The sequence below is a fragment of the Streptomyces blattellae genome, assembly GCF_009709555.1.
Classification (GTDB): Bacteria; Actinomycetota; Actinomycetes; order Streptomycetales; family Streptomycetaceae; genus Streptomyces; species Streptomyces blattellae.
In genome coordinates this window covers 112,901-154,675 of record NZ_WJBG01000130.1, presented here as the reverse complement: position 1 = coordinate 154,675, position 41,775 = coordinate 112,901, and the positions used below count along the sequence as shown (strand labels likewise).

The window sequence follows — 41,775 nt, the reverse complement described above, 5'->3', positions numbered from 1 at the left end:
GGCGCTGCTGGAGAGTGCGGAGGACGCCGAGATGCTGGTGCTGGGCTCGCGTGGGCACGGCGCTGTCTCCGGTTTCCTCCTCGGGTCGGTCGGACAGCATGTGCTGGCCCGGGCGTCCATCCCCGTGGTGCTCGTACGCGCGGAAGAGCACCGGGCCGCTGAGGGCGCCGAGGCGGCCGGCGAAGACGGCGGCGAGGTGGTCGTCGGAATCCAGGACCGGGACCAACCCGCCGAGGAACTGCTGGAGTTCGCCTTCACCGCCGCAGCCGCCCGTGGGGCCACACTGCGCGTCGTGCACGCCTGGAGCCGTCCACCGGTGTTCGCTTACAGGGCTGTGGTCACGGGCGACGAGGACGGCAGTGTGGAGGCCCGGGTCGAGAAGGAGCTGCTGGAAGCCCTTGCGCCGTGGCAGGAGCGCTATCCGCAGGTCGAGGTGGTCCACAGGACCGACCTCGCGACCGCCGGGCAAGTGGTCCTCCAGGCCGCCCGGAACGCCGCACTCGTGGTCGTCGGCCGCAGGACGCACCGGCCCTCCCTCGGCATGCGCATCGGCCCCGTCACCCACGGCGTGATCCACCACGCCCCCGCGCCCGTCGCCGTCGTACCCCACGACTGAGGGACGACCGGACCGCGGGCCCGGGACGTCCGGGACCGTCCCCGAGCAGCAGCACCCGACCGAGTCTGTTTCCGGGCGCGTCGGACGCCCGCCCTCCGGCGCACGGAATACCAGGACGTGACTGACCCGGGCAAGGAACGCACTACGCATCACGCGCACGAGGCACGACGCACGACAAGGTCAGAGAAGACGAGAGAACAGGAATTCAGGCCATGCCCCAATACGTGTACGACTTCGCCGAAGGCAGCCGGGACATGGCCGGCCTCCTCGGCGGCAAGGGCGCCAACCTCGCCGAGATGACCCGGATGGGCCTGCCTGTCCCGCCCGGTTTCACCGTCACCACCGAGGCATGCCGGGCCTTCCTGGCCTCCGGCACCGAGCCCGGCGGCCTCGCGCGGGAGATCGCCGAGCACCTGGCCGCCCTGGAACGGGCCGCCGGTCGTCGGCTCGGGCAGCCCGACGATCCGCTGCTGCTGTCCGTGCGCTCCGGGGCGCGGTTCTCCATGCCCGGCATGATGGACACGATCCTGGACATCGGCCTGAACGACGAGTCCGTGCAGGGCCTGGCCAAGGTCTCCGGGCAGGAGCGCTTCGCCTGGGACTCGTACCGCCGACTCGTCCAGATGTTCGGCAGTACGGTGATGGGGGTCGACGGAGCGCTCTTCGAGAACGCCCTCGACACCCTCAAGAAGACGCGCAACGCGTCGGACGACCTGCACCTGGGAGCGGCCGATCTCGCTGAACTGGTCGACGTCTACCGGGGGCTGATCCGCCAGGAGACCGGCGAGGACTTCCCGCAGGACCCGGCCGAGCAGCTGCGCCGGGCGGTTCACTCCGTCTTCGAGTCGTGGAACGGCGAGCGCGCCCGCGTCTACCGCAGGCGCGAGCACATCCCGGACGACCTCGGCACCGCCGTCAACGTCCAGACCATGGTCTTCGGCAACCTGGGCGCCGACTCCGGCAGCGGCGTCGCCTTCACCCGCGACCCGGCCACCGGACAGCCCGGCAGCTACGGGGACTATCTGTCGAACGCGCAGGGCGAGGACGTCGTCGCCGGTATCCGCAACACCGTTTCCCTCGACGAGCTTCAGCGGCTCGACCCGGAGTCGTACCGGCAGCTGTGCGGGCACATGCGGACCTTGGAGAACCACTACCGCGACCTGTGCGACATCGAGTTCACCATCGAGCGCGGCAGGTTGTGGATGCTCCAGACCCGGATCGGCAAGCGGACAGCGGAGGCCGCGTTCGCCATCGCCGCCGAACTGGTCGACGAGGGCCTGATCAGCCCCGCCCAGGCGCTGGCCCGGGTGAACGGCGAAGGGCTCGCCCGGCTGATGTTCCCCCGCTTCGACACCTCGGATGCCGGTGCCCCCCTGGCGCACGGCCTTCCGGCCTCGCCGGGGGCAGCCGTGGGGGCCGCGGTCTTCGACTCCGCGGAGGCGGTGCGGCGGGCCGCGGCGGGGGAGAAGGTCGTCCTCGTACGTCAGGAGACCAACCCCGACGACCTGCCCGGCATGGTCGCCGCCCAGGCGGTACTGACCAGCCGTGGCGGCAAGACCAGTCACGCGGCCGTCGTCGCCCGCGGCATGGGCAAGGTGTGCGTCTGCGGTGCCGAGGAACTCGCCGTCGACCCCGCCGCGCGACGGTTCACCGCCAACGGCGTCACCGTCGAGGAGGGCACCGTCATCTCCGTCGACGGCTCGCAGGGCGCCGTCCATATCGGCTCGCTGCCGCTGGTCGACTCGGCGGTGATGCGGTACTTCGAGAAGGGTGAGGAGTCGGCCGGGCTGGTCGAGTCCGTGGCCCGCGCCATGCGGCAGGCCGACTCCGTACGGCGACTGGGCGTGCGGGCCAACGCGGACACCCCCGAGGACGCCGCTCGCGCCCGCCGGTTCGGCGCCGAGGGCATCGGGCTGTGCCGCACCGAGCACATGTTCCTGGGCGAGCGCCGGAAGCTGGTCGAGGCGATGATCCTGGCCCGCACGGACGCCGAGCGAGACCGGGCCCTGGACGGCCTGCTGCCGCTCCAGCGGCAGGACTTCATCGAGATCCTCGCCGCGATGGACGGCCTGCCGGTGACGATCCGGCTCCTCGACCCGCCCCTGCACGAGTTCCTGCCGGACCGCACCGAACTCGCGGTGCGCGTTGCCAGCACCCAGGCGCACGGCGACGCGCCGGACCCGCACGACGCGGAGCTGCTGGAGGCCGTGAACCGGATGCACGAGGAGAACCCGATGCTCGGCCTGCGTGGCGTACGCCTGGGCCTGGTGGTCCCGGGACTGGTCGCCATGCAGGTACGGGCCATCGCCGAAGCGGTCGCGGAGCGCAAGCGGGCGGGTGGGGACCCCAAGGCCGAGATCATGGTGCCGCTCATCGACGCGGTCGAGGAACTCCACATCGTCCGCGCGGAAGTGGAGCGGGTTCTGGCCGAGGTCTCCCGGGAGACCGGCGTCAGCGTCGACTGCCCGGTAGGCACGATGATCGAGCTGCCCAGGGCCGCGCTGACGGCCGGCCGGATCGCGCGGGAGGCCGCGTTCTTCTCCTTCGGAACCAACGACCTCACGCAGACCACCTGGGGCTTCTCACGTGACGATGTCGAGGCGGCGTTCTTCTCCGCCTACCTCGACAAGGGCATCTTCAAGGTCTCCCCGTTCGAGACGATCGACCGCGAAGGTGTCGGCCGGCTGGTGGAGATCGCCGTGACCGAGGGCCGCGCCGCACGGCCCGACCTGAAGATCGGAGTCTGCGGCGAGCACGGCGGAGACCCGGAGTCGGTGCACTTCTTCCACGGGGCGGGCTTGGACTACGTCTCCTGCTCCCCGTTCCGCGTGCCCATCGCGCGGTTGGAGGCGGGCCGGGCGGCTCTGCCGGACATCGAGGACAGCGACAGCAGGTGAGATGCGGTCGGCCGGACGTGGAATGAGGGCCGAACGGCCCTGGTGTGAGGGAGCGGGCGCCGTTGGAATGGCCTGATCGACCCCGACCCCCGGCGTGTCGGCCTTCGCCGAGTGCCCAGGGTCGGGAGCCGCTCGCGTCCGGAAGGGACGACGCGCACTGTGCGAGACCGGAGGCGCACAGCAGTGGCAGTGAGTGACCGAGCCGCACGGAAGTCCGCCATGACCATCGACAACGCTCATACTGTGCCGACCGGGCCCCGCCGGAGCGTCAAGCTCGACCGTGATGAGGCCCTGCGCCTGCTGGGCAGCGTGTCCCTGGGCCGGATCGTCTTCACCCGGCACGCCTTGCCGACCGTCCGCCCGGTCAACCACGTTCTGGACGGCGGTGACATCGTCATCCGCACCCACGAGGGAGCCGCCCTGACCCGGCACACCCGGCAGGCCGGCGGCCCGGGCGTGGTCGTGGCCTACGAGGCGGACGCCATCGACCCGGAGACACACCTCGGTTGGAGCGTGGTGGTCACCGGCTATGCCGACCTGGTGACCGACCCGCACGAGCTGGCCCGCTACCAGGCGATGCTGCACCCCTGGGTGCAGCAGACCATGGACTACGCGGTCCGTATCCGCCCGGACCTGATCACCGGCATCCGGCTCACCACGGCCGGCCCTTGACCGGGGCCCACTCGGCCTGCGGAACTCATCCAACGGGTAGGTCAGGGCGGACGAGCGTGCCCGACCTGCCGTGGACGATCTCGTACGCCGCGTCGAGGGCGCCGATCGCGGCGAGGCCCCCGGTGCGTTCGACGAACCGGGCGGCGGCTTCAGTCTTGGGCCCCATCGAGCCGTCGGGGAAGCCGCCGCGGCGCAGGCCGGCGGGGGTGGCGTCGAGGACGGGTCGCTGGTCGGGGGTGCCGTAGCCGGCGTAGATGTTCGGGACGTCGGTGAGGATGAGCAGGAAGTCGGCCCTGAGGTCCTCGGCGAGCAGGGCCGCGGTGAGGTCCTTGTCGATCACGGCCTCCACCCCGTTGAGAGCGCCGGTGTCGGCGTCGGCGGTCACGGGGACGCCTCCGCCGCCGGCGCAGATCACGAGTGTGCCGGTTTCGAGCAGATCGTGGATCGTGTCGGTCTCCACGATGCGCTCCGGCGACGGGGAAGGGACGACGCGGCGCCAGCCGGTGGCGTCGTGGGTGATGCGCCAGCCGCGCCTGCGGGCGAGCTTGCGTGCCGCGTCTCGTGGATACACCTGGCCGACGAACTTGGTGGGCCTGCTGAAGGCCGGGTCGTCGGCGCGTACGAGGGTGTGGGTGACCAGGGCGGCGATCCGGTGTCCCGGCAGGGCGTTGCGCAGGGTCTGCACCAGCAGGGAGCCGATCATGCCCTGGGTCTGGGCGCCGAGCAGGTCCAGCGGGTAGGGGGCGCTCAGGGTGGGGTCGGCAGCGCTCTCGACGGCGAGCAGCCCGATCTGCGGCCCGTTGCCATGGGTGACGACGATGTCGTGTTCGTGGGCGAGGGCGGCGATCGCGGTGGCGACCCGTTCGATGTTCGACCGCTGGACGGCGGCGTCGGGGCGCTCACCCCGGCGGAGGAGAGCGTTGCCGCCGAGGGCGATGACGATGCGCATGGTTCAGTCCTCCAGAGTGGCGACGAGCACGGCCTTGACGGTGTGCAGCCGGTTCTCCGCCGGGTCGAAGACGATCGAGGCGGACGAGGAAGAACACCTCGTCGGTGACCTCGGACTCGTTCAGGCGAAGGAGTCGAGCAGCTCCCAGCCGAGGCGCGTGCGGTGGGCCGTGCGGGGCGGTCAGTCGTGGCGGCGGGGGAGGTTCTTGCGCGAACGCCGGGTTCGATCCGCGCGCAGCTCACGGGAGTTCCGCCGTGCGGGTGCCGAAGTCTCCGGCGCCCGCTCCTCGCGGTCGGCCTTGGGCTCCGCGGCGCCCGTCGCGCCGTACCCCTCCGTCTCGCCGTACTCACCGCGGTCACGCTTCAGCCACATGTAGACCGGCAGCCCGAGCAGCAGCACGAACAGGCCGTAGTAGACGGTCTGGTAGCCGCTGCCCTGGATCGACCAGTACGAGAAGGCCATCGCGAGCGCGGCGACGGTGACGTCCCGGGTCAGCTGCCGGGGGCTGAGGCTGTCCCGGCCGCGGACGAGCAGCCAGTACAGCTGGGCGGCGGCGGAGAACAGGTACGGGATCACGGCGGTGAGGACGCTCAGCAGCACGATCTTGGTGAAGACGTCCTCGAAGCGCGTGTAGCTGAACACCGTGATCAGCGAGGCGAGCACGGTCGAGGCGACGATGCCGAAGACCGGAACGCCGTTGTCCCCGCGCAGCTTCGCGAAGGCCGCGGGGAACAGCCCGTCGCGGGCGGCGGCGTACGGCATCTCCGCGCAGAGCATCGTCCAGCCGTTGAGGGCGCCGATGCCGGAGACGATGGCGGCCACGGCGATGGCGTCGCCGGCCCAGGTGCCGCCGACGATGTTGTTGGCGGCGTCGGTGAACGGCGCGGTGGAGGAGCCGAGTTCGCCGTGCGAGACGGTGCCGAAGACCGCGAGGGTGCCCAGGATGTAGATCACGGCGCAGGCGAGGGTGCCGTACACCGTGGCGCGCGGCACGTTGCGCCGCGGCTCGCGAACCCGTCCGGCGACCACCGACGCGGCCTCAAGCCCGAGGTAGCTGAACAGAGCGATCGCCGCCGCGGCTGAGATCGCGCCCAGTGCCGACTGGCCGCTGGCGTTGAAGGCGCCGAAGTTGTCCGGGTCGATGAACAGCAGCCCGATCGTGGCCATGAAGATCAGCGGGATGAACTTCAGCACGGTGGTGATCACCTGGAAGGCGCCGGTGTTGCGTACGCCGGTGAGGTTGATCGCGGCGGGGATCCAGAGGCCGACCAGCGCGATGAGCGCCGGCCGAGTGCCGCTGGGGGAGCGGGTTCTGCTTCGCTCTGTGGGGTCCTGGACATGCCTGTGCTCCCTGGTGCGGGGCGGTGCGGAAGGTGGTTCCATGAACGATCCTTCTGCCCGGACCCGATCAAGGTGAGCGGCCACAGGTCCCCTGCCGGACCCATTGGTCCCAACGCCAGGGACCCGCCCGGCCCTTGGGGCTGCTGCGCACACTGGGTTTCGCGCCGTCCGCGGTCACCGTGCGGGCCAGCGGGAGCCGTTTCCTCAGGCGTGCGGTACGACGGCGACGGGGCAGCCGACGTGGTGCAGCACCGCGTGGGTGACAGGCCCGATGTGGGTACCGAGGGGGCTGTTCCGTGTGCGCCGCCCTACGACGACCAGAGCGGCCCCGGTCGACGCGCGCACCAGTTCGGTCGCTGCCCGCCCTTCGGCGACGGTCTCGGTCACGGAGACCTCGGGGAACTTCTCGCACCATTGACGGAGGGACGCGACGACGGTGCGTTCATGCGCCGCGAGCAGTTCAGGGCCGGACGCCGGATCCAGACGGCCCTCGGGGCCGTCGGCCGCGGCGGTGCGGAACGCGTGGACCACGTGCAGTGGGGCGCCGCAGCGTCGGGCGGACGCGAAGGCGAACTCGATCAGTTCGTCGCAGGGGCGTCGCGGGTCCAGCCCGAGGACGACGTCACGGTACGGAGACGCGGGTATCTCCTCCGGCGACATGCCGTCCGCTGCCGGCAGGTGCTCGCCGGCGGCGGTCTCGCCGGCACGTACGAGCACCACGGGAAGTGAGGACCTGGCGACGACCCGCTGGGACACCGAGCCGAGCACGAACCCCGCGACACCGCTGAGGCCGCGGGAGCCGAGTACCAGCAACTCCGCGTCCCCGGCCGCCGCGAGAACGGCGGCGGTCGGGGAGTCGGACACCAGTTGGTCGACGACTCGCAGCCCCGGGTGCGCGGCACGGACGCCGGCCGCCGTCCGGTCCAGGGTCTCCTCGGCCCACTCGCGCTGGGTCCTGTCCATGGGAACGGAGGCGGCCGGGTGCGGGTGCCACTGCCATGCGTGCGCGATCCTCAGCGAGACTCCCCGGCGCAGGGCCTCCCGGGCCGCCCAGTGGGCCGCTGCCAGACTCTCCGCCGATCCGTCGACTCCTGCGGTGACGTGCCGAAGCATGGTGCGCACCTCCTGTGCGGGATCCGGCCGGCTGCTCACTTGCAGCTTCGTGCGGCAACGGCCTGGTGAGCAGGGGCCGCTGTGCCCTTTCCAGGGCCCGTTCGGCCCGACTTCCCAGCGAGCGCGGCCCGTGGTCGTGCCGCTCCCGGTCGGTCAGACCGGGCGGCCCGTCCGGCTCATCCTCCTTCCGCTGACCGCCGAGACAGGCCAGCTACTGATGTCCGGCTCGTCGTCCAGCAGATCGTGCAGGAAGACCCGGATCGGGGTATCGGGACCGGGCTGCTCGCTGACCGCGGAGATCTTTCCCTGGCCGGGTGCGCGTTGCCGCTTCACAGAGCCCGCAGCCCGTGCTCCCGGAACCGCTCGCGTACCCGGTCGACCATCTCCAGGTCGGGTACGGGTGTGTCGCGCAGCGGGAAGTCGATGCCGAGGGCGTCGTACTTGTGGGTGCCGAGCTTGTGGAAGGGCAGGACGTCCACGCGGTCGACGCTGCTCAGCCCGGCCAGGAAGGCGGCGAGTCCGTCCACGGCCGCCGGGTCGTCGGTCCAGCCGGGGACCAGGACGTAGCGGATCCACATCGGGATGCCGAGCCGGTCCAGGCGGGTGGCGAAGTTCAAGGTGGGGGTGAGTTCGCCGCCGGTCAGCTTGCGGTAGGTGTCGACGTCGAAGGACTTGATGTCCAGGAGCACCAGGTCGGTGTCGGCGAGGAGGCCGTCCGTGGCGCGGGCGCCGAGGAAGCCGGAGGTGTCGAGGGCGGTGTGCAGCCCGGCTTCCTTGCAGCGGCGCAGGACCGCCGCGGTGAAGGCGGGCTGAAGGAGCGCTTCCCCGCCCGTGAGGGTCACCCCTCCTCGGGCCGTGGTGACGAAGCCCCGGTACTTCTCGATCTCCGCCATCACCTCATCCACCGTGACCTCCCGGCCGTCGCGCATGTGCCAGGTGTCCGGGTTGGCGCAGTACAGGCAGCGCAGTGGGCAGCCGCTGAGGAAGAGGACGAACCGGGTCCCGGGACCGTCCACGCCGGTGGACAGGTCCCAGGAGTGGATCCGGCCGGTCGTCACGACCTTCACGGCCTGCTCCTTCACAGCGATCCGTGGAAGGTACGGCTGATCACGTCGAGCTGCTGCTCGCGGGTCAGGCGGACGAAGTTGACCGCGTACCCGGAGACCCGGATCGTCAACTCCGGGTACTTCTCCGGGTGTTCCATGGCGTCTTCCAGCACGGCCCGATGCAGCACGTTGACGTTCATGTGGAAGCCGCCGGAGGCCATGTAGGCGTCGAGGATGCCGGCCAGGTTGCCCGCACGCTCCTCGGGGACGTGCCCCAGGCCCTCCGGGGTGACGGTGTTCGTCAACGAGATGCCGTCGCGGGCCTGCTCGTACGGCAGCTTGGCCACCGACATGGCCGAGGCGGCCACTCCGTGCCGGTCGCGGCCGTTCATCGGGTTGGCGCCGGGTGCGAAGGGCTGGCCGGCACGGCGGCCGTCGGGGGTGTTGCCGGTGTGCTTGCCGTAGACGACGTTCGAGGTGATGGTCAGCACCGACTGGGTGTGTTCGGCGTCCCGGTAGGTGGGTTGCTCGCGCACCTTCGCCATGAAGGACTCCACCAGGTCGACGGCGAGCGAGTCGGCGCGGTCGTCGTTGTTGCCGTACGCCGGGAACTCGCCTTCCGTCCGGAAGTCGACGGCCAGCCCGGTCGCGTCCCGGATCACCTTCACCCGGGCGTACTTCACGGCGGACAGGCTGTCGGCGGCGACCGACAGACCGGCGATGCCGCACGCCATGAACCGGTGCACGGGGTGGTCGTGGAGGGCCATCTCGATGCGCTCGTAGGCGTACTTGTCGTGCATGTAGTGGATGACGTTGAGGGCGTTGACGTATGTCTCGGCCAGCCAGTCCAGGACGCGGTCGTACGCCGCCGACAACTCGTCGTAGTCCAGGTACTCGCCGCTCAGACGGGGCATTTCGGGGGTGATCTGGTCGCCGGTCATCTCGTCCCGGCCGCCGTTGACCGCGTACAGCAGGGCCTTGGCGAGGTTGACCCGCGCCCCGAAGAACTGCATCTGCTTGCCCACGGCCATCGCGGACACGCAGCAGGCGATCGCGGTGTCGTCGCCGGTGCACGGGCGCATCAGGTCGTCGGACTCGTACTGGACGGCGCTGGTGTCGATGGATACCTGGGCGCAGAACTCCTTGAAGCCGGAGGGCAGTTGCGGCGACCACAGCACGGTCAGGTTCGGCTCGGGCGCCGGGCCGAGGTTGTAGAGGGTCTGCAGGAAGCGGAAGGAGGTCCGGGTGACCAGCGGGCGTCCGTCGGTGCCGATACCGCCGATGGACTCCGTGACCCAGGTCGGGTCGCCGGAGAAGAGGGCGTCGTACTCGGGCGTGCGCAGGAACCGTACGATCCGCAGCTTGATGACGAAGTCGTCGATCAGTTCCTGGGCGCGGGTCTCGTCGATGACCCCCTCGTCCAGGTCGCGCTGGAGGTAGACATCCAGGAAGGTGGACGTGCGGCCCAGCGACATCGCGGCGCCGTTCTGCTCCTTCACCGCTGCCAGGAAACCGAGGTAGAGCCACTGCACGGCCTCGTGCGCGGTGGCGGCGGGGCGGGAGACGTCGCAGCCGTACGAGGCCGCCATCCGCGTGAGCTCACCCAGCGCCTTGATCTGCTCGGCGAGTTCCTCGCGGTCGCGGATGACGTCAGGGCTGGAGGGCCGTGCGTCCAGCAGGGCCCGCTCGGCGCGCTTGGCCTCGATCAGCCGGTCGGCGCCGTACAGCGCGACGCGTCGGTAGTCGCCGATGATCCGGCCGCGGCCGTAGGCGTCCGGCAGGCCGGTGATGATCCCGGCGCGGCGGGCGGCGCGCATCTCGGGGGTGTAGGCGTCGAAGACGCCGTCGTTGTGGGTCTTGCGGTACGTCCCGAAGACCTTGGTCACGAACGGGTCGGGCTGGTAGCCGTAGGCCGCGAGGCCGCTCTCCACCATCCGCAGGCCGCCGTTGGGCATGATCGCGCGCTTCAGCGGGGCGTCGGTCTGCAGGCCGACGATCAGCTCGCGCCCGCGGTCGATGTAGCCAGGGGCGTGAGAGGTGATCGTCGACGGGGTGGCGGTGTCGGCGTCGTGGATGCCCTTCGCGCGCTCCTCCGGGAACAGTGCGCTGACCTTCTCCCAGACGGCGCGGGTACGGCCCGTGGGCCCCACGAGGAACGCGGAATCGCCTTCGTACGGCGTGTAGTTGGCCTGGATGAAGTCGCGCACGTCGATGCGGTCGCGCCAGCGCCCCCCGGCGAAGCCACGCCACGCCTCCGGCATGTCCTCGGTGGTTGCCACGCCTGTCGGGGCCACGGTCGCCATTACTGCCTCCGGATCGCTCGCGACGCCGTCCGCAGCTGGTCGCGGACGGTCTCTGCAGTCGATGTTCGTCCCGCGAGCAGATGCCGGACAGGGTCTGCGGGAGCCCTCCGCGGTGCCGTCCGGCCCCCGTCCCCGTCGGCTGCGGGGACCGATGCGCCCGACGTGGTGGGGCCGTTCGGCCCCTCTTCGTGCGGGGCGCCGGAACGGCGGCGACATGCGGGATTCTGCCTGCTGGACAGGGATCACCGCCGTGCGGCGGCGTCTCAGGACCGGCGACGGGGGGAACCCGTGACGACCATCGACGAGAGCGGTCCCCAGGTCACCCCGGCGGTGCGACTCCGCGCCGAGGGCGAGGTGGACGAGGAGACCCTGGCGTACGCGCGCCAGAAGACCGATGCCGTCCTGAACAGGGCAGGGCTGCCCGCCGTCACCGGGACGGTGCGGATCGCGAAGGATATCCAAGTCGGCGGCCGCACGGCCGTGACCGGCTCCGGGACCGACTCCGCAGGCGGACGGAGAGGGCCGCGCACGCCTGGTCCGCAGGCCGCAAGGCGGAGGCTCCGCCATGGCGCGGCGGCGGAGCACAGGACACGTCCGTGGCGTGAGCGTCGCCTTCAGCCTCATGGGCGCACGGCCCGGCCGGCGGATGTCCTGTCGGCCGGGCCGTCGCCGTGCTCAGCGGGCATCCGCCTACCCACCTCGACCGTCGGCGGCCCTCCCCGGGAGAGGGCGGGGACGGCTCTCAGGCCGCCGCTCGGACCGGTTCGACCGTCCGCTCCCTCTCCGCGGTCGACCGCAACGGGCCCGGCACGGCGATGAGTTCCGCCCAGGTGCCGCGCTGCACCACACGGCCGTGGTCGAGGGCGAGGATCTCGTCGACGTCCTCCAGGCCGGCCAGCCGGTGGGTGATCAGTACGGTCGCGCGTCCCCGCGTGGCCGCGAGCAGATCCGCTGTGAGAGCGTCTGCGGTGGGCAGGTCGAGGTGCTCGGCGGGTTCGTCGAGGACGAGGACGGGGAAGTCGGCGAGCAACGCGCGGGCCAAGGCGAGGCGTTGACGCTGGCCACCGGAGAGCCGTGCGCCGTGCTCACCGACCGGGGTGTCGAGGCCGCCGGGCAGCGACCGTACCCATGCGTCGAGCCGGGCGCCCGCCAGTGCCGTCCACAAGTTCTGGTCGGTGCTGTCGGGGCGGGCGAGGCGGAGGTTCTCGCGCAGGGAGCTGTCGAAGACGTAGGCGTCCTGGGCGCACAGGCCCACCACGCGCCGTACGTCCTCCCCGGACAGGGCCGTCGCGTCGGCGCCCGCGAGCGTGTAGGCACCGGTCTCCGGGTCGAGGAACCGCAGCAGTACGTGGGCCAGGGTGGTCTTGCCGGAGCCGCTCGGGCCGACGATCGCGATCCGGCGCCCGGGGGCGAGGTCCAGGTCGATTCCGGTGAGCGCCGGTTCGCCGCGGCCGGGCCACCTGGCGGTCAGTCCGCGCAGCCGGAGGGGGAGGGACGGCTGGGGGAGCGGGGCCGGCCGCTCGGGCTCCAGGACCGGTGCGGGGGCGTCGACGACATCGAGGACCCGCTCCGCGGCGCGACGGCTGCGCTGCCGGACCTGCGCGGCGACGGGTAGCCCGGCCACCGCCTCGAAGGCGGCGAGCGGTGTGAGGAGCAGTACGGCGAGCATCACGCCATCCAGCCGTCCGGCGGCCACGGCCTGCACGCCCACGGCCGCGCAGGCGGTGGTCGTCAGCCCCGCGACCAGGGTGACCAGTCCCGAGCCGAGTCCCGCGGTGACGGCCGAACGGGCGGCGATCCGGGTCAGCCGCCGGTCCGCGGCTCGCACGGCGGCCAGGTGCCGGGGCAGCGCTCCGGTCACCGTGAGTTCGGCGGTGCCGGACAGGGCGTCGAGGACGGCGGTGGCCAGCTCGCCGCGGGCCGGGGCCTGGCGTCGTTCGGTCCGGCGTGAGGCCGCCGCGGTCAGCAGCGGTACGCCCGCGCCGGCCAGCAGCAGACCGCCGGCGAGCATCATGCCGGCGGCGGGCAGCACCAGGCCCACCAGCACGGAGGCCGCCGTGCCGACCAGGGCCGCGGCGGTGGCGGGGAGCCGGAAGCGCAGCAGGTAGTCCTGCACGGAGTCGACGTCGGTGACGAACCGGGAGAGGAGATCCCCCTTCCGGTACAGCCGCAGCCCGCCCGGGGCCAGCCTCTCCAACCGGGTGCAGACGACCGCCCTGAGGCTGCCGAGGCCCCGCAGCACGGCGTCATGGGCCACGAGCCGCTCGGCGTACCGCAGCACACTGCGCCCGATGCCGAAGGCGCGTACGCAGGTCACGGCCACCATCAGCCGCAGCACCGGCGGCTGCTGCGAGGCACGCGAGATCAGCCAGCCCGACGTCCCCATGAGCGCGACGGCACACCCGAGCGCGAGCGCACCCAGCAGCACGGCCAAGGCGAGCCGACTCCGTATCCGGCCCGTGACCGCCATCCGCACCAGCCGGCGCAGTGGGGGACTCGTGGCCGTGCCGAGGGCGAGCCCGGTCTCCGGTGTGTGCTGCGTCGCGGACCGGGCCGCGCGGTCATGGCGCTCCCCGGTGGTGGCCGACTCGTCCGCACGGGCGGTCGCACCGCGGGGCCGGCCGGCGGCTTCGGTGGCCGGAGTGCGCAGCTCGACGCACCGGTCGGCGAGGGCCGACAGGGCGGGTCGGTGGGAGGTCAGGATCACCGTGCGGGTGGCGGACAGGCGGCGGACGGCGTCGGCGATCGCCGACTCGGTCTCGGCGTCCAGGTGGGCGGTCGGTTCGTCGAGCAGGACGAGGGGGTGGCCGGTGAGGAAGACACGCGCGAGGGCGACGCGTTGGCGTTGTCCGGCGGAGAGGCCGGTGCCGTTCTCGCCGAGGACGAGGTCGTCCGGGATGTCGGGGGCGTGGGCCTCGCGCAGCGCCCGTCGTACGTCGGCGTCGGTGGCCTCGGGCATGGTGAGCCGGACGTTGTCGGCGACGGTTCCGGCGATGAGGTGCGGGTGCTGCGGGACCCAGGCGATCTGGCGGTGCCACTGCTCGGGGTCGATGTCGGCCAGGTCGCGGTCGCCGACGGTCACCGTGCCGGACGCCGGGGCGGTGAAGCCGAGCAGCACCGACAGGACGCTCGTCTTGCCGGCACCGGAGGGGCCGGTGAGGGCCACCGTCTCGCCGGGCCGGATCGTCAGATTCAGATCCTCGACGGCGGGCGTGGGGCGACCGGGGTAGGTGACGGTCAGCCCGCCGAGGGTGATGGGAGTGGTCGCGAGGTCCGGAACACCGGCGTCGCCACGCCGGGGGCGCGGGGTCTCCAGTACGTCGAAGATCTTCCCGGCGGCCGTGAGGCCTTCCACGCTGGCGTGGTAGTGCACACCCACCGCACGGATCGGGGCGTACGCCTCCGGCGCCAGGACCAGCACGAGCAGCCCGGTGTACAGATCGAGCCCGCCCTCGACCATCCGCAGTCCGATGCTCACGGCGACGAGGGCCACGGACAGCGTGGACAGCAGTTCCAGGGCGAAGGAGGAGACGAAGGCGATCCGCAGGGTGCGCAGGGTCGCCCGGCGGTACTCGTCGGTGATCCGCCGGATCGCCGCCGCCTGCGCCCTGGCCCGCCCGAAGACCTTCAGCGTGGGCAGGCCCGCCACCACGTCCAGGAAGTGGTGGGAGAGACGGGACAGGGTCCGCCACTGACGGTCCGTCTGCCGCTGGGTGGCCAGTCCGATGAGCACCATGAACAGCGGGATCAGCGGCAGGGTGGCCGCGATGATCGCCGCCGAGAGCCAGTCGGCGGTCACGATCCTGGCCAGGACGACGACCGGGACGACGACCGAGAGGGCCAACTGCGGCACGTACCGCCCGAAGTAGTCGTCGAGGGCGTCCACCCCTCGCGTCGCCAGTGTGGTGAGTTCGCCGGTGCGCTGCGCGGTCACGAAGTCCGGGCCGAGCGCGGTCGCGTGATCCAGCAGACGTCCGCGCAGTTCCGACTTCACGGCCGCGGAGGCGCGGTGCGCGGCGGTCTCCGTGAGCCAGGCGACCGCCGCCCGCCCGGCCGAGACGGCGATCAGCAGGAGCAGGGCGCCCCGCAGGGAGACCAGGCCCCGGCCGTCCTCGAAGGCTCCGACCACCACCTCGGCGATGATCGCCGCCTGGACGACGAGCAGCGCGGCGCCGATCGTGCCGAGGGCCACCGAAGCGGCGAGGAAGAGGCGGGTGGCGCGGGCGTAGTGGAGCAGCCGCGGGTCAACGGGCTTCATCGCGTGGGCCTTTCAGGCTCGGAGACGGGCGCGACTGCGGGGATGTCAGGCGGCCGGGATGTGTTCGACACCGATGCGCTTGCGGAACACCCAGTACGTCCAGCTCTGGTAGAGCAGGACGACGGGCGTCATGATCGCCGCCACCCAGGTCATGACCTTGAGGGTGTACGCCGACGACGAGGCGTTGCTCACCGTCAGGCTCCACGCCGTGTCGAGGCTGGACGGCATGACGTCCGGGTACAGCGCGAGGAAGAGCATCGCCACGGACCCGGCGACGGTGACCCCGGACAGGGCGAACGCCCAGCCCTCACGCGCCCGTCGGTTGGCGGCGAGCGCACCGAGCAGCGCGCCCACGGTGAGGACCAGCGCGACGAGGCTGCGCACGTTGCCGCCGCTGCCCTGGGTCCACAGCAGGAAGACCAGCGCGAGCCCGGCGGTGGCGAGCCCTGCCCGGCCGGCCAGGGACCGGGCCCGGTCGCGGATGTCGCCCCGGGTCTTGAGGACCACGAACACCGAACCGTGGAAGGTGAACAGAGCGAGCGTGACAAGCCCGCCGAGAACGGCGTACGGGTTCAGCAGATCCAGGACGGTACCGGCGTACTCGCCCTCGGCGTCGATCTCCACGCCCCGGACGATGTTGGCGAAGGCCACGCCCCACAGGAACGCGGGCAGCAGCGAGCTCCAGAACATCACGTGTTCCCAGTTGCGCTTCCACCGCGTGTCCTCGCGCTTGCCCCGGTACTCGAAGGCGACGACCCGGACGATCAGGCAGACCAGGATGGCGAGCAGCGGCAGGTAGAAGCCGCTGAACAGGGTGGCGTACCAGGCCGGGAACGCGGCGAAGGTGGCGCCGCCGGCGGTGAGCAGCCAGACCTCGTTGCCGTCCCAGACCGGGCCGACCGTGTTGATCAGCACCCGGCGTTCGGCTTCGCCGCGGGCCAGCAGCTTGGTGAGGATGCCGACCCCGAAGTCGAAGCCCTCAAGGAAGAAGTAGCCGATCCACAGGACGGCGATCAGCGCGAACCAGACGTCGTGCAGTTCCATGGCCGTGTCTCTCCGAACAGTGTCAGTGGATCAAGGGCTCAGTAGGCGAAGATCATCGGGCGGTCGGTGTCCCCGTCGGAGGAGGGGCCGCGCAGCGAGGTCACCTCCGGGGGAGGCTGTTCGTCGACGGGACCCGCCTTGGCGTACTTCACGAGCAGCCGCACTTCGACGACGGCCAGGACGGCGTACAGGGCGGTGAAGATGCTCAGAGACGTGATCTGCTCGGCGACGGAGACGCCGGGCGAGACCGCGTCGGCGGTGGTCATCAGCCCGTACACGGTCCACGGCTGGCGGCCCATCTCGGTGAAGATCCAGCCGAAGGAGTTGGCGACGAGCGGGAAGCCCATGGTGAGGACGGCCAGCCGCCAGGCCCAGGTGTTCAGCGCCGGACCCAGCTCCCGGTTCGGGGTGAGCATCAACAGCGGCACCTCGTCCTCGCCGCGCCGCTTGCCGTCGGCCAGCCACCGCTTCTTCCGGGTCAGCCACAGCCCGGCGAGCCCGATGGCGAAGGAGGCCATGCCGAAGCCGATCATCCAGCGGAACGACCAGTACGTGACGGGGATGCTGGGCTTGTAGTCCTCGGCCAGATCGCCGTACTCCGCCCTCTGCAGGGCCTCGATGGAGCTGATGCCGGGGACGGCGTCGTCGAAGTTGCCCTTGGCGAGGTACGACAGCAGGCCGGGGATCTCGACCTCGACGGTGTTGCGGCCCTCGGCGACGTCGCCGTACGCGAAGAGGGAGAAGGGAGCCGACTCCTCGGTCTCCCAGAGGGCTTCGGCGGCGGCCATCTTCATGGGCTGCTGCTCGTACATCACCTTGCCGAGCACATCGCCGCTGATGGCCGTGGCGAGACCGGCGATGACGACCGTGACCAGGCCGAGGCGCAGGGAGGTGCGCATGGTGGCGATCCGGCCCGAGGTGTCCGGCTCGGTGGCCTGCTCAGTGGCCTTGGCGGCGCGGCGCAGTTGGAAGGCCGCGATGCCGACGATGAAGGCGCCGCCGGTGAGGAAGGCCGCGGTGAGGGTGTGGAAGACGACGACCAGGGTGGTCTCCTGGAACAGCACGGCCGCGATGTCGTTGAGTTCGGCGCGGCCGGTGGCGTCGTTGATCTCGTACCCGACCGGGTGCTGCATCCAGGAGTTGGCGGCCAGGATGAAGTACGCCGAAAGGAAGGTGCCGATCGCCACCAGCCAGATACAGGCCAGGTGGATCTTCCGGGGGAGCTTGTCCCAGCCGAAGATCCACAGCCCGATGAAGGTGGACTCGAAGAAGAACGCGAGCAGCGCCTCCATGGCGAGCGGGGCGCCGAAGACGTCGCCGACGAAGCGCGAGTAGTCGGACCAGTTCATGCCGAACTGGAACTCCTGCACGATGCCGGTGGCCACACCCATCGCGATGTTGATCAGGAAGAGCTTGCCCCAGAACCGGGTGGCCTTGAAGTACTTGTCCTTGCCCGTCCGTACCCAGGCGGTCTGCAGCCCGGCGATGAGGAAGGCCAGGCTGATGGTGAGCGGGACGAACAGGAAGTGGTAGACGGTCGTGATGCCGAACTGCCATCGGGCCACGGTCTCCTGAGCCAGTGCCAGGTCCACGGCGGGCCTCCTCGGGTACGGGGTCGCGCGCACCCCGGGAGCCGGGGTCGGCAGGGGAGTTGGCCGGACCGGCCATCGAGGGTGCCGGCCCGTGGAAGACACCATCGCGGGCGGACCCACGGGCGAAACAGCGCCGTACGGACCCGCTGATGGGGCCGAACGGCCCACACTCCGGGCCCTTCCCTGGGCCCAACGGCTCCCCGCCGCCGCACACCCATGGCGGACGGCCGCGCGTGACGCCTCGCCCGCGATCGACGCAGGCCCGTCGGCCCGGACCGGGTGCCGAACGGCCCACTGACGCCCGTCACGGCCACAGGGAACCGTGGGGACCGCAGTTCCCGATCAGGGAGCCACCGCAGCGAGGAGACGGGTGATGGCGAAGGCGTATCTGGTGGGGAGCGGCATCGCGGCCATGGCCGCGGCCGCGTTCCTGATCCGTGAGGGCGGGTTCGAGGGGACCGACATCCACCTCTTCGAGGAACACGGGCAGACGGGCGGCAGCCTGGACGCCGGGGGCACGCCGGAGACCGGCTACACCATGCGCGGCGGGCGGATGTTCGAGGCCGAGTTCCGCTGCACCTACGACCTGCTCTCCGGCATCCCCTCTCCCGACGACCCGTCGGTGTCGGTGACCCAGGACATCCTCGACGCGTACGAGGACTCGGGCTGGGACGACGCGGCACGGCTCATCGACGCGGACGGGAACATCGCCGACGTGCGCTCGATGGGATTCAGCGAGCACGACCGGCTGCACTTGGCCAGGTGTCTGGCGACCCCCGAAGCGCTGCTCGACGGGAAGCGCATCAGGGACTGCTTCGGCGAGCACTTCTTCACCACGAACTTCTGGTACATGTGGTGCACCACGTTCGCTTTCCAGCCGTGGCACAGCGCGATCGAGTTCCGCCGGTACCTCAGGCGCTTCCTCCACCTCTTCCCGGCCTTCGCCTCGATGTCCGGGATCCAGCGGACCCGCTACAACCAGTACGACTCGATCGTCCGTCCGCTGGAGAGCTGGCTGCGGGAACGGGGTGTGACCGTCCACACCGGCTGCCGGGTGCGGGACCTGGTTCTCGCGACGGGTCCGGGTACGACGGTCGAGCGCATCCTCCTCGCCCGCGACGACCGCGAGGAGCGGATCCAGGTGGCCCCTGAGGACCTCGTCCTCGTCACCAACGGCTCCATGACCGACGCCTCCACCGTCGGCTCACACACCGCCCCGCCTCCGCCGCGTCCCCGGCGCTCGGACGCGTGGCTGCTCTGGTACCGGCTGGCGCGGGGACGCGACGACTTCGGCGATCCGACCGTCTTCGACAAGAACGTCAAGGACTCCCAGTTCGAGTCGTTCACCGTCACCGCCGAGGACCCGGCCTTCCTCGACGCCCTGGAGCGGTTCAGCGGCCGGGAGACCGGCAAGGGCGGCCTGATGACCTTCACCGCCTCCAACTGGCTCCTCACCATCGTCGCCGACCATCAGCCGGTCTACCGGGACCAGCCCGACGGCGTCTTCGCGTGGTGGGGCTACGGTCTGCTCCCCGGCAGGCCGGGCAACCACGTCGACAAGCCCATGACCGAGTGCTCCGGCGCGGAGATCCTCCAAGAGGTGCTGCACCACCTGCGGTTCGACGAGGAGGTCAGCGAGCGGGTGCTGGCCACCTCCACCGTCGTGCCCTGCGTGATGCCGTACGTCACCAGCCAGTTCCTGGTCCGCCGGCACGGTGACCGGCCGCAGGTCGTGCCCAAGGGGTCGGTGAACCTCGCGTTCATCGGCCAGTTCACCGAGGTGCCCGACGACGTGGCCTTCACCGTCGAGTACTCGGTACGCAGCGCCTGGACCGCTGTCGCCGGACTCCTCGGCCTCGATCGGCAGCCGCCCGAGGTCTACAAGGGGCACCGTGATCCGCATGTGCTGGTGAAGGCCCTGGAGGCGATGCGGCGCTGACATCGGCTCAGCGGTCTTGACTGCCGCACGGTCGTTGCGGTGAACGCCGTGGTGGCGGCCGTGGTGGCCGCCAGCAGCACATGTCCCCATGTGCAATCGTCCGCGGCTCCGTAGACGGCGCCCAGGACATGACGGCCAGGACGACGAAGCCCGCGGTGCGCAGGGCGGCGGCGCTCGTGAGGTGGGTGGGCAGGCAGACGCTGGAGGCGACGAACCCGCCGAAGGCCACGGCGTAGAGCGAAGCCAGTCGCACCGTGGCGGCCGTGTGCAGGGTCCGCCATGGTGCGAGCGAGCAGGGGGCCGGCCGGCAGGGCTCGGCCGGGCCTGTCATGCAGGAGGAGGTCTGCCGCCCCGGCGTACACGGCGAGGAGGCCGGTGACCAGGACGAAGGGGAAAGCGTGCCCGACAGCGTCGGCCGGCTGCACGGTGCGGGGGTGCTGCCACCGGTCCTGGCGGCACCGGAAGGTCGCTGATAGAAGCATGTCCGCCCGTCGGCAGGGCTGCGTGATGTGGCTGCCGAACTCCGGTGCCCGGTGGGCCACCGGCTGCAACTCCGGGGAGGGGAAGGCTCGGCGACCAGCAACGACTTCACCTCGATCAACGTGTTCCGCGCCCTGGACGTGGGCAAGGACCGCGTCGCGTGCGTCGGCTGCGTCGACACGTGCCCCACCGGGGCGATCGCAAGGTCACCGCGTTACGGGTGGCAACGCCATGACCGCCGTCCCGCAGGATGGGGACCGGGCTGCTGTCGGGTGACTGAGGGTGCCCCGGCACGGCATCGGAGCAGCCGCCGTCAGGACTGCGCGAGGCTTCGGCCGTGGTCGGCCGCGTACGCGGCGAAGACGTGCGTCGGTGTTCCGCCGGTGTGGAGAAAGCGCTCGTCGAGGATGGCGGCGAGGTCTTCCAGGGCGCCGGCGAGCAGATCGCCGGCCAATCGCACATCGGGCTGTCGGGCCGCTCGTCCGTGCTGGGCGAGGTCGGCGGCGTAGCCGATCGTGGCCGCCAGGGACGAATGGTCCTCACCGTCATGGAAGTAGTAGGCCTCGGCGTACTGCGTGAAGTCGATCCGCACGCGGGCCACCTCGGCGGCCAGACTCTCCAGCAGCACCGCGCCCATGGTGCAGTCGAGCTGGTCGTCGGTCGGGGCCGAGCGTTGGATGAGCGCCAATCGGATCGCCAGGACCCTTCTGCGAGTCAGCGCCGGGTAGATCTCCAGCACCCAGGAGACGGAGGCCGTCAGGAGGGCGAAACCGACCAGGGCTTCCAGCGGCGAGACCAGGCGGAGCCAGCCTTCGGCGGGCGAGATGTCGCCCAAACCCAGCGTGGCGACCGTCACGAGTGACAGGTAGAGGGAGTCGAGCAGCGCCGGCTGCTCCGCGGCCCTGGAACCGAGCGCGAAGCTGAACGCCGCCGGCATATGGGGCCAGTAGACGATGGCCCAGCCCATGATGATCGTGCCCGCCCACAGGCTGACCACCGTCACCATGGCGAGCGGTCCGACGAGCCCGACCACACGCCCGCGCGCACGCAGATGCCGGGCCAGTCTCCACAGCGCCGACATGACGAGGCGACTCAGACCACCGTGGCGGGTCGGGTGCCAGAGCGTGTGGAACAAGTCCCGCAGGGCGGCCATGACCAGGCCGGCACCGGCCAGCGAGACCAACCACTCCATGCACGTCTCCGGCTCGCCTCGCCCCACGGCCCTGTTCCGCGCGGCGGCCCAGGCGACCGAGGCCCGGCTTCTGCCATCCGACCGGGCCTTGCTCCCGGAGCCTAAACGGACGGCAACGCCGCAGCGCGCCGAATCGCCGTACCCCCGGTCACTCCCTCTCCCTCCCCCGCCCTCCACCTCCCTCCACGAGACCGAACAGGCGCAGGGCCCGGCACCGGACCTCAGGCTCGCTGGGGGACCACGGCGACCGGGCACTCGGAGTGGTGCAGCAGGACGTGCGCGACCCTGCCGAGCTGCAGACCGAAGTGCCCGTGCCGCCGCGGGGCGCCGACGATCACCAGGTCGGCGCGGGCGGACGCGGCCAGGAGGACCTTGTGGGCGGGCCCTTCGACCGGCCGGCGGTGTACATCGACGTCGGGGTGATCCCGTACGACCCCCCGCAGTGCGTCCGTGAGGTTGACCGAAGCCCGTTCCTCGTGGGCACGCGCGGCGTCGTCGGCGAGCAGGGGGTGGTCCACATGCTCATGGGCCGGACCGCGCCAGGCCCGCACGGCCTCGACAGCACAGCCGCGTGCCCCGGCCTCGCCGAAGGCGAAGCGTACGGCGCCCGAGCCCTCTGTCGAGTCGCCGACCCCGACCACCACCCGTCCGAAGGCGCCCCGCAGGTTCTGCTCCGCGCCACGGACCACGATGACCGGGCACACAGCACGAGCCGCCACCGTGAGGCTCACCGACCCCAGCAGCATCCCGGCGAGTTCGCCACGGCCACGGGAGCCCGTGACCAGGGCGAATGCCTCAGGCCCCGCGTGCAGCAGCGCGGACACGGCGTCGTCGGGGAACACCTCGCCCGAGACCTTCACCTCGGGATCGCGAAGCCTGGCGCGTTCCGCGCTGGACGCGACGATGTGCTCCGCCATGACCTCTTCGGCGGGACGATCGGTGCCGAAGGAGGGGCGGGCGCCCTCGTAACGCTCCCACCGGGAGGCATAGACCAGGCGCAGGTGAAGCCCATGGCGGGCCGCCTCGTCCACCGCCCAGTCCACCGCCTGCAGGCTGGAGTCCGATCCATCGACGCCCACGACCAGCGGGAGATCCATGGTCCCCACCGCCTTCCCTCTCGGCCACTGAGAGCCGCGCCTATGAACACCGTCGCACCGCACGGGGCCCACCGCGACATACGGACCAGCCCTCAGGGGCTTCGACTCCCTGGGAGGAACTCCGCCCGCGAGAGGGAGCCAGTGATGAAGCACAGCGAGATACCTGAGACTCCGCGCATCGTGAGCGATGTGATGACCCTGACGGTGGTGGCCGTCGGGCGGGACGCGCCGTTGAAGGAAATCGCCCGGACCATGGACCAGTGGGAGGTCAGCGCCCTGCCGGTCCTGGAAGGCGAGGGACGTGTCATCGGCGTCGTCTCCGAGGCCGACCTGCTGCTCAAGGAGGAGTTCCACGAACGAGACATGAACCTCTCCGAGGAGCGGCAGCACCTGTCCGATGTCGCAAATACGGGCGGGGCGACCGCGAAGGAACTCATGAGCACCCCCGCCATCACGGTGCACCCGGGCACGACCTTGGCGCAGGCCGCGCGGATCACGGCCGTGAAACACGTCAAGCGGCTCCCCGTGGTCATGAGGCCCATTCACCGGCGAGTCAGCCGCACCGACCGGACCGGAAGACGCGCGGTGACGGCGGCTGGCAGGTCCGCAGGCCAGTCATTGTTCGGTCGGACTGATGCGGCGCCCCGTGAGGCGCCGGGGCTGGATCGACACCCACATCTCGCGCTCGCCCCCCGCCCACGGCGTGGTGTGCGCATGATCGACCAGCCGTCGCACCGCCTCGGGCTCGGTGACGACCCGTGCGGGGCCGACCGCGAGAACGCTCCAGCCCTGGCTCATCGCCTCGTCCAAGTGATCGACTTCGAAAGCGACTTCCGCACCTACGGCCGCCGCAGGCACGGAGTCGGGCGCGGTCCGGAAGGCGATCGCGTCGTCGACGACCTCGTAGTTCACCGGGACGACCGCCGGACCCTCGGGTGTCGATACCGCGACGCGGCCCACGCCGTGTGTGGAAAGCCGCGCGCGGCATTCGGCGAGGCCCAGGTCCCGCAGCCGAGGGTGGAGGAGCGCTTGGCCCTGGCCGGGTGGCAGTTCGATGCCGCCCCCGCGCAGGGCCGCGGCGGTGGTGCCCAGCGCGTCGGCCAGTCTGATCAGGCTCGCTGCGCTCGGGTCGGCCGGCTGCTCTTCCAGGTACGCCAGGTAGTCCGGCGCCATGCGGGCGCGTCGGGCGGTCTCAGTCCGGCTCAGCCCGTGCCGCCTGCGCTCGGCGGCCACGCGCCGCCCGATGTCGCCGGGGTTGGCCGGCCCGTGCGGCGAGCTCGCGTCGGAGACGGTACCGGCCTCACCCGAGCCCGGCCGGCCGGGCTCGGGTGCCCCAGGCCCGGGCTCGATGTGACGGATATGCGCGTCGGGCCCGGGGAATACCAGCGTCACCTCGTCCGTGTCCGACCAGCGCACGTCGTAGGGGGGTGTGCCATCCGCATGGTGGAGTCCGACGATCTCTCCGTCGCGCCTGGTGGCGCCGGTGGCCGGGCTTTCGATGACGAGTTGGTCGCCGAGGTGAGCTTGCATGGTCGCCGCCCTTTCCTCAGAGGGTCCCTGCACCCAACCTGCCACGCACGACATGCCGCCGCATGGGATGAGAGGCCCTGATTCGGTACGTCCCGATTTTGGAGAGGCCGTACGCGGCATACCGGAGCAGTCTGGACGAGAGGAGTCGTTCGGGTTCGCTCCAGGTTCGTACGAGACGGAGGCGGTCGCCATGGAGCCAGTGATCACCGTGGGCCTCGACGGTTCACCCGAGAGCCTTGCCGCCGCCCACTGGGCCGCCGAGGAGGCCGAGCGGCGCAAGCTCACGCTGCGGCTGCTGCATGCGTGGCCCCTGCTGGTGCCGGAGCCGACCAACGTCCCTTCGGAGGTGGATCAGAACTATTGGGCGAAGCGGATCGTCCACAATGCGCGGGCGGAGATCCAGACGCGCCACCCGGGCCTGTCCGTCGTCGGCAACCTGGTCGCCGAGGACGCTGAGGAGGCACTGCTGCAAGCGGCTTCGGAGTCCGAGATGCTCGTGCTCGGTTCGCGAGGGCTGACGCCCGTCGAGAGCTACTTCATGGGCGACATCAGCATGCCCGTCGTGGCACGGGCCACGCGCCCGGTGGTCCTCGTACGCGCCGAGACGCAGGAAGCAGGGCCACAGCCCGCCGCGCCGACGGCAGGCGACGTACTCGTGGCGCTCAAACTGCACGACCCGTGCGACGAACTGCTCGAATTCGGGTTCGTCACCGCTGCTGCGCGGAACATGCCCCTCAGGGCCGTCCACGGCCGAAGCGTGCCGATCCACGCACGTGTTCCCTGGGGAGTCGACCACGACGTGACCGAAGAGATCACGAAGGACGCCCAGAGGTATCTGAGCCAGGCCCTCCGCCCGTGGCGTGAGAAGTTCCCCGGAGTGCGGGTGGTCGACGTGGTCAGGCTCGAAAGCCCCGCCAAGGCTGCCGTACAGGAGGCCGAGGGTGTCGGGCTGCTGGTGGTCGGCCGACGCAGGCACCGTCCGCCCGTGGCACCCCACCTGGGCCCAGTGGCCCAAGCCGCCGTCCATCACGCGCGCTGCCCCGTCGCCGTCATCCCTCATGACTGACGCGCTGTGTCGCGGTGGGCGGAGCCGGACCGAGCAGCTTGACGAAGCACGACGGTCCCGGTTGCCCTCAATTCCCTTCAAGGCGACGGTGGAGAGGGGAGCAGCGAGGGAGTGGGCACTATGCAAGCACTCGTCTACCACGGCCCCCAGCAGACCTCCTGGGACACGATCCGGGACCCGTCGATCGAGAAGGCGACCGACGCGATCGTACGAGTCGACGCGACCAGCATCTGCGGCGGCGACCTGCACATTCTGCGCGGCGACCTCCCCGAGGTGAAACCGGGAACGGTCCTCGGCCATGAGGCCGTCGGCGAGGTGACGGACGTCGGCCGCGAGGTGCATGCCGTGCGCCCGGGGGATCAGGTGATCGTGTCGTCCGTCTCGGCCTGTGGCCGCTGCCGGTTCTGCCGGGCCGGTATGGGCGGCCAGTGCGGCGGGGGCGGAGGATGGATCCTCGGGAATCTGATCAACGGCACACAGGCCGAGTTCGTCCGTGTGCCCTTCGCCGACACCTCCACCCACCGACGGCCCCCGAACCTGCCCCTCGACGACGCGGTTCTGCTTGCAGAAGTTCTCCCCACCGCTTACGAGGTCGGGGTGCGCAACGGACGTGTCGGCCCAGGAGACACCGTCGTCGTGGTGGGCGCGGGTCCCGTGGGGCTCGCGGCCGTCATCACCGCGCGGATCTACTCGCCCCGCAGGATCATCGCGGTGGACTTGTCTCCATCCCGGTTGGCAGCCGCCGCCCGCCTCGGCGCCGATGCCGCCGAACTGCCCGGACGGCTGATCGCCGACGTGTCCGAGGGCCCTGGAGCCGATGTCGTCATCGAGGCCGCCGGTGATCCGGACAGCTTCGTCCTGTGCACACGCGTGGTGCGCTCAGGAGGGCTCATCGCCAACATCGGCATGCACGGCAAGCCGGTCACGCTGCATCTTGAGGCCCTGTGGCGCAAGAACGTGACGATCAGCACCGGTCAGGTCGACGCCTCTTCCACTCCCTGGCTGCTCGACCTGGTGACATCCCGGCGCCTGTCCGTCTCCCACCTGGTCACCCACACCTTCGGTCTCGACCGGATGGGAGACGCCTACGAGGTCTTCGCCCACGGCCCCGACACGGGCGCCCTCAAGGTCGTGCTGCACCGCCGGTGAGGCGCCCGCCCCCGGCCGAGCCGCCGTCTGACGGCTTGACGAAAGCGCGTCGGACGCGTTGTGCCATGGCCGTTCGGCCGTTGTCGTCCAGTGCGTTACCGACTCGCAGGACGACGTCCGCCTGGTGGGCCCCGGCATGCCGGGCGATGTTGCTGAGGGCCTCGGCGGTACGCCGGTTCAGCCGCAGCGCGCCGCAGGCGGATGCGTCGAGGGGGAGTGGGACCGCGACGGCGGGGCCGTATGCCTCTGCGCCGGCCCGCATGTCCCCGAGCGAGTGAGCAGCGATCCTCCGGTTGGCCGCAGGGCGGCCCGAGGACGGCGGGGACTGGCTGGGCGTCGCGGCCGTACCTGCCGCGGTCGTCGGCCTGGCCCTCACCCTCGCGGTCGTCTACACGCGCATGACCCGCCGTCGCGCCCGCACGGACCATGCGCGGTCCCCGCGACAGGGGGGTGCCGGCTCACCCTCGGGCGGACAGAGGCGCGAGCCGCCGGCGTCGTACGCCGTACCTCCTTCTGCCATCTGGACGGGTGGCGCCGCTGGAGGCCCTTGCCGAGCGTTCGCCCACGGCGTCGCCGCGACCAGCTGCAAGGCGGAGGAGGGAGTCGACGCGATGGGGGTCCCCCCCCGCGCGAGCGAAGCCGAGCGTGGGGGAGTCGGCGACCGACGACAACGCCGCAGATGGGCGTGCCAGACCCCGCGACGCCGGCATGATCCGCCGGACAGGCCCGGGTGGCCGTGCCGGCGGGCGGCACCGGTTCGGAAGAGTCGGCGGCGGGCGGCGACGGCCCATGACGAGGAGCACGCGCAGCCCGCCGGGGCCACCGACCGGGCCCGCACCGACGTCAACCAGTCTTGTGCGCCCACTGCGGTCCCACCAGGTCCCACTCCCGGCCCCAGCGGTCGTAGCGCCGCCGGTCGAGGCGCCACCGGGCCAGTGCTCCGGCGCCGAACGCCGCGCCGGCGAGACCGAGCGCTCCGGCCGTGCCCAGGATGCCCGCTTCGACGGCCGCCGCCGTGGCGCCGGGCGGCTCGGGGACGAGATCGCCGTGGCTGTCCAGCCAGACCACGACCTCGGCGCCGGCCTTCTGCCCGGTGGACACGAGGGTCTTGCCGGTCTGTGTCCGGCCGTCCGGGGTCGTCCAGCGGATCTTCGCCAGGGCACGCCCACTCGCCGGGTCGGCCCAGACCGCGGGGGCCGGGACGTCGGCGACGAGCACACCGCGCGCAGCGTGCCGTTCTTCGCGCTGCCGGTCGAACACCTCGTCGGCGGCGTGAGCCGTCACGAGGCCGATGAGCGTGCCGCCCACCAGGACGACCGCCCAGACGATCAATACGATCCAGGCCTCGACGATGTCGTCGCGCCGCCGCAACGGGTTGCTGCGCCACCGCCACAACCGCGTCTTCGTGCCTGTGCCGCCGTCCATCGGTCCGCACCTCCTCGTCTTCGTCGTTGCATTGAAGGTGACAGCCGGAGCGCTGCGGTGGCATGGGCCGATCAGACGCAGTGAAAGGGCCGACCGGGACCAACTCGTGGCCGAGCACGGGACGTTCGGCCCTGATCGGCATGGCCGCGCACGGCGCCCACGGGGATGCGAACGGCCTGCCGGTCCTTCGTGAGGGACCATCGGCCCCTGACCTCGCCACGACCGGCCGCGCACGCTCGAAGAACAGCACCGTTCCGGGGTGAGAGGAGGGCACCGTGCGCAGCACATCCTTCGACGCCGCGATCCTGGAGACCTGCGTCTCGGCCGCGGTCGCCGCGCCCTCGATCTTCAACTCCCAGCCGTGGCGCTTCCGTCTGGAACCGGAGACGGTCACCTTCCACGTCCGTGCGGCCCCCGGTGCGGGCCTCAGGTACACGGACCCGGATGGACGGGCCCTGCATCTGTCGGCAGGAGCCTCGGTCTTCAACCTCCGTGTCGCCATGGCCCACTTCGGCTGGGAGCCGGTCACCCGGCTGCTGCCCAGCCCGGCCGACCCCGACCTGCTGGCCTCCGTCCGTCCGACCGAGCTCGCCGCGGGCCGCCCGCGCGGCACCGATGCCGAGCTGTACTCGGTGATCTGGCGCCGGCACAGCAGCCGCTTCCCGTTCTCCGGCCGGCCGGTACCGCCGTATCCGCGCATCGAACTCGCGGCGGCGGCCGGCGCTGAAGGGGCGTGGCTGGGCTTCCCCGAAGCTGACGAAACCGTGCGTCTGCTCGCGCTCACCGCGCAGGCGGAACAGCGCAACCGTCTCGACGCCGACCGCGTGAAGGAGAGCCGCCGCTGGGTGCGCGGCGACCCCTACGAGGCGGCCGACACAGGTCTGCCCTGGGCGGCCCTCGGCCCGCAGGATGCCCGGGAACGGCTTCCCATGCGCGACTTCACCGCGCAACGCCGTCCCCAGCGGCTTCCCGCCCGTTTCTTCGAAACGGCTCCAGCCATCGCCCTGCTGACCACCGAACACGACCGACGCACCGACTGGCTGCGCGCCGGGCAGGCCCTCGAACGCGTCCTGCTCCTCGCCGCGGCCCGCGGCCTGCGCGCTTCCCTGCTGCATCAGGCCATGGAGTGGCCCGACCTGTGCGAATCCGCAGCCCCGGAGCCCGCCCACGCCCACATGCTCATACGACTCGGTTACGGCCCCGAGGGCCCCGCGACGCCACGACGTCCCGCACGCACGGTGATCGACAGTGAGCCGGCGACGCGTCGGACGGAGGCTGAGGCTGACGAGTGCGACAGCGACCGCCCGGAGACGTACGGACCGTCGGTCGCCCCGGCGTAGGCAGGGGGGTGGGCGACAGGGGCCGGAGCGCCGTGGTGGGCTCGTCAGACCGCTGCGACGGGTACGACTCCCGGGCGCGGCGCAGCTGTCAGGGACTCGGGCAGGCAGGGGTGCATCTCGAACACGCCCGCCAGGCCCGCCGCGCGCAGCACCCGCAGGAAGCGCGTGCTGTGCGTGACCAGGCGGAGTCGGCCGTGGCGGGCCAGGACACGGTTGCGGGCCCGGCACAGGACACCCAGGCCGCTGCAGTCGATGAAGGACACGGCCGTCAGGTCGAGCACCAGGTCGGGGCATGTCCCGGCCGTCAGCGCGTCCAGGCGGCTCACCAGCGACGGTGCCGCGCAGAGGTCGATCTCGCCGTGCAGTTCCACGACGGTTGTTCCCGCGACAACCCGCACCGAGTGGGGTGGCGTGGACCTGGTGTGGTTTCCGGACATGATCCGAGGAAACCGCTGCGCCGCGGCGGAGGGAAGGGCCGGTCGGCCCGACCCGCCCGGTCCCGCAGGGCCGACCGGACCTGTGTCGCGGGGTCGGCCCCGTCCGGCTGGACGGCTGGACGATCGAGGCCGACCGGCCCATGCGCAACGTCGCACCGACCCGCAATATGGATCTGTGGGGCGATTTCGGCGCCGCGCAGGCCTCTGCCTCGCCCCCGGTGCTGCGGTCCCGGGGACCGAGGAGGAAAGGAGCGTCATGAAGGGCTATGTCTTCCACAGTCCCGGACACGCCTCCTGGGAGGACGTCCCGGACCCGGGCCTGAAGGATCCGACCGACGTCGTCGTCCGCGTCGACACCGTCACCATCTGCGGCACGGACCTGCACATCCTCAAGGGCGACGTACCCGAGGTGCGCCCCGGCACGGTACTCGGACACGAGGCGGTCGGCGAGGTCGTGGAGACCGGCGCCGACGTGCGCACGGTACGGCCCGGGGACCGGGTCCTGGTCTCCTGCATCACCGCTTGCGGCCGCTGCTCGTACTGCCGCAAGGCGATGTACGGCCAGTGCCGGGGCGGCGGAGGCTGGATCCTCGGCCACCTGATCGACGGCACCCAGGCCGAGTACCTGCGCGTGCCGCACGCCGACCTCTCCGTCCACGCGCTGCCCGGCACTCTGGAGGGCGAGGACGCCGTCCTGCTCGCCGACATCTTCCCGACCGCGTACGAGGTGGGCGTCCTCAACGGGCACGTACGGCCCGGGGACACCGTCGCCGTCGTCGGCGCCGGCCCCATCGGACTCGCGGCCATCGCAACGGCCCGGCTGTTCGCGCCCGAGCGGATCGTCGCCGTGGACCTGGCCGCCGCCCGGCTGGACGCGGCCCGGCAGCTCGGCGCCGATGCCGTGGCCGACGCCCGCGAGGACCCCGAGCAGCTGATCGCCGACCTCACCGACGGGCTGGGCGCCGACGTGGTCATCGAGGCCGTCGGCGTCCCCGAGAGCTTCGAGATGTGCACCCGCATGGTCCGGCCCGGCGGGCATGTCGCCAACGTCGGCGTGCACGGCAGCCCCGCGACACTTCACCTCGAAGACCTGTGGATCAAGAACGTGACCATCACCACCGGTCTCGTCGACACCCGCTCCACCCCGACCCTGCTGCGTATGGCGGCTGCCGGTCGGCTGCCCACCGCGGAGCTGGTCACCCATACCTTCCCGCTGGAGCAGATGGAGGAGGCTTACGACGTCTTCGCCCGGGCCGCCGACACCGGCGCGCTCAAGGTCGTCCTCGGTGGGGAGCAGCACGACGTGATCGCCGTTCGGGCGGACTGACGGGAGGAAGGACGGGCCATGGGCGATCGGGTCCCGTCGAGGGCGACGCAGGCGGCCCCCGTGGGCGACCTCGGGCGCCGCCTCGCACAGCGACGCACCGAGCTCGGCCTCTCCCGGGAGGAGACGGCCGCCAGGGCGGGCATGGCCCCCGGCTACCTCCAGTACGTGGAGGAACACCCCACCGCCGCACCGGGCGCAGGCGTGCTCCACATGCTGGCAGAGGCCCTGCACACCACCGTCACGGATCTCACCGGAGGCGACGCCGAACTGCCGCCCGGCGCCGGCCAGGGCGTTCGCCACGCCCGCCTCACCGAGCTGACCCCACGGGAGTGCCGCACCCTGCTCTCGACGCACGGCGTCGGCCGCATCGCGGTGCCCACCGTCACCGGGCCCGTCATCGTCCCCGTCAACTACAGCGTCGTCGACGGCGCCGTCGTCTTCCGCACGGAACCCGGCAGCACGCCGTCGCAGGCGGCCGGCTGCCAGGTCGCCTTCGAGGTCGACCGCATCGACGACGCCTTCAGCCAGGGCTGGAGCGTACTGGTACGGGGACACGCCCGCGCCGTGACGGACCCCGACGAGGCGCGGCGGCTCGACGAACAGGCGTACAGCGGGCCCTGGGCGGGCGGCCGACGCGACCAGTGGGTGCGTATCGATACGTACGGCGTCACCGGGCGCCGGATCACGGTGTAACGGGACGTTGTCCGGCACAACAGGGACGTTGTCCGGCACAGCCGGGACCGATGGCCCTTAGCGGATCTCCCTCGCCCGGCTGACGATTGGGCACATGGCGCACATCACCCATCCGAGCATCCGCGCATCCAGGCGGGAGACGGACTGACCCATGTACCGGAACGACGGATTCCGAGAACTTCAGCGGCAGGAGTGCCTGCGCCTGCTGACGAAGGTGCCCGTCGGCCGCATCGTGTACACGCGTCGGGCGCTGCCCGCGGTCCTGCCCGTCAACTTCTGCCTGGACACCGACGGAGCGGTACTGCTGCGCACCGCGGCCGGCTCGGAACTGGTGCGTGCGATCGACGGCGCGGTGGTCGCCTTCGAGGCCGACGAGGTCGACGCGGCCACGCACTCCGGCTGGAGCGTCGTCGTCACCGGTCCCGCCACGGTGGTCACCGACCCGGCCGAGCACGAGCGCCTGGCCCGTACCGGCCCGCGCTCCTGGGCGCCCTCGCCACGGGAGGTGTTCGTCCGCATCGAACCCGAGCTGGTGACCGGCCGCGAACTCGTGGGCGGACACAGCATGTACGGCCTCGACCTCACCTCCTGACCGCCACCGCCACGTGCCCGGCAGGGGCCGAAGGGCCCTGCGGCAGGGGCCGTACGGCGTGCCGACGGGTTCGTGTGGCCCCTGCCCCGGGAGCCAGGGCCGTACGAGTATCGGGAGCGCAGAACAGGAGGGAGAGGGAGATGACTCACCACCATGTGGTCGTCGGAGTCGATGGCTCCCTGATCGCGGTACGGGCGTTGGACTGGGCCTCGGAGGAAGCCGCGCGGCGCGGCGCCGAACTGCGCGTCGTGTACGCCGTGCCCGACCGGGACGAGGCCGAACCCGTCCTCGCGTCGGCCGCCGCCCGCGTCCACGAGCGCCACCCCGGCCTGGTGGTGGTGACCAGGGCCGTCACGGGCAGTGCCATACGGGCGTTGACGCGTGCGAGCGAAGACGCGGACCTCACCGTCGTCGGCACCCGGGGCTTCGGCGGGGTCACCGGCCTGCTGGCCGGCTCGGTGAGCCTGCGGCTGGCCGCGCACTCGCACGGGCCCCTGCTCGTCGTGCGCGGCGACCACCCGTGCGACAACGGGCGCGCGGTACTGCTCGGTCTGGAGAACGACTCCGACACCGACGCGGCCGCCTACGCCTTCCATGAGGCGGCGCGGCGCGGCGTCAACCTGCGTGTCCTGCACGCCCGGACCAACCGGCACATCACCCCCGAACTGCCCTCGCTGATCCCCGCCACCAGCCCGGGACAGCGAGAACTCGCCCGGGACGACCGGGCCGAGGAGGCCGTGCCGCGCTTCAGCCTGGCCCAGTTGCAGGAGGAGCACCCCGGCGTCAGAGTCGAGACCAGCACGGTCAACGCCGGCCCGGCCCATGCCCTGCTGGACGCCACGCGCGAGTCCGCCGTCGTCGTCATCGGCGCCCGCCGCCGCGCGAGCCGGCTCGGACCACAACTCGGCCTCGTCGCACACACGCTGCTGCACCGCTCCCACTGCCCGGTGGCGCTGGTGCCGACGACCTGATGACCCGCGAACACCCGTGAGATGACCGGCGAACCCTGAAAGGGCGTCGTCCACGCCGTCGTCCACGCCGTCGTCCTGATCGCCCTCGCGGCTGTCGGCGCGGGCCGTCTGGGGGCTGGGCACGGCGTGGGCACGCCTGCCGTTCGTCAGCCGGCACCGGTGGCTGCTCTGACGACTCAGGCTCGTACGGACCGGGGCATCGCCGATCGGCAACGGCGATGCCCCGGCCGCTTGTGTCACCTGCCGTCACACGGGCCCATCGGCTGCGTTCAGGGACCTGTGGTCCCTCCTGCCGCTGCTCCCGGGACACCAGAGTGGGAGCACACATCGAAGGAGGCCCGCTCATGTCCCGTACCGTCACCGTCGGCCTCGACGGCTCGCCGGAGAGTCTCGCCGCCGCCGACTGGGCAGCGCGCGAGGCGCTGCTCCGGGCGGTCCCGCTGCGTGTCGTGCATGCGGGGGAGCAACCGCCGCACGCCTACGAGCCGTTCGCGGCGGATGCGGTGCCGCTGCCCGGCGAGGACCGCTGCGCGCGCATGCTGCACGAAGCCGAGGCATCCCTGGCGTACCGTCACCCCGGCCTGCAGGTCACCGCCGGGAAGCTCGCCGGACAACCCGCGGCCGCCCTCGCGGCGGCCGCTCGGTCGGCTGAGGTACTGGTGCTCGGCTCGCGGGGGGCGGGCTGGGCCGCCGGGCATCTCTTCGGGTCCGTGGCGCTGGCGGTGGTGGCCCGGGCGGAGGGGCCCGTGGTCCTCGTACGCCCCGGTGCGGACGTGGCCGGCGAACACCGGCCGGACGCCGGTGGGATCGCCTCCGTCGTCACCCCGTACCGCGATGTCGTGCTCGGGCTGCAGTTGCAGGACCAAGTCGGCGACGAGGTACTGGGGTTCGCGTTCGACGCCGCGTCGCGGCGTGGCGCCGGGCTGCGGGTCGTGTACGGCTGGAGCGCGGGGTCGTCCCTGTGGGCGGGGGAGGCCGACGAACCGGCCGTACAAGTCCAGCGCACCCTGGAAGAGACGATGCGCCCGTGGCGGGAGAAGTTCCCAGGTGTGGAGGTCACCGAGGAGGCCGCGGTCGGCAGGGCGGGCGCGCATCTGGCGGAGGCGTCGCGCGACGCGTCGCTGGTCGTCCTCGGCCGCAGGCGCCGCCACACAGCGGTCGGCCCGCACACCGGCCCCGTGACGCACGAGGTGCTCCACCGCGCAGCCGCACCGGTCGTGGTCGTGCCGCACGGCTGAGGACGTCAGGCCTCGGCGGGGCAAGAGCCGGGCGCCGGTGGCGGTCAGGCCGGGGCGGATGCGGACGGCGTCGTCGATGGCCCGGTCCGGCCACGGGTGCGGCACCTCCTGGTAGCGGGCCAGGTCGCCGGAGTCGGTCACGACGTGGGCGGAGTCCGTGACGACCACGCTCCGGCCGGGTGTGCGTGCGGGGTGATGGCGTCGGCCTCATACCCCACGACGACGCCAGGCGTGCCAGGCCGTGCGCCGACGGGTGCGGATACCTCGCGGTGCTGGGCGTCATCGGGCTGGTCCTGCTCGCACGGCACGTCGACCACGGCCGTCGCACTCCCGTCGCCCGGTCATGACGTCCTGGCCCGGTCGAAGGGCCGGGTCCGTGGCCTTGGCCGCGGCGGAAGTCCAACCGTCCCTGCCGCAGAGGCCGTTCGGCCTCTGCGGTCCGTCGTCCTGCGCGGGTGAGGCTTGAGTGGCCGAACGGCAGAAAGGCACATGGGAGGTGCCATGGACGCTTCCGACGCCCCCTCGGCGTCCGCGCTGCGCGCCGCGCACGAGCGGTTCGTGACCGCGTCGCCCGCCATACGAGCCGCATCAGGGGTGCGGCGGTTGGTCGCCGAGTCGTGGCAGCGGTGCGCAGCCCGAGGCATACGCCCCGACGGCGGCAGCCCGCTGCTCACTCGCGGCGCCGAGGAACTGGCGGCCTGTCGGCGCGGCCATCCGCTGGCCGCGGTACTCCCGCTGTTCCGGGAGCTGCTCGGCGCCGGAGCCGCGGAGGACGGACATGTCTTCGCGGTCGGGGACACCGACGGGACGCTGCTGTGGGTCGAGGGGGACACCGCGGCCATGGGGCGTGCCGAGCGGATGCACTTCGTCGAGGGCGCCGTGTGGTCCGAGGCGCGGGCCGGGACGAACGCGCCGGGCACCGTGCTGGAGGTGGGGCAGCCCGTTCAGATCGTCGCCGGCGAGCACTTCAGCTCCGCCGTGCACGGCTGGTCCTGCGCCGCTGCCCCCGTGCGCGACCCGGGTTCCGGCCGGGTGCTGGGCGTCGTCGACCTCACCGGCGGCGGCAGCATCGCCACACCGCCGGCGCTGGCCGCCGTGCGTGCCGCCGCGCTCGCGGCCGAGGCCGAACTCGCCCGGACCCGGCCCGCCACGGCGCTGCTCGGCCCGGACGGACGGGCGGTGCTGCCCTCCGACGGCTGCGACACCGCCGTACGGCTGACCGCGCTCGGGCGGGACAGCGCCCTGCTGGAGCGGGCCGGACGAGTGCACCGGCTCAGTCCGCGGCACAGCGAGATCGCGGTGGTGCTCGCACTGGCGGGGCGGGGAGTGACCGGTGAGCGGATCGCGGCCGACCTGTCGGAGCGGGAGGTGCCGGCCTCGACGCTGCGGGCCGAGCTGACCCGGTTGCGGGCGGTGCTCGGTCCGGCGCTCCTCGGCTCGCGGCCGTACCGACTGCTCGGTCCCGTACGCACCGACTTCGGGGACGTGACCGCGCTGCTCGCCGAGGGGCGGGCGCGCGAGGCGCTTGCCCGCTACCGGGGTCCGCTGCTGCCGCGCTCCGAGGCGCCGGTCGTCGTGGAGCAACGGCGGGCTCTGGAGCAGCAGTTGCGCGGGGCCGTGCTCGGCAGCGGCGATCCGGGGCTGCTACGGCGCTGGGTGGACGCGGACTGGGGAGCCGACGACGTATCCGCCTGGCGCACCCTCGCCCGCAGGCTGCCGGACGCCTCGCCGCAGCGCGCGGCAGCCGCAGCCCGGGCCCACGCACTGGACGCCGACCTGGCCGTCCCACCGCAGGTGGTCCGGCATGCAGCGTTGTTGCAGCGTTCCGGCTCCTAGCGTCGGAGCATCACCACGATCGTCGTGATCGGAAAGGGGACGGTCATGAAATACGAGCCTCCGGGCAAGCCCGGCAGCCCTGTGGACGTCGCACCACGGTACGAGAACTTCATAGGCGGCAAGTGGGAGGCGCCCACCACCGGGCAGTACTCGCCCAACCTGTGCCCCGCCACCGCCAAGCCCATCTGTGAGATTCCCAGGTCCGGGGCCGCGGACATCGAACTCGCGCTGGACGCCGCACACGCCGCCAAGGACAGGTGGGGCGACGCGTCCACCACCGAACGGGCCGCGGTGCTCACCAAGGTGGCCGACGCCATCGACGCCCACCGCGAGGAACTCGCCGTCGCCGAGAGCTGGGAGAACGGCAAGCCGGTCCGCGAGACGCTGGCCGCCGACATCCCGCTCGCCGCCGACCACTTCCGCTACTTCGCGGCAGCCATCCGCGCCCAGGAGAGCGAGATCACCGAGATCGACAAGGAGACGATCGCCTACCACTTCCACGAGCCGTTGGGCGTGGTCGGGCAGATCATCCCGTTCAACTTCCCGCTGCTGATGGCCGCGTGGAAGCTCGCCCCGGCGCTCGCCGCCGGCAACGCCACGGTGATCAAGCCGGCCTCCCCGACGCCGTGGTCGATCCTGAAGCTGATGGAGGTCATCGGCGACATCGTGCCGCCGGGCGTCCTCAACGTCGTCAACGGCCCGGGTGCCGAGATCGGCAAGGCGCTCGCCACCAACAAGCGCGTCGCGAAGGTGGCCTTCACCGGCGAGACCACCACGGGCCGGCTGATCATGCAGTACGCGTCCCAGAACATCATCCCGGTCACCCTGGAGCTGGGCGGCAAGTCGCCGAACATCTTCTTCAACGACGTGGCCGCCGAGGACGACGACTTCCTGGACAAGGCCGTCGAGGGGCTCGTGCTCTACGCGTTCAACAAGGGCGAGGTCTGCACCTGCCCGTCCCGTGCCCTCATCCAGGAGGACATCTACGAGGAGTTCATGGGCCGGTGCCTGGAGCGGATCCGCGCCATCAAGCAGGGCGACCCGCTCGACACCGCGACCATGATCGGCCCGCAGGTCTCGCGGCAGCAGGTCGAGAAGATCGCCTCGTACGTCGACATCGGGCAGAAGGAGGGCGCCGAACTGCTGGTCGGCGGCCACCGGCCCGCGCTCGACGGAGACTTCGCGGACGGCTTCTTCTTCGAGCCGACCGTACTCAAGGGCCACAACAAGATGCGGGTCTTCCAGGAGGAGATCTTCGGACCCGTCCTCGCCGTCACCACCTTCAAGGACGAGGCCGAGGCCCTGGAGATCGCCAACGACACGCTGTACGGCCTCGGCGCAGGCGTGTGGAGCCGCGACACCGGCCGCACCTACCGAATGGGCCGTGCCATCAAGGCCGGCCGTGTCTGGACCAACTGCTACCACCAGTACCCGGCAGGCGCCGCGTTCGGTGGCTACAAGGTCTCCGGCATCGGCCGCGAGACCCACAAGATGATGCTCGACCACTACAGCCAGACCAAGAACCTCCTGGTCAGCTACGGCGCCAAGCCGCTCGGGCTGTTCTAGGAGGCACCGGACATGCCCGGACACGTCCACGACGACACCGCCGGGCGCGTCACCGCCACCGAGGCGGCGCGCGAGGCCATCGCGGCCCTGCGCGCCGCCCACGGGGGACCGGTGATGTTCGTCCAGTCAGGCGGCTGCTGCGACGGCAGCGACCCGATGTGCTATCCGGACGGCGAACTCGCCCTGGGGGAGGCGGATCTGCTGCTGGGCGTCGTGGACGGCTGCACCTTCCACATCGACGCCGATCTGTACGCGGCCCTCGGCCGCCCGCGCCTGGTCCTCGACGTCAGGCCCGGCACACCGGGCGGCTTCTCCCTCGCAGCCGGGGACGGGCTGCATTTCGTCAGCCGGGTCGACCCACCCGGAAAAGAACCGAACTGAGGAGTGGATCATGAAGGCAGCAGTGGTCACCGACTTCGGGAAGCCGCTGGAGATCCAGGACATTCCCGTCCCCGAGCCCGGCCCCGGCCAGGTACTCGTCCGCATGGAGGCATCCGGCCTCTGCCACACCGACATTCACGCCGCGCACGGCGACTGGCCGGTCAAGCCGCAGCCGCCGTTCACCCCCGGCCACGAGGGCGTCGGGCCTGTCCAGGCCGTCGGCGCGGGCGTGTCCGAGACGCTGATCGGCAAGCGGGTCGCCGTCCCGTGGCTCGGCTCGTCCTGCGGCACCTGCCGCTACTGCGTCTCCGGCTGGGAGACCCTGTGCGAGAGCCAGGCCAACACCGGGTACTCGGTGGACGGTTGCTTCGCCGAGTACGCCGTCGCGCACGCGGGTGCGGTCGTCCGGGTGCCCGACGGGGTGACCTCGTTCGACGCGGCGCCGCTGACCTGCGCGGGCGTCACCACGTACAAGTCGATCAAGGTCGCACACATCGGCCCGGCCGAACGCGTCGCCGTCTTCGGTATCGGCGGACTCGGCCATCTGGCCCTCCAGTACGCCCGGCTCGTGGGCGGCTTCGTCACCGCCGTCGACCTCGAACCGGACAAGCTGGGCCTGGCCCACCGGCTCGGCGCCGACGAGATCGTCAACGCCCGGACGCACGACCCGGTCGAGGAGATCAAGAAGGCCGGCGGCGCGGACGTGGCCGTCGTGCTCGCCGCCGCGCCCAAGGCGTTCGAGCAGGCCTACAGGTCACTCAACCGCGGCGGACGCCTGGTCATGGTCGCACTGCCCGCCGACAACGCGGCGATCAACGTGCCGATCTTCGAGACCGTCCTCGGCGGGATCTCCGTGATCGGCTCCATCGTCGGCACCCGCCAGGACCTGGCCGAGGTGTTCGCGCTGCACGCCGCCGGACGTACCCAGGTGATCGCCGAGCCGCGGCGTCTGGAGCAGGTGAACGACTCCTTCGACGAGGTTCTCGGCGGACGGGCCGAAGCACGGCTCGTCTTCGAGTTCTGAGAGTTCCGGGGCCCCGGACACCACCGGGTCCCGGAGAGAGGCAGCAGACCATGCCAACCGTCACCGTGGGAGCCGTACGGGAGCGAGCGCCCGGCGAACGCCGGGTCGCCCTCGTCCCCGAGGCCGTCACCCTCCTGAGCCGGGCCGGACTCGACGTGCTGATCGAGGCCGGAGCCGGATCCGGCGCCTGGTTCACCGACGCCGACTACACCGCAGTAGGCGCGAGCGTCGTACCCCCGGACGAGCTGTACGCGCGCGCGGACGCCGTCCTGTGCGTCGGCCCGCCCGACGAGGAGACCGCGACCGCACTGCGCCCCGGGCAGACCCTCATCGGCCTGCTCGAACCGCTGCGGCACCCGGCCCTCGTGCAGGATCTGACCGAGCGCGGCATCCGCACGGTCAGCCTGGACCTGCTGCCCCGCACTCTCAGCCGCGCCCAGTCCATGGACGCGCTGACCTCCCAGGCCAACGTCGCCGGCTACAAGGCGGCACTGCTGGCGGCCGACTCCTACGACCGCTTCTTCCCGATGCTGACCACCGCGGCGGGCACCATGCGCCCGGCGCAGGTCCTCGTCCTCGGTGCCGGAGTGGCCGGGCTCCAGGCGATCGCCACCGCCCGCCGCCTCGGCGCCGTCGTCACGGCGTACGACGTACGCCCCGAGTCGAGAGGGGAGGTGGAGTCGCTCGGCGCCCGATTCCTGGACGTAGCGCGCCCGCCAGGCACCGGATCGGGCGCCGGAGAAGGCGGCTACGCACGCGAGTTGACCGCGGAGGAGCAGGGGGCGCAGCGTGCGGCGCTGGACGCCCACATCGCCCGCAGCGACATCGTCATCACCACGGCTCAGGTACCGGGCCGCAAGCCGCCGTTGCTGGTCAGCGCGGCCGTGCTGGAACGGATGACGCCCGGCTCGGTCGTCGTCGACCTCGCCGCGAGCGACTTCGGCGGCAACGTCGAGGGCAGTGAGCACGACAAGACCGACGTCCTGGACAACGGCGTCACGCTCATCGGGGCCGGACGCCTCCCGTCCGCGATGGCGACCGCCGCTTCCACGGCGTACGCCCGCAACCTCGTCGCCGTACTGCGCCACCTCGTACGCGACGGCGAACTCGTCCTCGACCCGGCCGACGAGATCACGGCCGCGCTGACGGGAGCGAGCGAACTCAAGGGAGGAGAACCCTCATGAACAACCTCGATCTCCTCACCGCGATCACCGTGTTCGTGTTGAGCGTCCTGGTCGGCATCGAGGTCATCAGCAAGGTCCCGGCGACCCTGCACACCCCGCTGATGTCCGGCTCCAACTCCGTGCACGGCATCGTCGTCATCGGCGCGATGCTGATCGCCGCCGAGTCGCACACCTGGCTCGGGTACGTCCTCGCCTTCGTGGCGATGGCGTTCGGGGCCATGAACGTGGTCGGCGGGTACGTCGTGACCGACCGGATGCTGGAGATGTTCAAGGCCAGGCCGACCAGTGAGAAGGAGGTGTGAGAAGCCATGGACAACGTCTCCGACGCCGTTCACTACATCTTTCTGGCCGCGGCGGCCTGCTTCGTACTCGGGCTGCATCTGATGAACCACCCGCGCACGGCCCGCCGCGGCAACAGCCTCTCGGCCGGGGCGATGGCCGTGGCGATCGGCGCGACGGTGTGGCTGGTGGCCGATGAGGGCGTGATCAGCCGCACCGGGTGGCTGGTGCTGGTGACCGGAGGCCTGTTCGGTGCCGCGCTCGGCCTGTGGGCCGCGCGCGCGGTGCAGATGACCGCGATGCCCCAACTGGTCAGCGTCTTCAACGCGGTCGGCGGTGGGGCGGCGGCGCTCATCGCCGTCAACGACCTGCTCCAGGCCGAGGACGCGGCCCTGCTGGGCGCGCGGGTCTCCCTCCCCGGCGCCCTGGACATCGTCATCGGCGCGGTCACCTTCTCCGGCTCGCTGATCGCGGCGGGCAAGCTCCAGGGCGTGGTGTCCGGGGCGCCGGTGGTCTTCCCGGGCGCGCGGCTCCTCAACGTCCTGCTGCCGGCTGCCTTCGTCGTCGGCGCGGTCTGGCTGGTGCTGGCACCCGACTCCCGCACCGCCCTGTACGGCCTGGTGGCGGTGGCCCTGCTGTTCGGCGTGACGATGGTGCTGCCGATCGGCGGCGCCGACATGCCGGTGGTCATCGCCCTGCTGAACGCCTTCACGGGATCCGCGGTCGCCATGGCGGGCTTCGTCCTGAACGAGACGGCACTGATCATCGCGGGCATGCTGGTCAGCGCGTCGGGCGGCATCCTCACCAAGCTGATGGCCGACGCCATGAACCGCTCCATCGCCAACATCGTGATCGGCGGCTTCGGCACCGGCGACAGTGCCCCCGCGGCAACCGGATCCGGTGCTCCGGCTCAGGTGCGGTCGGTCTCCGCGGACGACGTGGCGATCCAGCTGGCGTATGCGAGGAAGGTCGTCTTCGTGCCGGGTTACGGCCTCGCCGCCGCCCAGGCCCAGCACGAACTCGGCGACTTGGCCAAGCTGCTGACCGACCACGGCGTCGATGTCAGCTACGCCGTCCACCCGGTCGCCGGCCGGATGCCCGGGCACATGAACGTGCTGCTGGCCGAGGCGAACGTGCCGTACACCCAGCTGAAGGAGATGGACGACGTCAACCCCGAGTTTCCGCAGGCGGACGTGGC

The 41,775-nt window shown here is 71.7% G+C and carries 34 protein-coding genes and 2 pseudogenes (1 of these 36 running past the window's edge); 22 read left to right on the top strand and 14 right to left on the bottom strand.

All coding sequences use genetic code 11. The features are described 5' to 3' along the window. The 3 genes from GFH49_RS13460 to GFH49_RS13450 all read left to right on the top strand — a co-directional run. Positions 1-616 (top strand): universal stress protein (locus GFH49_RS13460; protein WP_196217968.1); only part of this gene is annotated, 616 nt, incomplete at its 5' end. Between the two features lie 212 nt (positions 617-828). Further along, positions 829-3,513, top strand: a complete 2,685-nt coding sequence (ppdK, locus tag GFH49_RS13455; RefSeq protein ID WP_155056089.1) for a pyruvate, phosphate dikinase — start codon at positions 829-831, stop codon at positions 3,511-3,513. Between the two features lie 219 nt (positions 3,514-3,732). Then, the gene (locus GFH49_RS13450) at positions 3,733-4,185 is read left to right on the top strand and encodes a pyridoxamine 5'-phosphate oxidase family protein (protein ID WP_196217967.1); all 453 of its coding nucleotides are present in this window, start codon (positions 3,733-3,735) and stop codon (positions 4,183-4,185) included. A gap of 25 nt (positions 4,186-4,210) precedes the next feature. On the opposite strand, the gene GFH49_RS13445 is transcribed toward GFH49_RS13450, so the two are convergent. The 9 genes and pseudogenes from GFH49_RS13445 to GFH49_RS13405 all read right to left on the bottom strand — a co-directional run bounded on the left by GFH49_RS13445 (position 4,211) and on the right by GFH49_RS13405 (position 17,831). Continuing rightward, positions 4,211-5,134 carry a carbamate kinase gene (locus GFH49_RS13445; protein ID WP_155056087.1) on the bottom strand — a complete coding sequence of 308 codons (924 nt, stop codon included), beginning with the start codon at positions 5,132-5,134 and terminating at the stop codon, positions 4,211-4,213. A gap of 3 nt (positions 5,135-5,137) precedes the next feature. Further along, positions 5,138-5,296 (bottom strand): annotated as a pseudogene (locus GFH49_RS41475) (ornithine carbamoyltransferase); the annotation flags it as partial. An 18-nt stretch (positions 5,297-5,314) separates the two neighbouring features. After that, the gene (locus GFH49_RS13435) at positions 5,315-6,517 is read right to left on the bottom strand and encodes an APC family permease (RefSeq protein ID WP_230396271.1); all 1,203 of its coding nucleotides are present in this window, start codon (positions 6,515-6,517) and stop codon (positions 5,315-5,317) included. A 162-nt stretch (positions 6,518-6,679) separates the two neighbouring features. Then, a complete protein-coding gene (locus tag GFH49_RS13430; protein WP_155056103.1) occupies positions 6,680-7,588 on the bottom strand; it encodes a universal stress protein in 909 nt (302 codons plus the stop codon). Positions 7,589-7,917: 329 nt separating this feature from the next. Beyond that, complete coding sequence (gene pflA / locus GFH49_RS13425; protein ID WP_155056086.1) at positions 7,918-8,655, bottom strand: pyruvate formate-lyase-activating protein; 738 nt, start codon at positions 8,653-8,655, stop codon at positions 7,918-7,920. Positions 8,656-8,666: 11 nt separating this feature from the next. Continuing rightward, positions 8,667-10,937: a formate C-acetyltransferase gene (gene pflB / locus GFH49_RS13420; RefSeq protein ID WP_196217966.1), complete on the bottom strand. Its 2,271-nt coding sequence runs from the start codon at positions 10,935-10,937 to the stop codon at positions 8,667-8,669. Between the two features lie 742 nt (positions 10,938-11,679). After that, positions 11,680-15,195 (bottom strand): thiol reductant ABC exporter subunit CydD, encoded by a 3,516-nt coding sequence (gene cydD, locus GFH49_RS13415; protein ID WP_155056085.1) that lies wholly within the window; start codon positions 15,193-15,195, stop codon positions 11,680-11,682. Positions 15,196-15,240: 45 nt separating this feature from the next. Beyond that, a complete protein-coding gene (cydB, locus tag GFH49_RS13410) occupies positions 15,241-16,239 on the bottom strand; it encodes a cytochrome d ubiquinol oxidase subunit II (protein ID WP_155056084.1) in 999 nt (332 codons plus the stop codon). Positions 16,240-16,277: 38 nt separating this feature from the next. Further along, on the bottom strand, positions 16,278-17,831 hold the full coding sequence (locus GFH49_RS13405; RefSeq protein WP_155056083.1) for a cytochrome ubiquinol oxidase subunit I: 1,554 nt from the start codon (positions 17,829-17,831) through the stop codon (positions 16,278-16,280). A gap of 373 nt (positions 17,832-18,204) precedes the next feature. On the opposite strand from GFH49_RS13405, the gene GFH49_RS13400 reads away from it, so the two are divergent. The 3 genes from GFH49_RS13400 to GFH49_RS13390 all read left to right on the top strand — a co-directional run bounded on the left by GFH49_RS13400 (position 18,205) and on the right by GFH49_RS13390 (position 20,243). Beyond that, on the top strand, positions 18,205-19,770 hold the full coding sequence (locus tag GFH49_RS13400) for an oleate hydratase (protein WP_155056082.1): 1,566 nt from the start codon (positions 18,205-18,207) through the stop codon (positions 19,768-19,770). Positions 19,771-19,850: 80 nt separating this feature from the next. Then, positions 19,851-20,006 carry a hypothetical protein gene (locus GFH49_RS13395; RefSeq protein ID WP_155056081.1) on the top strand — a complete coding sequence of 52 codons (156 nt, stop codon included), beginning with the start codon at positions 19,851-19,853 and terminating at the stop codon, positions 20,004-20,006. A 27-nt stretch (positions 20,007-20,033) separates the two neighbouring features. Continuing rightward, a complete protein-coding gene (locus tag GFH49_RS13390; RefSeq protein ID WP_155056080.1) occupies positions 20,034-20,243 on the top strand; it encodes a hypothetical protein in 210 nt (69 codons plus the stop codon). A 320-nt stretch (positions 20,244-20,563) separates the two neighbouring features. Here GFH49_RS13390 and GFH49_RS13385 read toward each other — a convergent pair whose 3' ends face one another. Next, positions 20,564-21,442, bottom strand: a complete 879-nt coding sequence (locus GFH49_RS13385) for a potassium channel family protein (protein WP_155056079.1) — start codon at positions 21,440-21,442, stop codon at positions 20,564-20,566. Between the two features lie 221 nt (positions 21,443-21,663). Beyond that, on the bottom strand, positions 21,664-22,539 hold the full coding sequence (locus GFH49_RS13380; protein ID WP_155056078.1) for a universal stress protein: 876 nt from the start codon (positions 22,537-22,539) through the stop codon (positions 21,664-21,666). Positions 22,540-22,698: 159 nt separating this feature from the next. On the opposite strand from GFH49_RS13380, the pseudogene GFH49_RS13375 reads away from it, so the two are divergent. Then, positions 22,699-23,070, top strand: a pseudogene (locus GFH49_RS13375) (CBS domain-containing protein); the annotation flags it as partial. Positions 23,071-23,154: 84 nt separating this feature from the next. Here the strand turns inward: GFH49_RS13375 and GFH49_RS13370 are convergent. After that, entirely contained in the window at positions 23,155-24,069 is a 915-nt protein-coding gene (locus GFH49_RS13370; RefSeq protein WP_155056077.1) for a DUF1918 domain-containing protein, read from the bottom strand. A 190-nt stretch (positions 24,070-24,259) separates the two neighbouring features. Here GFH49_RS13370 and GFH49_RS13365 point away from each other — a divergent pair, with 190 nt between their 5' ends. Continuing rightward, entirely contained in the window at positions 24,260-25,135 is an 876-nt protein-coding gene (locus GFH49_RS13365) for a universal stress protein (protein ID WP_155056076.1), read from the top strand. Positions 25,136-25,255: 120 nt separating this feature from the next. Further along, positions 25,256-26,284: an alcohol dehydrogenase catalytic domain-containing protein gene (locus GFH49_RS13360; RefSeq protein ID WP_155056075.1), complete on the top strand. Its 1,029-nt coding sequence runs from the start codon at positions 25,256-25,258 to the stop codon at positions 26,282-26,284. 843 nt (positions 26,285-27,127) lie between these two features. Here the strand turns inward: GFH49_RS13360 and GFH49_RS13355 are convergent. Beyond that, the gene (locus GFH49_RS13355; protein WP_155056074.1) at positions 27,128-27,709 is read right to left on the bottom strand and encodes an Rv1733c family protein; all 582 of its coding nucleotides are present in this window, start codon (positions 27,707-27,709) and stop codon (positions 27,128-27,130) included. A 275-nt stretch (positions 27,710-27,984) separates the two neighbouring features. Here GFH49_RS13355 and GFH49_RS13350 point away from each other — a divergent pair, with 275 nt between their 5' ends. Continuing rightward, positions 27,985-29,049, top strand: a complete 1,065-nt coding sequence (locus GFH49_RS13350; RefSeq protein ID WP_155056073.1) for an Acg family FMN-binding oxidoreductase — start codon at positions 27,985-27,987, stop codon at positions 29,047-29,049. A gap of 44 nt (positions 29,050-29,093) precedes the next feature. Here the strand turns inward: GFH49_RS13350 and GFH49_RS13345 are convergent, their stop codons facing one another. Further along, positions 29,094-29,486, bottom strand: a complete 393-nt coding sequence (locus GFH49_RS13345; protein WP_155056072.1) for an STAS domain-containing protein — start codon at positions 29,484-29,486, stop codon at positions 29,094-29,096. Between the two features lie 256 nt (positions 29,487-29,742). Between GFH49_RS13345 and GFH49_RS13340 the strand changes: the two genes are divergently transcribed. From GFH49_RS13340 to GFH49_RS13285, 12 genes are all read left to right on the top strand, one after another. Continuing rightward, positions 29,743-30,813 carry an alcohol dehydrogenase catalytic domain-containing protein gene (locus tag GFH49_RS13340; RefSeq protein ID WP_155056071.1) on the top strand — a complete coding sequence of 357 codons (1,071 nt, stop codon included), beginning with the start codon at positions 29,743-29,745 and terminating at the stop codon, positions 30,811-30,813. 18 nt (positions 30,814-30,831) lie between these two features. Next, complete coding sequence (locus GFH49_RS13335) at positions 30,832-31,506, top strand: pyridoxamine 5'-phosphate oxidase family protein (RefSeq protein ID WP_155056070.1); 675 nt, start codon at positions 30,832-30,834, stop codon at positions 31,504-31,506. A gap of 151 nt (positions 31,507-31,657) precedes the next feature. Next, the gene (locus GFH49_RS13330) at positions 31,658-32,098 is read left to right on the top strand and encodes a pyridoxamine 5'-phosphate oxidase family protein (protein WP_155056069.1); all 441 of its coding nucleotides are present in this window, start codon (positions 31,658-31,660) and stop codon (positions 32,096-32,098) included. A gap of 140 nt (positions 32,099-32,238) precedes the next feature. Then, complete coding sequence (locus GFH49_RS13325) at positions 32,239-33,069, top strand: universal stress protein (RefSeq protein ID WP_196217965.1); 831 nt, start codon at positions 32,239-32,241, stop codon at positions 33,067-33,069. A 344-nt stretch (positions 33,070-33,413) separates the two neighbouring features. After that, positions 33,414-34,307: a universal stress protein gene (locus GFH49_RS13320; protein ID WP_155056068.1), complete on the top strand. Its 894-nt coding sequence runs from the start codon at positions 33,414-33,416 to the stop codon at positions 34,305-34,307. 501 nt (positions 34,308-34,808) lie between these two features. Beyond that, positions 34,809-36,143 (top strand): GAF domain-containing protein, encoded by a 1,335-nt coding sequence (locus GFH49_RS13315; protein WP_155056067.1) that lies wholly within the window; start codon positions 34,809-34,811, stop codon positions 36,141-36,143. Between the two features lie 45 nt (positions 36,144-36,188). Next, positions 36,189-37,709 (top strand): aldehyde dehydrogenase family protein, encoded by a 1,521-nt coding sequence (locus tag GFH49_RS13310; protein ID WP_155056066.1) that lies wholly within the window; start codon positions 36,189-36,191, stop codon positions 37,707-37,709. A gap of 12 nt (positions 37,710-37,721) precedes the next feature. Next, positions 37,722-38,090, top strand: a complete 369-nt coding sequence (locus GFH49_RS13305) for a DUF779 domain-containing protein (protein WP_155056065.1) — start codon at positions 37,722-37,724, stop codon at positions 38,088-38,090. Positions 38,091-38,100: 10 nt separating this feature from the next. Next, entirely contained in the window at positions 38,101-39,114 is a 1,014-nt protein-coding gene (locus tag GFH49_RS13300) for a zinc-dependent alcohol dehydrogenase (protein WP_155056064.1), read from the top strand. A 50-nt stretch (positions 39,115-39,164) separates the two neighbouring features. Continuing rightward, positions 39,165-40,298, top strand: a complete 1,134-nt coding sequence (locus tag GFH49_RS13295; RefSeq protein WP_155056063.1) for an NAD(P) transhydrogenase subunit alpha — start codon at positions 39,165-39,167, stop codon at positions 40,296-40,298. Then, positions 40,295-40,600 carry an NAD(P) transhydrogenase subunit alpha part 2 gene (locus tag GFH49_RS13290; protein WP_155056062.1) on the top strand — a complete coding sequence of 102 codons (306 nt, stop codon included), beginning with the start codon at positions 40,295-40,297 and terminating at the stop codon, positions 40,598-40,600. The genes GFH49_RS13295 and GFH49_RS13290 overlap by 4 nt, the downstream gene beginning before the upstream one ends. Positions 40,601-40,606: 6 nt before the next feature. Then, positions 40,607-41,775 carry the 5' portion of an NAD(P)(+) transhydrogenase (Re/Si-specific) subunit beta gene (locus GFH49_RS13285; protein ID WP_155056061.1) on the top strand. It continues 247 nt past the right edge of the window, so the window shows 1,169 of its 1,416 coding nt (coding positions 1-1,169); the start codon lies at positions 40,607-40,609; the stop codon falls past the right edge of the window.

What these genes read in the sequence shown, in the direction of transcription:
- ppdK (WP_155056089.1), top strand. Translation starts at nt 829, where the DNA reads ATGCCCCAATACGTGTACGACTTCGCCGAAGGCAGCCGGGACATGGCC.
- GFH49_RS13450 (WP_196217967.1), top strand. Translation starts at nt 3,733, where the DNA reads ATGACCATCGACAACGCTCATACTGTGCCGACCGGGCCCCGCCGGAGC.
- GFH49_RS13445 (WP_155056087.1), bottom strand. Translation starts at nt 5,134, where the DNA reads ATGCGCATCGTCATCGCCCTCGGCGGCAACGCTCTCCTCCGCCGGGGT.
- GFH49_RS13435 (WP_230396271.1), bottom strand. Translation starts at nt 6,517, where the DNA reads ATGGAACCACCTTCCGCACCGCCCCGCACCAGGGAGCACAGGCATGTC.
- GFH49_RS13430 (WP_155056103.1), bottom strand. Translation starts at nt 7,588, where the DNA reads ATGCTTCGGCACGTCACCGCAGGAGTCGACGGATCGGCGGAGAGTCTG.
- pflB (WP_196217966.1), bottom strand. Translation starts at nt 10,937, where the DNA reads ATGGCGACCGTGGCCCCGACAGGCGTGGCAACCACCGAGGACATGCCG.
- cydD (WP_155056085.1), bottom strand. Translation starts at nt 15,195, where the DNA reads ATGAAGCCCGTTGACCCGCGGCTGCTCCACTACGCCCGCGCCACCCGC.
- cydB (WP_155056084.1), bottom strand. Translation starts at nt 16,239, where the DNA reads ATGGAACTGCACGACGTCTGGTTCGCGCTGATCGCCGTCCTGTGGATC.
- GFH49_RS13400 (WP_155056082.1), top strand. Translation starts at nt 18,205, where the DNA reads ATGGCGAAGGCGTATCTGGTGGGGAGCGGCATCGCGGCCATGGCCGCG.
- GFH49_RS13395 (WP_155056081.1), top strand. Translation starts at nt 19,851, where the DNA reads ATGTCCCCATGTGCAATCGTCCGCGGCTCCGTAGACGGCGCCCAGGAC.
- GFH49_RS13385 (WP_155056079.1), bottom strand. Translation starts at nt 21,442, where the DNA reads ATGGAGTGGTTGGTCTCGCTGGCCGGTGCCGGCCTGGTCATGGCCGCC.
- GFH49_RS13380 (WP_155056078.1), bottom strand. Translation starts at nt 22,539, where the DNA reads ATGGATCTCCCGCTGGTCGTGGGCGTCGATGGATCGGACTCCAGCCTG.
- GFH49_RS13370 (WP_155056077.1), bottom strand. Translation starts at nt 24,069, where the DNA reads ATGCAAGCTCACCTCGGCGACCAACTCGTCATCGAAAGCCCGGCCACC.
- GFH49_RS13365 (WP_155056076.1), top strand. Translation starts at nt 24,260, where the DNA reads ATGGAGCCAGTGATCACCGTGGGCCTCGACGGTTCACCCGAGAGCCTT.
- GFH49_RS13360 (WP_155056075.1), top strand. Translation starts at nt 25,256, where the DNA reads ATGCAAGCACTCGTCTACCACGGCCCCCAGCAGACCTCCTGGGACACG.
- GFH49_RS13355 (WP_155056074.1), bottom strand. Translation starts at nt 27,709, where the DNA reads ATGGACGGCGGCACAGGCACGAAGACGCGGTTGTGGCGGTGGCGCAGC.
- GFH49_RS13345 (WP_155056072.1), bottom strand. Translation starts at nt 29,486, where the DNA reads ATGTCCGGAAACCACACCAGGTCCACGCCACCCCACTCGGTGCGGGTT.
- GFH49_RS13340 (WP_155056071.1), top strand. Translation starts at nt 29,743, where the DNA reads ATGAAGGGCTATGTCTTCCACAGTCCCGGACACGCCTCCTGGGAGGAC.
- GFH49_RS13335 (WP_155056070.1), top strand. Translation starts at nt 30,832, where the DNA reads ATGGGCGATCGGGTCCCGTCGAGGGCGACGCAGGCGGCCCCCGTGGGC.
- GFH49_RS13330 (WP_155056069.1), top strand. Translation starts at nt 31,658, where the DNA reads ATGTACCGGAACGACGGATTCCGAGAACTTCAGCGGCAGGAGTGCCTG.
- GFH49_RS13325 (WP_196217965.1), top strand. Translation starts at nt 32,239, where the DNA reads ATGACTCACCACCATGTGGTCGTCGGAGTCGATGGCTCCCTGATCGCG.
- GFH49_RS13320 (WP_155056068.1), top strand. Translation starts at nt 33,414, where the DNA reads ATGTCCCGTACCGTCACCGTCGGCCTCGACGGCTCGCCGGAGAGTCTC.
- GFH49_RS13315 (WP_155056067.1), top strand. Translation starts at nt 34,809, where the DNA reads ATGGACGCTTCCGACGCCCCCTCGGCGTCCGCGCTGCGCGCCGCGCAC.
- GFH49_RS13310 (WP_155056066.1), top strand. Translation starts at nt 36,189, where the DNA reads ATGAAATACGAGCCTCCGGGCAAGCCCGGCAGCCCTGTGGACGTCGCA.
- GFH49_RS13305 (WP_155056065.1), top strand. Translation starts at nt 37,722, where the DNA reads ATGCCCGGACACGTCCACGACGACACCGCCGGGCGCGTCACCGCCACC.
- GFH49_RS13300 (WP_155056064.1), top strand. Translation starts at nt 38,101, where the DNA reads ATGAAGGCAGCAGTGGTCACCGACTTCGGGAAGCCGCTGGAGATCCAG.
- GFH49_RS13295 (WP_155056063.1), top strand. Translation starts at nt 39,165, where the DNA reads ATGCCAACCGTCACCGTGGGAGCCGTACGGGAGCGAGCGCCCGGCGAA.
- GFH49_RS13290 (WP_155056062.1), top strand. Translation starts at nt 40,295, where the DNA reads ATGAACAACCTCGATCTCCTCACCGCGATCACCGTGTTCGTGTTGAGC.